Annotated in this window: 55 protein-coding genes and 3 tRNA genes; 49 read left to right on the top strand and 9 right to left on the bottom strand. The window is 50.9% G+C overall.

Features of this window, described 5'->3' with window-relative positions; all coding sequences use genetic code 11:
- Nucleotides 1–62: 62 nt before the first annotated feature.
- Genes nuoN through AC07OI_RS05790 form a run of 3 tightly spaced genes read left to right on the top strand, consistent with a single transcriptional unit; the run spans nucleotide 63 to nucleotide 2,429 of the window.
- On the top strand, nucleotides 63–1,547 hold the full coding sequence (nuoN, locus tag AC07OI_RS05800; protein WP_492702740.1) for an NADH-quinone oxidoreductase subunit NuoN: 1,485 nt from the start codon (nucleotides 63–65) through the stop codon (nucleotides 1,545–1,547).
- 11 nt (nucleotides 1,548–1,558) lie between these two features.
- Entirely contained in the window at nucleotides 1,559–1,870 is a 312-nt protein-coding gene (locus AC07OI_RS05795) for a DUF2818 family protein (RefSeq protein ID WP_495256552.1), read from the top strand.
- Nucleotides 1,863–2,429 carry an NUDIX domain-containing protein gene (locus tag AC07OI_RS05790; RefSeq protein ID WP_495256551.1) on the top strand — a complete coding sequence of 189 codons (567 nt, stop codon included), beginning with the start codon at nucleotides 1,863–1,865 and terminating at the stop codon, nucleotides 2,427–2,429. The genes AC07OI_RS05795 and AC07OI_RS05790 overlap by 8 nt, the downstream gene beginning before the upstream one ends.
- Before the next feature lie 212 nt (nucleotides 2,430–2,641).
- On the opposite strand, the gene AC07OI_RS05785 is transcribed toward AC07OI_RS05790, so the two are convergent.
- Nucleotides 2,642–4,264, bottom strand: a complete 1,623-nt coding sequence (locus tag AC07OI_RS05785; RefSeq protein ID WP_495256763.1) for an electron transfer flavoprotein-ubiquinone oxidoreductase — start codon at nucleotides 4,262–4,264, stop codon at nucleotides 2,642–2,644.
- 442 nt (nucleotides 4,265–4,706) lie between these two features.
- Between AC07OI_RS05785 and AC07OI_RS05780 the strand changes: the two genes are divergently transcribed.
- Both AC07OI_RS05780 and AC07OI_RS05775 read left to right on the top strand, forming a co-directional pair.
- Nucleotides 4,707–5,483: an SDR family oxidoreductase gene (locus AC07OI_RS05780; RefSeq protein WP_492702742.1), complete on the top strand. Its 777-nt coding sequence runs from the start codon at nucleotides 4,707–4,709 to the stop codon at nucleotides 5,481–5,483.
- Nucleotides 5,480–5,941: an acyl-CoA thioesterase gene (locus AC07OI_RS05775; RefSeq protein ID WP_495256550.1), complete on the top strand. Its 462-nt coding sequence runs from the start codon at nucleotides 5,480–5,482 to the stop codon at nucleotides 5,939–5,941. Before AC07OI_RS05780 ends, AC07OI_RS05775 begins: the two co-directional genes overlap by 4 nt.
- 87 nt (nucleotides 5,942–6,028) lie before the next feature.
- Here the strand turns inward: AC07OI_RS05775 and AC07OI_RS05770 are convergent, their stop codons facing one another.
- The gene (locus AC07OI_RS05770) at nucleotides 6,029–6,589 is read right to left on the bottom strand and encodes a LuxR C-terminal-related transcriptional regulator (protein ID WP_492702744.1); all 561 of its coding nucleotides are present in this window, start codon (nucleotides 6,587–6,589) and stop codon (nucleotides 6,029–6,031) included.
- 170 nt (nucleotides 6,590–6,759) lie between these two features.
- Between AC07OI_RS05770 and AC07OI_RS05765 the strand changes: the two genes are divergently transcribed.
- Together AC07OI_RS05765 and AC07OI_RS05760 are read left to right on the top strand one after the other, a co-directional pair.
- Nucleotides 6,760–7,461, top strand: a complete 702-nt coding sequence (locus AC07OI_RS05765) for a CoA transferase subunit A (protein WP_495256549.1) — start codon at nucleotides 6,760–6,762, stop codon at nucleotides 7,459–7,461.
- Between the two features lie 18 nt (nucleotides 7,462–7,479).
- Nucleotides 7,480–8,121: a CoA transferase subunit B gene (locus AC07OI_RS05760; RefSeq protein ID WP_110253950.1), complete on the top strand. Its 642-nt coding sequence runs from the start codon at nucleotides 7,480–7,482 to the stop codon at nucleotides 8,119–8,121.
- 83 nt (nucleotides 8,122–8,204) lie between these two features.
- On the opposite strand, the gene AC07OI_RS05755 is transcribed toward AC07OI_RS05760, so the two are convergent.
- Entirely contained in the window at nucleotides 8,205–8,729 is a 525-nt protein-coding gene (locus AC07OI_RS05755) for a DUF3617 domain-containing protein (protein ID WP_495256548.1), read from the bottom strand.
- A 101-nt stretch (nucleotides 8,730–8,830) separates the two neighbouring features.
- Nucleotides 8,831–9,625: a 3-hydroxybutyrate dehydrogenase gene (locus AC07OI_RS05750; protein ID WP_495256547.1), complete on the bottom strand. Its 795-nt coding sequence runs from the start codon at nucleotides 9,623–9,625 to the stop codon at nucleotides 8,831–8,833.
- A 178-nt stretch (nucleotides 9,626–9,803) separates the two neighbouring features.
- Between AC07OI_RS05750 and AC07OI_RS05745 the strand changes: the two genes are divergently transcribed.
- From AC07OI_RS05745 to AC07OI_RS05735, 3 genes are read left to right on the top strand one after another with little or no spacing between them, the layout of a single operon-like run.
- Nucleotides 9,804–10,667 carry an alpha/beta fold hydrolase gene (locus AC07OI_RS05745; protein WP_495256546.1) on the top strand — a complete coding sequence of 288 codons (864 nt, stop codon included), beginning with the start codon at nucleotides 9,804–9,806 and terminating at the stop codon, nucleotides 10,665–10,667.
- A 13-nt stretch (nucleotides 10,668–10,680) separates the two neighbouring features.
- On the top strand, nucleotides 10,681–11,031 hold the full coding sequence (locus AC07OI_RS05740; protein WP_492702749.1) for a RidA family protein: 351 nt from the start codon (nucleotides 10,681–10,683) through the stop codon (nucleotides 11,029–11,031).
- Nucleotides 11,032–11,036: 5 nt separating this feature from the next.
- Entirely contained in the window at nucleotides 11,037–13,274 is a 2,238-nt protein-coding gene (locus AC07OI_RS05735) for a RelA/SpoT family protein (RefSeq protein WP_492702750.1), read from the top strand.
- A 40-nt stretch (nucleotides 13,275–13,314) separates the two neighbouring features.
- Here AC07OI_RS05735 and AC07OI_RS05730 read toward each other — a convergent pair whose 3' ends face one another.
- Complete coding sequence (locus AC07OI_RS05730; RefSeq protein WP_492702751.1) at nucleotides 13,315–14,250, bottom strand: cation diffusion facilitator family transporter; 936 nt, start codon at nucleotides 14,248–14,250, stop codon at nucleotides 13,315–13,317.
- A gap of 196 nt (nucleotides 14,251–14,446) precedes the next feature.
- Between AC07OI_RS05730 and AC07OI_RS05725 the strand changes: the two genes are divergently transcribed.
- The 9 genes from AC07OI_RS05725 (at nucleotide 14,447) to AC07OI_RS05685 (ending at nucleotide 22,506) form a co-directional block, all read left to right on the top strand.
- Nucleotides 14,447–14,523 (top strand) — tRNA-Val (locus AC07OI_RS05725).
- A gap of 228 nt (nucleotides 14,524–14,751) precedes the next feature.
- Complete coding sequence (thrS, locus tag AC07OI_RS05720; RefSeq protein WP_492702752.1) at nucleotides 14,752–16,659, top strand: threonine--tRNA ligase; 1,908 nt, start codon at nucleotides 14,752–14,754, stop codon at nucleotides 16,657–16,659.
- Nucleotides 16,660–16,729: 70 nt separating this feature from the next.
- Nucleotides 16,730–17,251: a translation initiation factor IF-3 gene (infC, locus tag AC07OI_RS05715; RefSeq protein WP_110253943.1), complete on the top strand. Its 522-nt coding sequence runs from the start codon at nucleotides 16,730–16,732 to the stop codon at nucleotides 17,249–17,251.
- 172 nt (nucleotides 17,252–17,423) lie between these two features.
- Nucleotides 17,424–17,621 (top strand): 50S ribosomal protein L35, encoded by a 198-nt coding sequence (gene rpmI / locus AC07OI_RS05710; RefSeq protein ID WP_110253942.1) that lies wholly within the window; start codon nucleotides 17,424–17,426, stop codon nucleotides 17,619–17,621.
- 28 nt (nucleotides 17,622–17,649) lie between these two features.
- Nucleotides 17,650–18,009, top strand: coding sequence for a 50S ribosomal protein L20 (gene rplT / locus AC07OI_RS05705; protein ID WP_110253941.1), 360 nt, complete (start codon nucleotides 17,650–17,652; stop codon nucleotides 18,007–18,009).
- A 140-nt stretch (nucleotides 18,010–18,149) separates the two neighbouring features.
- Nucleotides 18,150–19,166, top strand: coding sequence for a phenylalanine--tRNA ligase subunit alpha (gene pheS / locus AC07OI_RS05700; protein WP_495256545.1), 1,017 nt, complete (start codon nucleotides 18,150–18,152; stop codon nucleotides 19,164–19,166).
- 74 nt (nucleotides 19,167–19,240) lie between these two features.
- Entirely contained in the window at nucleotides 19,241–21,667 is a 2,427-nt protein-coding gene (pheT, locus tag AC07OI_RS05695) for a phenylalanine--tRNA ligase subunit beta (RefSeq protein WP_495256544.1), read from the top strand.
- Between the two features lie 102 nt (nucleotides 21,668–21,769).
- Nucleotides 21,770–22,123: an integration host factor subunit alpha gene (locus tag AC07OI_RS05690; protein WP_456243381.1), complete on the top strand. Its 354-nt coding sequence runs from the start codon at nucleotides 21,770–21,772 to the stop codon at nucleotides 22,121–22,123.
- Nucleotides 22,124–22,131: 8 nt separating this feature from the next.
- The gene (locus tag AC07OI_RS05685) at nucleotides 22,132–22,506 is read left to right on the top strand and encodes a MerR family transcriptional regulator (RefSeq protein ID WP_162041789.1); all 375 of its coding nucleotides are present in this window, start codon (nucleotides 22,132–22,134) and stop codon (nucleotides 22,504–22,506) included.
- Between the two features lie 134 nt (nucleotides 22,507–22,640).
- Here the strand turns inward: AC07OI_RS05685 and AC07OI_RS05680 are convergent, their stop codons facing one another.
- A complete protein-coding gene (locus AC07OI_RS05680) occupies nucleotides 22,641–24,632 on the bottom strand; it encodes a methyl-accepting chemotaxis protein (RefSeq protein ID WP_495256543.1) in 1,992 nt (663 codons plus the stop codon).
- A gap of 199 nt (nucleotides 24,633–24,831) precedes the next feature.
- On the opposite strand from AC07OI_RS05680, the gene AC07OI_RS05675 reads away from it, so the two are divergent.
- The 25 genes from AC07OI_RS05675 to AC07OI_RS05555 all read left to right on the top strand — a co-directional run bounded on the left by AC07OI_RS05675 (nucleotide 24,832) and on the right by AC07OI_RS05555 (nucleotide 49,928).
- Nucleotides 24,832–25,587, top strand: coding sequence for a CerR family C-terminal domain-containing protein (locus AC07OI_RS05675; RefSeq protein WP_492702756.1), 756 nt, complete (start codon nucleotides 24,832–24,834; stop codon nucleotides 25,585–25,587).
- A complete protein-coding gene (locus AC07OI_RS05670) occupies nucleotides 25,584–27,002 on the top strand; it encodes an efflux transporter outer membrane subunit (protein ID WP_495256542.1) in 1,419 nt (472 codons plus the stop codon). Before AC07OI_RS05675 ends, AC07OI_RS05670 begins: the two co-directional genes overlap by 4 nt.
- Before the next feature lie 31 nt (nucleotides 27,003–27,033).
- The gene (locus AC07OI_RS05665; RefSeq protein ID WP_495256541.1) at nucleotides 27,034–28,272 is read left to right on the top strand and encodes an efflux RND transporter periplasmic adaptor subunit; all 1,239 of its coding nucleotides are present in this window, start codon (nucleotides 27,034–27,036) and stop codon (nucleotides 28,270–28,272) included.
- A 9-nt stretch (nucleotides 28,273–28,281) separates the two neighbouring features.
- Nucleotides 28,282–31,440 carry an efflux RND transporter permease subunit gene (locus AC07OI_RS05660; protein ID WP_495256540.1) on the top strand — a complete coding sequence of 1,053 codons (3,159 nt, stop codon included), beginning with the start codon at nucleotides 28,282–28,284 and terminating at the stop codon, nucleotides 31,438–31,440.
- A gap of 344 nt (nucleotides 31,441–31,784) precedes the next feature.
- Nucleotides 31,785–32,522 carry a beta-ketoacyl synthase chain length factor gene (locus AC07OI_RS05655; protein WP_495256539.1) on the top strand — a complete coding sequence of 246 codons (738 nt, stop codon included), beginning with the start codon at nucleotides 31,785–31,787 and terminating at the stop codon, nucleotides 32,520–32,522.
- A complete protein-coding gene (locus AC07OI_RS05650; protein WP_492702761.1) occupies nucleotides 32,515–33,288 on the top strand; it encodes a lysophospholipid acyltransferase family protein in 774 nt (257 codons plus the stop codon). The genes AC07OI_RS05655 and AC07OI_RS05650 overlap by 8 nt, the downstream gene beginning before the upstream one ends.
- Nucleotides 33,281–33,535, top strand: coding sequence for a phosphopantetheine-binding protein (locus AC07OI_RS05645; RefSeq protein ID WP_423002813.1), 255 nt, complete (start codon nucleotides 33,281–33,283; stop codon nucleotides 33,533–33,535). The genes AC07OI_RS05650 and AC07OI_RS05645 overlap by 8 nt, the downstream gene beginning before the upstream one ends.
- A gap of 28 nt (nucleotides 33,536–33,563) precedes the next feature.
- Complete coding sequence (locus AC07OI_RS05640; protein ID WP_423002811.1) at nucleotides 33,564–33,818, top strand: acyl carrier protein; 255 nt, start codon at nucleotides 33,564–33,566, stop codon at nucleotides 33,816–33,818.
- Nucleotides 33,819–33,856: 38 nt separating this feature from the next.
- A complete protein-coding gene (locus AC07OI_RS05635; protein WP_495256538.1) occupies nucleotides 33,857–34,369 on the top strand; it encodes a COG4648 family protein in 513 nt (170 codons plus the stop codon).
- A complete protein-coding gene (locus AC07OI_RS05630) occupies nucleotides 34,362–36,095 on the top strand; it encodes an ApeI family dehydratase (RefSeq protein WP_495256537.1) in 1,734 nt (577 codons plus the stop codon). The genes AC07OI_RS05635 and AC07OI_RS05630 overlap by 8 nt, the downstream gene beginning before the upstream one ends.
- A complete protein-coding gene (locus AC07OI_RS05625; protein WP_495256536.1) occupies nucleotides 36,089–37,168 on the top strand; it encodes a class I SAM-dependent methyltransferase in 1,080 nt (359 codons plus the stop codon). The genes AC07OI_RS05630 and AC07OI_RS05625 overlap by 7 nt, the downstream gene beginning before the upstream one ends.
- 1 nt (nucleotide 37,169) lies before the next feature.
- Nucleotides 37,170–37,928 carry a glycosyltransferase family 2 protein gene (locus tag AC07OI_RS05620; RefSeq protein WP_495256535.1) on the top strand — a complete coding sequence of 253 codons (759 nt, stop codon included), beginning with the start codon at nucleotides 37,170–37,172 and terminating at the stop codon, nucleotides 37,926–37,928.
- Nucleotides 37,925–38,875: a lysophospholipid acyltransferase family protein gene (locus AC07OI_RS05615; protein ID WP_495256534.1), complete on the top strand. Its 951-nt coding sequence runs from the start codon at nucleotides 37,925–37,927 to the stop codon at nucleotides 38,873–38,875. The genes AC07OI_RS05620 and AC07OI_RS05615 overlap by 4 nt, the downstream gene beginning before the upstream one ends.
- Before the next feature lies 1 nt (nucleotide 38,876).
- Nucleotides 38,877–40,433, top strand: a complete 1,557-nt coding sequence (locus AC07OI_RS05610) for an HAL/PAL/TAL family ammonia-lyase (RefSeq protein ID WP_492702767.1) — start codon at nucleotides 38,877–38,879, stop codon at nucleotides 40,431–40,433.
- On the top strand, nucleotides 40,426–40,860 hold the full coding sequence (locus AC07OI_RS05605; RefSeq protein WP_492702768.1) for an acyl-CoA thioesterase: 435 nt from the start codon (nucleotides 40,426–40,428) through the stop codon (nucleotides 40,858–40,860). Before AC07OI_RS05610 ends, AC07OI_RS05605 begins: the two co-directional genes overlap by 8 nt.
- A 32-nt stretch (nucleotides 40,861–40,892) precedes the next feature.
- Nucleotides 40,893–41,486 carry a LolA family protein gene (locus AC07OI_RS05600; RefSeq protein WP_495256762.1) on the top strand — a complete coding sequence of 198 codons (594 nt, stop codon included), beginning with the start codon at nucleotides 40,893–40,895 and terminating at the stop codon, nucleotides 41,484–41,486.
- A 27-nt stretch (nucleotides 41,487–41,513) separates the two neighbouring features.
- On the top strand, nucleotides 41,514–43,892 hold the full coding sequence (locus tag AC07OI_RS05595; protein ID WP_495256533.1) for an MMPL family transporter: 2,379 nt from the start codon (nucleotides 41,514–41,516) through the stop codon (nucleotides 43,890–43,892).
- A complete protein-coding gene (locus AC07OI_RS05590) occupies nucleotides 43,876–44,436 on the top strand; it encodes a DUF3261 domain-containing protein (RefSeq protein WP_495256532.1) in 561 nt (186 codons plus the stop codon). The genes AC07OI_RS05595 and AC07OI_RS05590 overlap by 17 nt, the downstream gene beginning before the upstream one ends.
- Before the next feature lie 16 nt (nucleotides 44,437–44,452).
- Nucleotides 44,453–45,649, top strand: coding sequence for a beta-ketoacyl-ACP synthase (locus AC07OI_RS05585; protein WP_495256531.1), 1,197 nt, complete (start codon nucleotides 44,453–44,455; stop codon nucleotides 45,647–45,649).
- A 2-nt stretch (nucleotides 45,650–45,651) separates the two neighbouring features.
- Complete coding sequence (locus tag AC07OI_RS05580) at nucleotides 45,652–46,116, top strand: hotdog family protein (RefSeq protein ID WP_492702772.1); 465 nt, start codon at nucleotides 45,652–45,654, stop codon at nucleotides 46,114–46,116.
- A gap of 2 nt (nucleotides 46,117–46,118) precedes the next feature.
- Nucleotides 46,119–46,844: a 3-ketoacyl-ACP reductase FabG2 gene (locus AC07OI_RS05575; protein ID WP_495256530.1), complete on the top strand. Its 726-nt coding sequence runs from the start codon at nucleotides 46,119–46,121 to the stop codon at nucleotides 46,842–46,844.
- A 26-nt stretch (nucleotides 46,845–46,870) separates the two neighbouring features.
- Nucleotides 46,871–48,109, top strand: a complete 1,239-nt coding sequence (locus tag AC07OI_RS05570; RefSeq protein ID WP_492702774.1) for a beta-ketoacyl-ACP synthase — start codon at nucleotides 46,871–46,873, stop codon at nucleotides 48,107–48,109.
- 38 nt (nucleotides 48,110–48,147) lie between these two features.
- Nucleotides 48,148–48,597 carry an excinuclease ATPase subunit gene (locus AC07OI_RS05565; protein ID WP_492702775.1) on the top strand — a complete coding sequence of 150 codons (450 nt, stop codon included), beginning with the start codon at nucleotides 48,148–48,150 and terminating at the stop codon, nucleotides 48,595–48,597.
- A 95-nt stretch (nucleotides 48,598–48,692) separates the two neighbouring features.
- Nucleotides 48,693–49,274, top strand: a complete 582-nt coding sequence (locus AC07OI_RS05560; protein ID WP_492702776.1) for a hypothetical protein — start codon at nucleotides 48,693–48,695, stop codon at nucleotides 49,272–49,274.
- A gap of 33 nt (nucleotides 49,275–49,307) precedes the next feature.
- A complete protein-coding gene (locus tag AC07OI_RS05555) occupies nucleotides 49,308–49,928 on the top strand; it encodes a 4'-phosphopantetheinyl transferase family protein (protein ID WP_495256529.1) in 621 nt (206 codons plus the stop codon).
- Here AC07OI_RS05555 and AC07OI_RS05550 read toward each other — a convergent pair.
- Nucleotides 49,917–50,765, bottom strand: coding sequence for a polysaccharide deacetylase family protein (locus AC07OI_RS05550; RefSeq protein WP_492702778.1), 849 nt, complete (start codon nucleotides 50,763–50,765; stop codon nucleotides 49,917–49,919). The genes AC07OI_RS05555 and AC07OI_RS05550 overlap by 12 nt on opposite strands.
- 437 nt (nucleotides 50,766–51,202) lie before the next feature.
- Here AC07OI_RS05550 and AC07OI_RS05545 point away from each other — a divergent pair, with 437 nt between their 5' ends.
- The 5 genes from AC07OI_RS05545 to AC07OI_RS05525 all read left to right on the top strand — a co-directional run bounded on the left by AC07OI_RS05545 (nucleotide 51,203) and on the right by AC07OI_RS05525 (nucleotide 56,304).
- Nucleotides 51,203–53,515 carry a TonB-dependent receptor gene (locus tag AC07OI_RS05545; RefSeq protein WP_495256528.1) on the top strand — a complete coding sequence of 771 codons (2,313 nt, stop codon included), beginning with the start codon at nucleotides 51,203–51,205 and terminating at the stop codon, nucleotides 53,513–53,515.
- A gap of 93 nt (nucleotides 53,516–53,608) precedes the next feature.
- A complete protein-coding gene (locus AC07OI_RS05540; RefSeq protein WP_495256527.1) occupies nucleotides 53,609–54,709 on the top strand; it encodes an alpha-hydroxy acid oxidase in 1,101 nt (366 codons plus the stop codon).
- A 27-nt stretch (nucleotides 54,710–54,736) separates the two neighbouring features.
- Nucleotides 54,737–55,420 carry a Fe2+-dependent dioxygenase gene (locus AC07OI_RS05535; RefSeq protein WP_495256526.1) on the top strand — a complete coding sequence of 228 codons (684 nt, stop codon included), beginning with the start codon at nucleotides 54,737–54,739 and terminating at the stop codon, nucleotides 55,418–55,420.
- Nucleotides 55,421–55,448: 28 nt separating this feature from the next.
- Complete coding sequence (locus tag AC07OI_RS05530) at nucleotides 55,449–55,730, top strand: PepSY domain-containing protein (RefSeq protein ID WP_492702782.1); 282 nt, start codon at nucleotides 55,449–55,451, stop codon at nucleotides 55,728–55,730.
- A 16-nt stretch (nucleotides 55,731–55,746) separates the two neighbouring features.
- Entirely contained in the window at nucleotides 55,747–56,304 is a 558-nt protein-coding gene (locus AC07OI_RS05525; protein WP_495256525.1) for a cytochrome b/b6 domain-containing protein, read from the top strand.
- Nucleotides 56,305–56,588: 284 nt separating this feature from the next.
- On the opposite strand, the gene AC07OI_RS05520 is transcribed toward AC07OI_RS05525, so the two are convergent.
- Both AC07OI_RS05520 and AC07OI_RS05515 read right to left on the bottom strand, forming a co-directional pair.
- Nucleotides 56,589–56,664: transfer RNA gene (locus AC07OI_RS05520), tRNA-Asn, on the bottom strand.
- Nucleotides 56,665–56,857: 193 nt separating this feature from the next.
- A tRNA-Asn gene (locus tag AC07OI_RS05515) sits at nucleotides 56,858–56,933 on the bottom strand.
- Nucleotides 56,934–56,943 lie beyond the last annotated feature (10 nt).

The raw sequence follows: 56,943 nt of genomic DNA, 5'->3' as shown, positions 1-56,943 counted from the left end.
GATAAGCAAGCCACGGCAACCTGCATCAGGCAGTCGTGGCAGCAGATCAATGCTAGTAAAAAATGAATAATATGAACCTGATACCACTTTATCCTGAAATCTTTTTGCTGCTGGCGATTTGCGCCATCTTGCTGATTGATATGTTTTTGCCTGACAGCAAACGCAATGTGACATATGCGCTGAGCATACTGGCTTTGACGATCTGTGGTGTCCTGACTGTGCTATTCGCTGATCCGGTGAAGTCGGAGTATGTCAGTAACAACATGTTTGTTTCTGATCCCATGGCAGTGCTGCTGAAACTGTTTTCTTATATCGCAGTAGGTGTCACCCTGATTTATTCACGTCAATACGTCAGCGACCGCGCCATGACCAATACCCACCTTGGTGGCGAGTACTATGTGTTGGCGCTATTTGCCTTGCTGGGCCAGATGGTGATGATTTCAGGTAATAACTTCCTGGTGATTTACCTGGGCCTGGAATTGATGTCCCTATCACTGTACGCCCTGGTTGCCCTGCGTCGTGACCATACTGTTTCTACCGAAGCGGCGATGAAGTATTTCATCCTGGGTGCGCTGGCTTCTGGTTTCATGTTGTATGGTATTTCCATGTTGTACGGTGCTACAGGTTCCTTGCAACTGAGTGAAGTTGTGAAGGTGACTGCTACTGCAACAGCGAATAAAACTATCCTGGTATTCGGTATTGTTTTCCTGGTTGCCGGCCTGGCATTTAAACTGGGTGTGGTACCTTTCCATATGTGGGTGCCTGACGTCTATCAGGGCGCACCAACTGCAGTGACCCTGCTACTGGGTGGCGCACCTAAACTGGCAGCATTTGCAATCACTTTCCGTTTGTTGGTCGAAGGCTTGTTCCCGTTGGCAGTTGACTGGCAACAAATGCTGGTAGTGCTGGCAGTCTTGTCAATGGCGATTGGTAACCTGACCGCGATTGCGCAAACGAATCTGAAGCGTATGCTGGCTTATTCCACCATTTCGCAAATGGGTTTCATGCTGCTGGGCCTGTTGTCCGGTGTTGCAAATGGTAATTCTGATCTGGCAGTGGATGCCTACAGTTCTTCCATGTTCTACAGCATTACCTATGTTTTGACGACGCTGGGTACTTTCGGTGTCATCATGTTGCTGGCACGTTCAGGCTTTGAGGCAGAAAATCTGGAAGATCTGAAAGGCTTGAACAAGCGCAATCCATGGTTTGCCCTGGTCATGTTGCTGCTGATGTTCTCGTTGGCCGGTATCCCGCCTATGATGGGCTTCTATGCCAAGCTGTCGGTCTTGCAGGCGGTCTTGTCTACCGGTAAATTGTGGCTGGCTCTGGTTGCCGTCGCATTCTCGCTGATTGGTACTTTCTATTACCTGCGCATCGTCAAACTCATGTACTTTGATGATCCACTGGATCATAGTCCTATCGTTGCCAGCACTGACATGCGCATGGTCTTGAGCGTGAATGGCCTGATCGTCGTGGTCCTGGGTATCTTGCCAGGTTCTCTGATGACAGCCTGCGTGAATGCCATTTCCAATACACTTAAATACTGATACGGCCAGCAGTGGGTAATTCTGCATCTACCTGGCTGATCATCCTGTTGGCAGTGCTCGCTGCCAACCTGCCTTTCTTGAATGAGCGCTGCTTTGCTATTATTGGCTTGCAGCGTCTTTCAAATCCCAAGCCTCTCTGGTTCCGTTTGCTGGAACTCATCATCCTGTATTTTTGTGTCGGTGGCATTGCTTTTGTCCTTGAGTCGGCCGCAGGTAACCGCTTCCCGCAGGGATGGGAGTTTTATGCGATCAATGCCTGCCTTTTCCTGGTATTGGCTTTTCCCGGTTTTGTGTATCGCTATCTGAAGCGCAATCATGGTTGAGAAAATCACCAGCAAACTCGATCTGCAAGAAACCAAGATCAGCAGCAAGCTGGTGTACGAGGGCAGTTTCCTCAAAGTCGACAAAGACGTCGTGTCCTTGCCTGATGGGCAGACTGCTACCCGCGAATACATACGTCACCCCGGCGCCGTCGTTATCATCCCCTTGTTTGATGATGGCCGCATCTTGCTGGAAAAACAGTTCCGCTATCCCTTGCATCAAGTCTTCATCGAATTCCCGGCTGGCAAAATAGATGCAGGTGAAGACCCCTTGCTGTGCGCCCAGCGCGAGTTGCGCGAAGAAACTGGCTACACCGCCAGCGACTGGTCTTTTGTCTGCACCATACACAATGCCATTGCGTATTCAGACGAGCATCTTGACATCTACCTGGCAAAGGGTTTGACGGCAGGGCAGGCCGCCCTCGATGAAGAAGAATTTCTCGAAGTATTTACCGCCACCCTGCCAGAAATGCTGGACTGGATCAAATCCGGCCATATCACCGACGTGAAAACTGTCATAGGCACATTCTGGCTGGAAAAAATCCTGGCTGGTAAGTGGTGATTGCGGGCAGGAGCCTTAAAAAGTCAAAAATGAAAAAGCCGCTAATCAGCGGCTTTTTCGTTTGTTTCTATTGTCCAATTTCTGTCGCAGGAGGCGCTGAATAAGCGTAGCGAGCGGCCTTAATTTTAGTTAAGAAGCGCAGTCGTACAAGCGTACGACGAGCATCGCAGGCTAAAAGTAAGGTCGCGCAGTAGCTTAATCAGCACCTCATGCTACATGTTTGGATAATTGGGTCCTCCCCCACCTTCAGGCGTTACCCAGACGATGTTCTGCGTTGGATCCTTGATATCGCAAGTCTTGCAATGCACGCAGTTTTGCGCATTGATTTGCAGGCGGTCTGCGCCTTCTTCCGTTTTTACAAATTCATACACACCAGCCGGGCAATAACGCGCTTCAGGGCCAGCAAATTTGGCCAGGTTGACTGCGACTGGCACATCAGCATTTTTCAAGGTCAGATGAATCGGCTGGTCTTCCGCATGATTGGTATTCGAGATGAATACTGATGACAGGCGGTCAAAAGTCAGCTTGCCATCCGGCTTTGGATAAATGATAGGCTTGCATTCCGAAGCAGGGCGCAGGCATTCATGGTCAGCCTTGCTGTGATGCAGGGTCCATGGTGCCTTGCCACGCAAGACCACCTGGTCCAGCCATACCAGGGGTGACCCATAAGTGCCGCGTTTGAGCAGGGGTTTGACATTGCGGGCGGTGTACAACTCTTCATGCAGCCAGGATTGCTCAAACGCTGTTGAATAAGCGCTCAGCTCATCATGCTGGCGGTTGGCAGATACCGCTTCAAAGGCCGCCGCTGCAGCCAGCATGCCGGTCTTGATTGCTGCATGGCTACCCTTGATGCGGCTCATGTTGAGGAAACCGGCATCGCAACCTATCAATGCACCGCCAGGGAACACCAGTTTGGGCAGGGATTGCAAGCCACCGGCAGTAATCGCACGCGCGCCATAAGAAATACGTTTGCCACCTTCAAAGAAAGTGCGGATAGAAGGGTGGGTCTTGAAGCGCTGAAATTCTTCGTAAGGCGACAGGTAAGGATTTTCATAAGCGAGGCCAACCACGTAGCCAACTGCCACCAGATTGTCTTCCAGGTGGTACAGGAAAGAGCCGCTGTACTGGTCCATCAATGGCCAGCCGGTAGTGTGTACCACCAGGCCGGGTTTGTGTTGCTTCGGATCGATTTCCCACAATTCCTTGATGCCTATACCATAGGATTGCGGGTCTTTGCCCTTGTTCAAATCGTATTTGGCGATGACTTGCTTGCCCAGGTGGCCACGTGCACCTTCGGCAAACAGGGTGTATTTTGCATGTAATTCCATGCCGAGCTGGAAAGAAGAAGTCGGCTGGCCGTGACGGTCTACGCCCATATTGCCAGTGGCAACACCTTTGACGGAGCCATCTTCGTTGTACAAGACCTCTGCTGCAGCAAAGCCAGGGAATACTTCTACGCCCAGGGCTTCAGCCTGCTGACCCAGCCAGCGTGTGACATTGGCAAGGGAGACGATGTAGTTGCCATGATTCTCAAAACAGGCAGGCAACATCCAGTTGGGTGTGCGGTATGCGCTTTTCTCTGTCAATACCAGGACACGGTCTTCAGTAACTTCAGTATTCAATGGTGCGCCCATTTCCTTCCAGTTAGGAAAGAGTTCGGTCAGGGCTTTGGGGTCCATGACTGCGCCAGACAGAATGTGGGCACCAGGTTCGCCACCTTTTTCGAGTACGCAGACTGATACTTCCGTGCCTTTTTCTGCGGCCAGTTGCTTCAGCTTGATGGCTGCCGACAAGCCAGCGGGTCCACCACCAACGACGACGACGTCATATTCCATTGCGTCGCGGGGACCGTACTGTTCAAGTATGCTTTGTGTCATGGCTATTTTCACTTTCTGAAGATTTTCGAACGAGCGTGCTTATTTGCTGTCAGCATGTTATCTGCTGTGGATATATTGCGCAAGCGAGGACATGCTCGAATTTTTTGGACTTACGCAAAATTGTCCCAGCTGTGTTGCTGCACCTAGTCGTACTAAAGTACTGCCTTCGTTGCTATGCCTTGTTGGGACAATTTTGCGCAAGTCCTGACCAGTGATGCGCAAAATACACAGAATTATCGCAGAGCCAACTTTGGTATGCATCAAGATCATGCCAAATAGCAGGAAAATTTCTGTAAAAATCTGCAAGTAATTCAAAACCATACAACACAAGCATAATCAGTATGTCATCATAGAGTCTTATAGAATAGTGAATTTATTCCAAATATTTGCGGAGAATCAGATGGGCATAGAAGTCAATTTCGAAGGCAAGATTGCACTGGTAACCGGTGCTTCCAGTGGTCTTGGCGCGCGATTTGCCAAAATCCTGGCACAGGCAGGTGCGCAAGTCGTGCTGGCGTCGCGTCGTATAGACAGGCTCAAAGAATTGCGTGCTGAAATCGAATCTGAAGGTGGTGCCGCCCATGTGGTTGCTCTGGATGTGACGGATTACGGTAGTATCAAATCAGCGATTGCCCATGCCGAGACAGAGGCTGGTCCTATCGATATCCTGATCAATAATTCTGGTGTGTCAACCACGCAACGCCTGGTTGATGTGACGCCGGACGATTATGCCTATGTCATGGATACCAACCAGCGCGGTGCCTTCTTCGTAGCACAGGAGGCTGCCAAACGCATGATTGCCCGCCATAAGGGCGACCCCAAAAAGCAACACCGCATCATCAATATCGCTTCAGTTGCCGGTTTGCGCGTGTTGCCACAGATAGGTATTTACTGCATGAGCAAGGCAGCGGTCGTACACATGACCAAGGCCATGGCGGTGGAGTGGGGCAAGTATGGCATCAACGTGAATGCGATTTGCCCGGGTTATATTTCCACTGAAATCAATTCAGATTATTTTGCGACCGAGGCTGGCCAGAAACTGGTCGATGTCTTGCCAAGAAAACGTGTAGGAACACCGGAAGATCTGGACGGTTTGCTGCTTTTGCTGGCGGCGGAAGAATCACGCTTCCTCAATGGTGCCATCGTGACTGCAGATGACGGTATGAGCGTGCAATGATAGAGAATAAGGTTACGGAAAAGAAGCTGGTCTATACCGTCACCATTCCTATCCGGTGGGGCGATATGGATGCCATGGGCCATGTCAACAATACCGTATATTTTCGCTATATGGAGCAGGCGCGTATTGAGTGGCTGAGCATGATGGGTTGTCTGCCGGATGAGGCGGGCAATGGCCCGGTCATCGTCAATGCCTATTGCACCTTCAAAAAGCCTTTGAAGTATCCTGGTCAGGTGGAGGTGTGTACCTATATCGGTGCAGCGGGGCGAAGCAGTTTTGAAACCATGCAGGAGATGCGTTCCGTCGGTGACGGTTATGCCCTGTATGCAGAAGGCGGTGCCAAAGTCGTCTGGGTGTCGGCTGAGACGGGCAAATCTGAAGCCTTACCCGAAGCGATCAAGCAAAAGTTGAGTGAAATCAAAGTCGCAAAACGTAAAAGTAGAGCCGTGAAGATTTGAATTTGCGCTTGAATTTGCTTTTGAGTTTAAGCTTGCGTTAGTGAGACAAGCCAGATGCGACCTCAGGCATTTTGATGAATTGGCCGCTTAGCGCATGATGCCCAGCAGTTTGTGCACCAGTTCACTGGATGTCGCAGAATTGAACTTGCGCATGAGCTTTGCCCTGTGCATTTCCACGGTCCGTGGGCTGAGGTTAATCTGGCGCGCAATCAGCTTGCTGGTTTTGCCTTCTACCAGCAGTGCCGCGATTTCGCGTTCACGGGGTGTCAGTTCGGCAGTTACAGAGCGTTTGGCACTCAGGTCTTCAAAAGTCCAGATACCGGCGGCGTGCGGGTTGTCCTTGTTCAGGCCACGGCCAGATACGTGACACCAGAACAGTTCCTGGTTTGCCCGCTTCATGATGCGTTCATCAGAATAATAGCCCTTGGCATTCATGATGGGCGTGATGCGTGCACCGGTACGTTCAAACTCGTCAGGACTGGGGTAAAGTACCAGAAAAGACTGACCCAGCAATTCATCTTTTTGATAGCCAAACATGTTAGCCAGATCATCATTGCAGGCATGAATAATACGGTTTTGCGACACGCACATACCAACAGGTGCATGTTGAAATATGGATTCAAAATCGATAGGCTGTACGACATTCATTTCTGCGGTCCACTGACAGGTTTGTAGGAAAGGCGTATTTTTACGGTATTGCGCAGTATAACGCAGCATCATATCCTGTAAGACTAATGATTTGCATGGCTGTTCACTGTATGTTGCAAGCAGCCATTTGACAAAAGAAATATCGATTTACAACCTGGAGAGGGGACATTATGGACAAAGTTTATCCTGACGCAGCCAGTGCGCTGGCGGGCATTATCAAAGATGGTCAGACCATCGCTGTAGGCGGTTTTGGTCTGTGTGGCATTCCTGAGGCGCTGATTGCTGCCTTGCGCGATTCTGGCGTCAAAGAGTTGACCGCCATTTCAAATAATGCCGGTGTTGACGGTTTTGGTCTGGGGCAGTTGTTGACGACCCGCCAGATCAAGAAAATGATTTCATCCTATGTTGGTGAAAACAAGGAGTTCGAGCGCCAATACCTGGCTGGCGAACTGGAACTGGAATTCACACCACAGGGTACACTTGCTGAAAAATTGCGTGCTGGCGGCGCTGGTATCCCGGCCTTTTTCACCAAGACTGGTGTAGGCACCATCGTTGCCGATGGCAAGGAAATTCGCGAATTCGATGGCCAAAAATATGTGATGGAACGTTCACTGGTATCTGATGTGTCCCTGGTCAAAGCCTGGAAGGCTGACAAGGCCGGTAATCTGGTCTATCGCAAAACTGCACGCAACTTCAACCCCAATGTGGCGATGGCCGGTAAATTTACCGTGGCAGAAGTCGAGGTCTTGGTGGAAATCGGTGAACTGGACCCGGATGAAGTCCACACACCAGGCATTTTCGTGCAGCGCATCGTCGTCAATGCCAATCCAGAAAAACGTATAGAACAGCGTACCGTACGCCCATCGAATTAAGATAGCAGGAGACAAGACATGGCATGGAATCGTGATGAAATGGCTGCACGTGCAGCACAAGAGTTGCAAGACGGCTTTTACGTTAACCTGGGCATAGGCTTGCCGACCCTGGTCGCCAATCATGTGCCACAAGGCATGGAAGTCTGGCTGCAGTCAGAAAACGGTTTGCTGGGCATAGGCCCTTTCCCGACTGAAGAAGAAGTTGACCCAGACATGATCAACGCTGGCAAGCAAACGGTAACGACCTTGCCCGGTTCATCGATATTCAGCTCAGCAGACTCTTTCGCCATGATACGTGGCGGCAAGATCAATCTGGCTATCCTGGGGGCGATGCAGGTCAGTGAGCATGGCGACCTGGCTAACTGGATGATCCCCGGCAAGATGGTCAAGGGTATGGGCGGTGCGATGGATCTGGTGGCAGGGGTAGGCCGCGTCGTGGTGCTGATGGAGCATGTGGCCAAGGGCGATGCGCATAAAATCCTTAAGGCTTGCAACCTGCCATTAACAGGTGTAGGCGTGGTCAATCGCATTATTACTGATCTCGGCGTCATTGACGTTACGCCAGCAGGTTTGAAGCTAGTCGAATTGGCGACTGGTGTCAGCAAGGAAGAAATCATCGCCAAGACCGAGGCAACACTGGATGTCAGTGCTGTAGCCTGATATCTGGGTGTGGCTTAAAAACAAAGGCCGGTGCACATGCGCCGGCCTTTGTTGCTATTGAAGACAGTAAAATTCTATAGGATTTATTTCTTCTGTGGCATGGGGAAGGGTTTGGTATCACCACAGTCATTGCCCAGCCATTTACCTGTGGTTTCCATATGGTGGTTAATTGGCTTGCCACGTGAGCTACCGTTGAAGTCATAGACGGAATTCAGGCTTTCTGAGGTCATACTACCTTTGACGGTACCTGTGCCTTTCATATCCGGACCCTCGCAGACCATCTCAGCCGTATAAGTGTTGCCAGACCGGTTGAAGCTCTTATTTTGGCAGTGTTGCTCGCGACCACTGGCCGGTGGTTTATCCTGGTCAACCATTTCTTTGGTGAAGCAAACTTTGTGCACCATAGCGCCATTTTGCATATCAGGCATTTTGATACCCATCTGCTTCATTTTTTCCAGTTGCTCTGGCGGGATCTTGGGCATGGCCTTCATGGAATCTGACTTGGTCGTCATTTCCCACAGGCCAGGCTTCATCTTGTCAGCCGCAGCGCAAGTAGCGGCACTCAATAAAGTTACAGAAACCAGAACGATGCGCATGGTAGTTTGCATGGGTGCTCCCTATTCAAATGACTAATGAAACTATACATCTGAATTCAGGAACGCTACTAGCGAAACCAGATACTTTGTCGCATCCCTATCCTGTTTATATTTTATTGCGCTACCCAGCCACCATCCATATTCCACGCTACACCGCGAATTTGATCGGCCGCCGGGCTGCAAAAGAATACGGCAAGTGCGCCGAGTTGTTCCGGCGTCACAAATTCACCTGAGGGCTGTTTTTCCGCCAGCAAGCGTTTTTTTGCGGTTTCATTATCAACACCATCTTTTTCTGCGCGCGCATCGACCTGTTTTTGTACCAGCGGTGTTAATACCCAGCCAGGGCAGATAGCGTTGCAGGTAATGCCTGTTTGCGCGGTTTCCAGTGCCGTGGTCTTGGTAAAGCCGACCAGACCATGCTTGGCTGCCACGTAGGCAGATTTTTGTGCGGATGCAACCAGGCCGTGGACGGATGCCAGGTTAATGATGCGGCCCCAGTTTTTTTGCTTCATTTGCGGCAAGGCCAGGCGGGTAGTGTGGAAGCTGGAAGTCAGATTGATGGCAATGATGGCATCCCATTTTTCAACCGGGAAGTCTTCAATGTTAGCGACATGCTGTATGCCTGCGTTATTGACCAGGATGTCTACGCCGCCAAAAGTACTGCTGGCGAAGCTCATCATGGCTTCGATTTCAACTGCCTTGCTCATGTCAGCGTTGTGATAAGCAGTCTTCACGCCAAATTCGCTTTCCACGGCAGTTTGCAAGACCTGTATTTCTTGCCGGTCACCAAAGCCATTGAAGACGATATTTGCACCTTCAGCAGCCAGGGAGCGGGCGATGCCCAACCCTATGCCGGAAGTGGAACCTGTAACCAGTGCGGTTTTGCTTTTGAGTGAAGATGCTGACATGCTGTCTCCTGTAGTGGGTTTTGTTATGGGAATGAAAAAATAGCTACTGATATCCTTCAAGGCACGCATTTTTGTCAAAAAAACATGCCTATCAACAGTTAACAATGATTTTAAGCGCAACGAACGGTAAAATGTCAGTCATATACGCTAGTAAAAATACTGTTCACGAGGATAATCCATGCAGGCCAGACGCAAATCAGTGCAATGTATCTCGCCTACCGGCTTGCACGCCATGTCATACAAAGAGTGGGGTGACCCGCTTAATCCCAAGGTCTTGATCTGCGTCCACGGTGTGACGCGGGTGGCTGAGGACTTTGATTCTCTGGCTGTGGCTTTGTGCCAGGAATACCGCGTGGTGTGCCCTGATGTCGTCGGGCGTGGCTATTCAGGCCGTTTGCGTAATCCCATGCACTATCAGATACCGCAATATGTCAGTGATATGGTCAGCCTGCTTGCCAGGCTGGACGCTGAAACCGTGCACTGGTTTGGCACCTCCATGGGTGGTTTGATAGGCATGAGTCTTGCGAGCTTGCCTGACAATCCCATCAAAAAGTTGATCCTGAATGATGTGGGTCCCGTGCTTAATCCGGATGCACTGGCGAGGATAGGTGATTACATAGGCCAGGATGTGCGTTTTGCCAGCTTTGATGAGGCGCAAGCCTATATCAAGGCCATTTCGATCTCCTTTGGTCCGCACAGCCCAGCGCAGTGGGAAAAACTGGCGCGGGATGTTTTGCGTCAAAATGAACAAGGGCAATGGGTGCGACACTATGACCTTGGCCTGGCGCAGCCTATCAAGGCCAGCACGCCAGAATTGGCGGCAATTGCCCAGACCATGTTGTGGGCAGCGTATGATGCGATACAGTGTCCGACCTTGCTGGTACGTGGGGCAGAATCAGATTTGCTGACCGCTGAATCAGCGCAAGCGATGACGCAGCGTGGTCCGCGTGCACGGCTGGTGGAGTTTGCCGGTGTGGGGCATGCGCCAACTTTTGTTCAGCCTGAGCAGATCGCTGTGGCTGTTGATTTTTTATTGAACTAAAATTAAGGAAAAAATGAGTATCCAAAGATTTCACGTAGGTCCGCGTTTGTCCGAAACCGCCATTTTTAATAAAGTTGTTTATTTGGCTGGCCAAATTCCTGACGACGCCAGCCAGGATATTGCAGGGCAAACAGCGCAAGTGCTGGCCCATATCGACCGCTTGCTGGCTGAAGCCGGGAGTGACAAGACGCGCATACTTAGTTGCCAGATATTTTTGTCTGACATCAGCCTCATCAGTGGTATGAATCAGGTATGGGATGCCTGGGTTGCTCAGGGTAATACGCCACCGCGTGCAACGGTAGAAGCTAAATTGGCCAATCCGGCCTGGCTCATAGAGGTTGTTGTAACAGCTGCACAGATATAGATCATATGGTATCAATCTCGACTACAGCAACAGAAGCGGCTTTGCTTGAAGGCTTGTCCGAAGCCGATGCCGAGCGCGTCATCGCGGCGCTGGAATACGTTACCCCCTTGTATGCGAACAAGTGCGTCATCACAGAGCAAAATGCCCTGCAGTTTGTCAATGGCGTGGTGGCGACGCTGGCCATGTTGCGTACCGATGTTGATACCCGTATTGCTGCCATTCTGTTTGAATTACCAGAATTGAATCCGATCGCAGCGGAGCAGATAGAAATACGTTTTGGTAAGGAAATCGCAGATCTGGTCACAGGCATACGCCGTCTGATGAAGTTGCGTGAAGCTGCCTTGACGCAACACGATGTAGGCCGTGGTAAAGACGCTGCTGAAAAAGCCGCCAACCAGATGGAAACCCTGCGCAAGATGGTGTTGGCCATGGCCACCGACATGCGTGTGGTGCTGGTGCGTCTGGCATCCCGGGTGACCACCTTGCGTTATTTTGCAGAATGCAAACGCGAAGATGGTGCAGCCCAGCAATATGCCAGTGAAACCATGGACTTGTATGCGCCGCTGGCAAACCGCCTGGGTGTCTGGCAGCTCAAGTGGGAATTGGAAGACCTGTCCTTCCGTTTTCTCGAGCCACAACAATACAAGCGCATTGCCAAGATGCTCGAAGAAAAGCGCCTGGAACGCGAGAGCTTTGTCGTCAATGCCATAGACAGGCTGAACAAGGAATTGCAGATAGCAGGCGTCAAGGCTGAGGTATCCGGGCGCCCCAAGCATATCTACAGTATCTGGAAAAAAATGAAGGGCAAGTCAGTCAACTTTGATGAGTTGTATGACGTGCGTGCTTTCCGTGTCATCGTCGATGACATCAAGGATTGCTACACCGTCCTGGGTCTGGTTCATAATGCCTGGACACCGATACCCAAAGAGTTTGACGATTATATTTCCCGACCCAAGCCGAATGGCTATAAATCATTACATACGGTTGTGGTGGTAGAAGATGGCAGGCCGCTCGAAGTGCAGATACGCACGCGTGAAATGCATCAGTTTGCTGAATATGGCGTGGCGGCGCACTGGCGCTATAAAGAGTCGGGTGGGTCAAACTTTTCAGCGCAGGAATATGACGAAAAAATTGCCTGGCTCAGGCAATTGCTGGCATGGAAAACCGATGTCACCGATGTTGTCGTCGAACAAGAAGAGTTGCAACGTGAATGGGTAGAAAAACTCAAGGCCGCCAGCCTTGATGACAGAATTTATGTGCTGACCCCGCAAGCCCGTGTCATAGAGCTGCCTTGCAATTCCACTCCTGTGGATTTTGCCTATCACCTGCATACTGATGTTGGCCATCGTTGCCGTGGTGCGCGGGTCGATAATGTCATGGTGCCGCTGAATACACCTTTGCAAAATGGCCAGACGGTAGAGATTATCACTCTCAAGGTCGGCTCTTCTCAGGCTGGCCCGTCGCGCGACTGGCTCTCACCAGATTACTCAGCCAGCACCCGCACACGTACTAAAATCCGTGCCTGGTTCAATGCAATTGACCAGGAAGAAACTCTGTCAAATGGCCGCGCCCTGGTAGAGAAAACCTTGCAGCGCGAAGGCAAGACCGCAGTCAATCTTGAAGAACTGGCCCGCAAACTGGGTTTTGCTGATGTCAATGATCTCTTCCTCTCTGTTGGTAAAGATGAGTTCAGCCTCAGGCAAATAGAAACAGTTTTGCGTGAAAATGTTGTGGAAGTTGAGCCAGATGAAGTCAATTTCACCAATAAAAGCCGGGCATCCAGCGTTACACAAGGTGCCAAATCCGGTGTGCTGGTAGTAGGCACTGAAGGTTTGATGACACAACTCGCACGCTGCTGCAAACCAGCGCCACCTGATGACATCGTCGGCTTTGTCACACGCGGCAAGGGGGTTTCGATTCACCGTCTGAGTTGCAAAAATTTTGCAGAAATGCGCAATAAAGCGCCAGAGCGGGTGATACAAACCACTTGGGGGGATCACGGCAAGGATACGGTTTATCCCGTTGATATCTTTGTGCTGGCGCAGGACAGGCAGGGTTTGCTGCGTGATATTTCCGAAGTATTTTCCCGCGAAAAAATCAATGTGATAGGCGTCAATACCCAGAGTGCAAAGTCACAGGCGCGTATGTCGTTTACTGTGGAGATAGGTGGCACTACGCAATTGCAAAAAGCACTGACTGTGCTGCATGAAGTCAGTGGCGTGCTGGAAGTGCGCAGGAATTAAATTGTTTGCACGGGATGATATTTCATCCCGTGTTCATATTTTAATCCTGATATTCTTCACTCTCTGCGACTTCCGCTTGCAGCGTAATATGGTCAATCTTGTGCTTGCTGAGCAGCATGGCCTTGACACTTTCCAGTATGCGAGGCCAGGCACTTAGGTCTTCGATTTCCAGGTGGCCGATCAGGGCAGGGTAGCCGGGTGACATTTCCCATACATGCAAATCGTGTACAGACAGTACGCCATTGATGTCTTCCAGGTCGGTGCCGATTTGTACGTAGTCTATATGATGGGGCACACCTTCCATCAGGAAGTGGTAGGACTCCTTTAAGACCGAGAATGTGGATTTCAAAATCAGCAGGGAAACAAAAATCGATAGCAATGGATCGATTTGCATCCAGCCAGTTTTGTAAATGACGGCGCCAGAAATAATCGCGGCGATGGAACCCAGTAAATCCCCCATGACGTGAACCAGGGCAGCCTTGGTATTCACGCTTTCCTTATCATGTGACAGTACCCAGGCAACCACGATATTAATCGCCAGCCCTATACCAGCCACCAGCATGACGGTTCCGCCTTGCACAGTTTCTGGTGCAGAAAATCTTTGTATCGCTTCTTTGCATATCCATGCAATCACACACAGCATGGCCAGGCCATTTACAAAAGCTGCCAATGCCTCGGCCCGGCCAAAACCAAAAGAATTTTTTGCCGTAGGTGGGCGCTTGGCAATGATTTGCGCCAACAAAGCCAGGCCCAGTGCCGCAGCATCAGTCACCATGTGCCCTGCGTCAGAGATCAGTGCCAGGGAATTTGATATAAATCCAAATGCGACTTCGACTGCGGCAAAACTCAGGGTCAGGCCCAGTGCCCATGCGAGGATTTTTTGACTACGATTTTCGAAATAATGCCTGTGCTGTGCATCGCCACGCCGGTGGTCGTGCAGATGATCGCTGTTCTGGTGAGGGGTGTGATAGGTCATGAAGAATAGGCTGCTTGATAAACATGTGATTAGTGTAGCCGAAGGCGTGTCTATATATACTATGCGGATGGAAATCCCCTGCATTGAAATTGCGTTGCAGGAACAAGGAAATACCAGGCTCATGGGAGGGCATGGAAATATTTTGCCCGAAGGGGCTAGCAATTTTCTCAAAGTCTCTGCTATACTCTTGTTTCTTAGGCGCGTAGCTCAGCTGGTTAGAGCACTACCTTGACATGGTAGGGGTCGTTGGTTCGAGTCCAATCGTGCCTACCAAAGATTTTAAAATTATTAAAACATTATAGTTAAGAGCGAGAAAGGCATCCCTGGTTATGACACCGCGAACTACCACTAAACTGGTTTGGGAGCGACTCTAGTCGAGGATACTTTTCGTTTGAAACAAACTGAAAAAGCACGGCTAGCCGTGCTTTTTTTTCGTCTGCGTTTTTTAGACTCATCTTTTATCTCAATTATTTTTGTATTTTTTCCGCTTTGGAGAGTGACATGGTTTCAGTAAAACTTCCTGATGGTTCGCAACGACAATTCGATGCGCCGGTAACGGTGGCGCAAGTTGCTGCCAGCATCGGTGCTGGCCTGGCAAAAGCTGCTCTGGCTGGCCGCGTCAATGGCAAGCTGGTCGATACCTCGCATCTGATTGATGCTGATGCAGATCTGGCCATCGTCACTGACAAGGATGCTGATGGCCTGGAAGTGATACGTCACTCTACCGCTCACTTGCTGGCTTATGCTGTCAAGGAGTTGTATCCAGATGCGCAAGTCACTATTGGTCCAGTCATCGAGAATGGTTTTTACTATGACTTTTCCTACAAGCGTCCATTCACACCGGATGATCTGGTGGCGATAGAAAAGAAAATGGCTGAGCTGGCGAAAAAAGACGAGCCAGTTACACGCAAGGTCTTGCCACGTGATGAGGCTGTTGCCTACTTCAAATCCATAGGCGAAGCCTATAAGGCAGAGATCATAGAATCGATTCCTGCTGATCAGGATGTGTCGCTGTATACAGAAGGTAATTTCACTGACTTGTGCCGTGGCCCGCACGTGCCATCGACAGGCAAGCTGAAAGTATTCAAGCTCATGAAGTTGGCCGGTGCTTACTGGCGTGGTGACTCCAAAAACGAGATGCTGCAACGTGTCTACGGTACTGCTTTTGCCAAGAAAGAAGATCAGGAGGCTTATCTGCACATGCTGGAAGAGGCGGAAAAGCGCGATCACCGCAAACTCGGCAAGGCACTGGACTTGTTCCACTTCCAGGATGAGGCGCCTGGCCTGGTGTTTTGGCATGCCAAGGGCTGGACTATCTGGCAGCAAGTAGAGCAATACATGCGCAAGGTCTATCAGGACTGCGGCTATCAAGAGGTTAAGGGCCCGCAGATTCTGGATAAAAGCCTGTGGGGCAAGACTGGTCACTGGGAGAACTATAAAGACAATATGTTTGTCACTGAATCCGAGAGCCGTGAATATGCCTTGAAGCCGATGAATTGCCCTGGTCATGTGCAGATTTTCAATTCTGGCATGAAGAGCTATCGTGATCTGCCTTTGCGTTTTGGCGAATTCGGTCAATGCCATCGTAATGAACCTTCTGGTGCACTGCACGGCATCATGCGTGTGCGTGGTTTTACCCAGGATGATGGTCATATTTTCTGTACTGAAGAGCAAATTCAGGATGAGGTAATGGCTTTCCATCCGCAAGCGATGAAGGTGTATGAAGACTTTGGTTTTGACAAGATATTCATCAAGCTGGCCTTGCGCCCTGAAAACCGCATCGGTAGCGACGAAATCTGGGATAAGGCAGAAGCTACTCTGCGTACTGCACTGAGTTCCTGTGGCGTTGAATGGGAAGAGTTGCCGGGCGAGGGCGCTTTTTACGGTCCTAAAATTGAATATCACCTGAAAGACAGCCTGGGCCGCCCATGGCAGGTTGGTACCATGCAAGTCGACTTCTTCATGCCAGGCCGCCTGGGGGCGGAATATGTCGCAGATGACAACAGCCGCAAAGTGCCTATCATGCTGCATCGTGCGATTGTTGGCTCGATGGAGCGTTTCATCGGTATCTTGATAGAAAATCATGCTGCTGCCTTGCCTTTGTGGCTGGCACCAGTGCAGGTTTCTGTCCTGAATATCTCGGAATCGCAGGCGGAGTATTCACAATCTGTTGCAGAAATCCTGAAGAAACAAGGGTTTAGGGTAAATACTGATTTGCGTAATGAGAAAATTACCTATAAAATACGCGAGCATTCCATTCAAAAACTGCCATATATCCTCGTGATAGGCGATAAAGAGAGGGATGCCAATACAGTGGCTGTGCGTACGCGTGGCAATCTGGATCTGGGGGTAATGCCTCTGGACGCCTTTATAGCTCGTTTGAAAAACGAAGTTGAAACCAAGGTTTAACAGATTAGCAGCGACCCTGTTTTAAACAGGGCTGCATAGCCTTTTATTATTATTTTCGAAGGAAACTGCAATAGCTACTGACAAGTCACATCGCATCAACGGTGAAATTACAGCGCCAGAAGTGCGCTTATCCGGCGTTGAGAACGAGCCCTTGGGCATCGTAAAACTGGGTGAAGCCTTCCGTTTAGCGGAAGAAGCCAATGTTGATTTGGTGGAAATAGCGCCGACGGCGCAGCCGCCAGTTTGCCGTTTGATGGACTACGGCAAGTTCAAATACCAGGAGCAAAAGAAAGCTCACGAAGCCAAGCTGAAGCAAAAAGTCATTCTGGTCAAGGAAGTCAAATTCCGTCCGGGCACTGATGATGGTGATTACAATATCAAATTGCGTAATCTGACCAAGTTCCTGGATGATGGCGACAAGACTAAAATCACACTGCGTTTCCGTGGTCGTGAAATGGCGCATCAGGAAATCGGCATGCGTATGTTGGAGCGTTTGAAGGCTGATCTGGAACCGTATGGCCAGGTCGAGCAGTTTCCAAAGATGGAAGGTCGTCAGATGATCATGATTCTGGCACCTAAGAAAAAGAAATAAGTTTTTGCTTGTTTCTGGTTAGAGTTTGTGAGGCACGCATCAGCGCGCATTACGAAAGACCCACTCTTAAGGTGGGTCACAATAAGTGAGAAGTAGGCATCCAAGAGTAGCGATTGTTGCTGCCACCTACCATCATATAAAAGTGGAGCTGTCTTAAAAGACAGATAGTACTATGCCAAAAATGAAGACGAAAAGCAGCGCCAAGAAGCGCTTCCGCGTCCGTCCAGGTGGTACCGTTAAACGCGGTCAAGCTTTCAAACGTCACATCCTGACCAAGAAAACTACCAAGAACAAACGTCAATTGCGCGGTTCCGTAGGTGTTCATGACACCAATATGGTATCCGTAATGCGCATGATGCCAACCGCTTAACCTCATACTCATTATTTAAGGAGTTATTATGCCTAGAGTAAAACGTGGGGTTACAGCTCGTGCCCGTCATAAGAAAGTTCTCAACCTTGCTAAAGGTTACCGTGGTCGTCGTAGTAAGGTATTCCGTATTGCCAAGCAAGCAGTTATGCGCGCTGGTCAATATGCATACCGCGATCGCCGCAACAAGAAACGTGTATTCCGCGCTTTGTGGATCACACGTATCAATGCAGCGGCTCGCCAGCATGGCCTGACTTACAGCGTGTTTATGAACGGCCTGAAAAAAGCCGCAATTGAACTCGACCGTAAAGTACTGGCTGACATGGCTGTGACTGACAAACCAGCATTCGCTGCGATTGTTAATCAAGTCAAAGCTAACCTGGCTGCTTAATCACATTAGTGATCGCAATCAGTGAGTCGTAGTGACTGGTGAAAACCAGTTGCAAATATCAAGCGGGGCAGAGGTTGAATCCTATGCCCCGTTTTGTTTTCAGATCATTATTTCAGCTTCACAGTAAGCGGGAACAAGGCATGAACCCTTTAGATCAAATCGTCAGCCAGGCACGTGCTGATTTTCTGGCAGCAAATGATGCTGCAGCATTAGAGAACGCGAAAGCGCTTTACCTTGGTAAGAGTGGTCAGATTACAGAACAGATGAAAAGTCTGGGTAAATTGCCACCAGAGGAAAAAAAAGTACAAGGTGCAGTGATCAATGCCGCCAAAGTACAGATAGAAGAAGCCCTGACTGAAAGACGCGATGCCCTGGCGAATGTGCAAATGCAGGCGCGCCTGAATGCAGAAGCGATCGATGTCAGCTTGCCTGGCCGTGGCCGTGGCGTTGGTGGTATCCACCCCGTCATGCGTACTTGGCAGCGTGTTGAAGAAATCTTCCGTTCCATCGGTTTTGACGTGGCAGACGGCCCCGAAATCGAAACGGACTGGACCAATTTTACCGCGCTCAATAGTCCTGAAAACCATCCTGCACGTTCCATGCAGGACACCTTTTATGTCGATGGCAAAGATAGCCAGGGTAAACAATTATTGCTGCGTACCCATACCAGCCCCATGCAGGTGCGTTATGCACGCATGAACAAACCGCCGATCAAGGTCATTGCACCTGGCCGTACTTATCGCGTCGATAGCGATGCCACGCACTCCCCGATGTTCCATCAGGTTGAGGGCTTGTGGATTGCTGAAGGCATCAGCTTTGCTGACCTTAAAGGCGTGTACCTGAATTTCGTCAAAGCCTTCTTTGAGACTGACGATCTGCAAGTGCGCTTCCGCCCATCGTATTTCCCGTTCACTGAACCATCTGCCGAGATCGATATCGCCTTTGGCAGTGGCCCTTTGAAAGGCCGCTGGCTGGAAGTGTCTGGCTCTGGTCAGGTACATCCTAGCGTGGTACGTAACATGGGACTGGACCCGGAAAAATACATAGGCTTCGCCTTTGGTTCCGGTCTTGAGCGCCTGACCATGCTGCGCTATGGCGTCAATGATCTGCGCCTGTTCTACGAAGGCGATTTGCGCTTCCTGAAGCAATTCAACTAAAAGAATTACACAGCGCATCCCTGAATTTTTGAGTGGCGCATCGCGCCCTGCATCCAACATTAGACGGCTGAATTATGCAATTTTCTGAAAACTGGCTACGTACCATGGTCGATCCGAAGATGACTTCGGATGAGTTGTCCCATCTGCTCACCATGTCGGGATTGGAAGTCGAAGAGGTGGAGCCGGTTGCTCCTCCATTTAATAATGTCGTCGTCGCGGAAATCCGCGAAATCGCGAAGCATCCTGATGCTGACAAGCTCAATGTCTGTCAGGTTGATGTAGGCACCGGCAGCTTGCTTAACATAGTCTGCGGCGCACCGAATGTACGTGTAGGCATGAAAGTGCCTTGCGCCATGGTGGGCGCCATCCTGCCTCCTGGTGCAGATGGCAAGCCATTTGAAATCAAGATAGGCAAACTGCGCGGCGTTGAATCCTACGGCATGCTGTGCTCCGCCCGCGAATTGAAATTGTCGGAAGACCATGGTGGTTTGATGGACTTGCCATCTGATGCACCAGTCGGCCAGAACTTCCGTGATTACTATCAACTCAATGACCTGAAATTCACCATCAAGCTGACGCCGAACAAGGCAGATTGCCTGTCGGTACTCGGCGTGGCACGTGAAGTATCTGCTCTGACTGGCACAGCCATGCAATTGCCAGAGGTAGCCGTGCTGCCAGTGACTTTGCAAGAAACCCTGCCTGTTAAAGTCAGTGCGCCTGACCTGTGCGGTCGTTTTGCCGGCCGTGTTATCCGTGGCGTCAACGCCCGTGCGGCAACGCCAGAATGGATGAAGCAAAGACTGGAACGCAGTGGTCAGCGTCCTATTTCTGCACTGGTGGATATTTCCAACTATGTCATGCTGGAACTTGGCCGTCCTTCCCACGTGTTTGACCTGGACAAGATCCACGGTGGCCTGGAAGTGCGCTGGGGTAAGGCAGGTGAATCGCTGAAGCTCCTGAATGGCAATACCGTTGAGGTAGATGACTGGGTTGGTGTCATTTCTGATGATAAAGAAATCGAATCCCTGGCCGGTATCATGGGTGGCGATTCCACATCTGTGACGCTGGATACGCAAAACATTTATCTGGAAGCCGCTTTCTGGTGGCCGCAAGCGATACAGGGCCGTGCCCGTCGCTTCAATTTCTCTACCGATGCAGCGCATCGCTTTGAGCGTGGCGTGGACTTTGCATCCATCGTTGAACATATAGAGCGTATCAGTGCCCTGATCGTCGAAATTTGTGGTGGTAACGAGCAAGTCAAGCTGGGTCCGGTGGATGACCAGATCGTGAATCTGCCACAACGTCTGCCAGTCAAGCTGCGTACAGCGCGCGCTGTCAAAGTTATCGGCGTAGCGCTGGATGATGCCAGGATTGCTGATATTTTCACACGCCTGGGTTTGCAGTTCACCCAGCAACCAGGTGAGTTCCTGGTGACACCGCCATCTTATCGCTTCGATATAGAAATTGAAGAAGATCTGATCGAAGAAGTAGCGCGTGTTTATGGTTTTGAAAATATTCCGGCACTGCCGCCAGTAGCTGCCAATGCCATGCTGATCGCACCAGAAAATCAGCGTTCGCTGTTTGCTGTGCGTCGCCTCGTGGCTGACCAGGATTATCAAGAAGTCGTGAATTACAGCTTCGTAGAAGAGGCATGGGAAAAAGATTTTGCTGGTAATGATGCGCCAGTCAAATTGCTCAATCCTATTGCCAGCCAGATGAGCGTCATGCGTACCAGCATGATAGGCAGCCTGGTGGCGAATGCCCGTTATAACCTGAACCGCAAACTGAACCGCGTACGCATTTTTGAAATCGGTGCAGTGTATTTGCAAGATGCCAGTGTGCAGGATGGTCCGCTGGAAGTGGCTGGTTACAATCAGCCCAAGCGTTTGGCCGCACTGGCCTATGGCCCGGTAGCAGAAGAGCAGTGGGGGCAGGATACCCGCAATGTCGATTTCTTTGATATCAAGGCTGATCTGGAAGCGCTGTTTGCACCTGGCTCTTTGCGTTTCGTCAAAAATGAGCACGTCGCCCTGCATCCTGGCCGTAGTGCAAGCATAGAATTTGATGGTAAAGTGATCGGCTTTATTGGCGAATTGCACCCGCGCCTGCAGCAAAAATATGACCTGCCTTTAGCACCAGTGGTATTTGAAGTTGATGTGACAGCCTTGCAACAAGTGCAGGTGCCCTCATATCAGGAAATATCCAAGTTCCAGGCAGTCACCCGCGATTTGGCGCTAGTTGTCAAACAGACAGTTGTAGTGCAAAATCTGCTGGATGTTTTCAAACAGGAAACGCAGCAAAACGAAGCGTGTAAAATCGTGCAAGGCTTTGTTTTGTTTGATGAATATCGTGGAAAAGGTCTGGAAGCAGATGAGAAAAGTCTTGCTTTCCGCTTTAGCTTGCAAGATACTCAAAGTACGCTGCAAGACGATAAAGTGGAGGCTGCCATGCAAGCCTTGGTACAAGCTGCGAGTCAGCAATTTGCTGCCAAACTGCGTTGATCTTGTCTGTAATTGTTAGTATTAATTGAGAAGAGTTTCGAAATGAATGATGTGATTTCCGCTGAGTTCCAGTCGGTGCTGGATGCTGATTTGAATCGCGCAATGCAAGAAGCCAGGGCGCGATCACAGGCGGAAAAGGAATTACCAACCTTAACCAAGGCAGAGTTGGCCGAGCTCTTGTTTGAACATGTAGGTTTAAACAAGCGCGAAGCCAAGGACATGGTAGAAACTTTTTTTGATGAAATCCGTGATGCACTGGAAAGGGGCGAGGCCGTCAAGTTGTCCGGCTTTGGCAATTTCCAGTTGCGTGACAAGCCGCAACGTCCTGGTCGCAATCCTAAAACCGGTGAAGAAATTCCTATTACTGCACGTCGTGTCGTTACTTTCCATGCCAGCCAGAAACTCAAAGGCATGGTCGACGATGTCGGTAATCAACCTCTTGCCCATGCTGCCTGATATTTTCCATGACTGAAATCAAGATTGAGTCTTTTGTACTGCCGCCCATCCCGGCCAAGCGGTATTTTACGATAGGCGAAGTTGGTGAATTGTGTGGCGTCAAACCGCATGTCCTGCGTTATTGGGAGCAGGAATTTACCCAGCTCAAGCCAGTCAAGCGTCGCGGTAACCGTCGTTATTATCAACATCATGAAGTGTTGCTGATACGCCGTATCCGCGAATTATTATATGAGCAGGGTTTTACCATCAATGGCGCAAGAAATAAACTTAACGTCAATGGCGGTCATGCGGAGTCAGCATCCAATGAGCCAGTTGAAGAACCGGTGAATTTGCATCAGATCAGGGATGAATTGCAATCCATACTGGGTTTGTTGAAGGTTTGAATAAAATCTGAGGCATCAAACAACTGTGCTGGCAACTGCACAAACAACTGTAACACCAAAAAAAGCCACCAGCGTATTTGCCCGGTGGTTTTTTTCATGATTGCGAGATGCCGACTGATTGTTGCCGGCTCACTTTATGCCGCCAGTTTTTTCTTCTCTGGCGCAGTCAGTGTAAAACGGTCGTCTGAGTTGCTGGCGAGATGCAGGCGTTGCGCTTCTGCGACAACTACTGCCTGGGTTTTGAATACGCTCACTGCGGCACCCAGAGAAGCTGCCTGTTCTTCCAGTTTGGCAGTGGATGCACTCGCCATTTCAACCAGACGGGTATTGTCTTGCGTGATTTGATCAATATCACCTATCGCCTGATTTACGTCAGAAATTCCCACGCTTTGTTCCTGGCTGGCTTTGGCAATTTGCTTGATGAGCTCGGTGACCACTTCCACATTGTCGGCAATATTGCGCATAGTCTGGCCAGCTGTATTAATCATTTTGCTGCCAGCTTCCACGGCCTGGCCAGACGAGGCGATCAGGCCTTTAATCTCTTTGGCTGCATTGGCGCTGCGTTGTGCCAGATTGCGCACCTCTGCTGCCACTACGGCAAAGCCACGGCCCTCCTGGCCAGCCCTGGCAGCCTCAACGGCAGCATTTAAGGCCAATATATTGGTCTGGAAGGCGATGCCATCCATAACGCCGATGATCTCGGTAATTTTTCTGGAACTTGCGCTGACGGTTTGCATGGACAGGATACTGCTCTCCATGACTTCCAGACCTTGCTGCACACGTTCAGCTGAGCTATGCATGAGGCTGTTCGCCTGTGCAAGATTGCCTGCGTTTTCAGCAATGGTGGCAGTTAGTTCATCAATTGCTGTGGCTGTCTGTTGCAAGGAAGTTGCCTGGCTTTCTGTGCGGCTGGCCAGGTCAGTGTTTTCATCGTGAATTTCCCTGGCGATGACATCTACGGTTTGCGCACTCAGACGTATATTGGCAACCAGGTTACTCAGTTCCACATTCATCCTGCCGACAGCATTGATCAACTGTGCCAGTTCATCTTTGCCACGGCTGCTGACGCGGTTTTGTAAATTGCCTGCGGCAGTTTCTGCTATCGCTTTTGTCAATGTATTGAGATCCAAGGTCAATGCCTGATAAATGGCCACCAGAAGATAGCTGGCCATCAGCAAGAGCAAGATAATGCCTGCAGACATTTGCCAGGCACGCTGATTGGCCTTGTCTAGTTCATTGGCAAGATTGTTGGCGATAAGGCTGGCGATCGCCATTTTGGTCGTGGCGAGTTTGTTCAAATTATCTGTGCCTGCTTGCAGGAATGCTTCACCGCTACTTTGATTGACCGATGCCAGCACTTCATCTTGTGAGCGCTCCAGGAATTTTTTTGCCTCAGCAATGCTGGCTTGCATGTTGGTATTTGCTAAAGCGTATTCTTTGCCAGGTGCGCCCAGGTTTTGCATGTTCAATGCCAGCCCGGACAGATCGAGCTTTGCCAGCATATGCAGGGAGTTAAGCATCACATCTTCACCGGCTTCGAATAAGCCGGTGTCAATATAAGCAGCTCCGCGACCAGCGATGATGGATAACTTCTCTTCTATCTGCGGTAGGGTGTTGATATAAATGTTGACGAGCTGATGGGTTTTTAAGTCGCTATCCAGGGCCAGTTTTGAACTATTGGCAATTTCCGCAATCTCAAGTTCCAGCGAATTTGACAGCTTGGTATATTCAATAAAACTTTCTGCTGACTTGAGCTGATTTTCTCTTGCCAGCAGGGTAGCCCATAGATTTTTGACCGGACTGGTCTGATCGGTTTGTTTAAGTAATGCGTCTATCTTGCCCTGATTTTCTGTGATGCTGCTTGTCAGTTGCTTGTTGCCAAGCAGGCGCATGTGTTGCAAGGCACGCTGCTTTTGTATCAACAGACGTATCTCATTTTTTATCGCGATACTTTTGATGGCGGTTTGCTTTGCCTGGGTTTGCAATACATCTTCCCGCAGGTTTTGAAATAGCAAGGCCAGCACGACAAGCAAGGGGATTGCAAAGGCAAGGGCGACAAAACTGAGTTTGTGGGCAATTTTAAAATTGCCTAACAGGCGGATAGCAGGGGAGGTAAGCAGGGTCATTTTGAGATGCCAAATGAGTTTGTGAAAGCGGGTAAGGCGAAGCCTAAACGGACAATGTGACTATGCAGTGACAGCAGGCAACATCCTTATGATTCGCAAGGATTTGTCTATCTGGTTTGGATTGCGATTTGCTAATGACGTTTGCTTTGCTGTGGAATAGTTAAATCAAACGTTTGATTTATGTGCTAGTATGCACCGCATGAAAACATCCAGCCAGAAAAAAGCCGTAGCGCGGCACACTCAGCCAGATAGCCAGGTAGCTACACCCGACGGAAAAATATTGCGTATCGATGGTATTGAGGCGCGTACACGCCTGCTGGACACGGCCTTGATATTATTTGCAGAAAAAGGTTTTGCCAAAACCTCGATACGTGAAATTGCCAAGGCAGCCAATGTCAATATTTCTGCCATCAGTTACTATTTTTCTGATAAGGCAGGTTTGTACCGTGCGGTGTTCAATGACCCGCGCACCAATCCAAATGTCGATCCTGAGATATTTGAAGCGGATGTTGCAGACTTGCGTACTATTTTGTTGAAACTGATCTGCACCTTTACGGATTCGCTGAAGCAGGGCGAAATCATCGAGACTTGCATGAAGCTGCATTTTCGTGAAATGCTGGAACCCACAGGCCTGTGGATGGAAGAAATTGACACCGTCATCAAGCCCTCGCACCAGGGGTTTGTCAGGCTCTTGTGCCGTTATCTTGGCATCACCAAGGCAGATGATGATGTGCACAGGCTGGCGATTTCGATTACTGGCCTGGCCATTTCGCTGTTGATCAGCGGTGACGTGATACAGGCGACCAGGCCAGCATTGATCGCCAAACCCAAGGCAATTGATGCCTATGCTTCCCGCCTGGTGGACTATGCCATCGCCATGTGCGAAGACGAAAAGCGGCGCCGGCTGGTAGCAAACTCTGACACTGATAAACCAACTTCTTCGACAGCGATATGACTATACGACGTTTTATTCTTATGCCTGCCATTGCCGCCTTGCTGGCAGCATGTTCGACCACAAGCCCTCTGACATCCAGTACCGGTAGTGTGCCTGCGCAATGGCAGGCGATATTGCCCGCCGCAGAAAAAAATACTGAATTGCATAATTGGTGGCAAGCCAATGGCGATGCCAGTTTGCTGGAATTGATAGAGTCTGCCCAAAAGGTCAGCCCTAACATTGCGCAAGCCTGGTCACGCATAGAAACAGCCAGGGCAGCGAGAGTTGCCAGTGGCGCTGCACTCTTGCCCTCACTGGATGCGATTGCCAATGCGACCCGGGCAAAAAACCAGCCTGGTGTACCAGTCGCCACCACATCGCAGGCAGGTTTGCAGACAGCATGGGAAATTGATGTATTTGGCGCAAACCGCGCTGCGAACCAGGCTGCCCAGGCAGAACTGGAAGGTACGCAAGCGCTTTGGCATGATGCCAGGATATCTGTCGCGGCTGAAGTGGCGCAGCTGTATTTCTCTGTCATCAGTTGCCAGCAAACTGCCGACCTGACCTGGCAAGATGCCAAGTCACGCGCAGAAACTGCCAGGTTGACTGAACTCAGCACCCAGGCTGGTATGTCTTCCAGTGCGACATCCGCATTGGCACGCGCCAGCGCTGCTGAAGGTAATAGCCGTGCCATACAACAGGCAGCATTATGTGACCTGGATGTCAAAGCCCTGGTCGCACTTACCGCCAAGCCAGAACCAGAACTCAGGCAACTGTTGACAATTGCCCAGGCCAGTTTCAAAAACCTGCTGCCTTTGGCTGTCACCTCATTACCCGCACAATTGCTGGGGCAAAGACCAGACGTGTATGCAGCAGAGAAAGAAGTGGCGACCGCCAGTGCCCAGGTTGGTGCAGCGGAGGCGCGACGTTATCCCCGTCTGACACTCAGTGGTTCCATAGGCACCATGCGCTATGACGTTGCTGGCAGTACGACCAGGATGGATACCTGGTCTGTCGGCCCACTGGCATTGACGCTGCCCATATTCAATGGCGGCCAGACTACGGCCAATATTGAAGCAGCCAAAGCACGTTACCTGAATGCCAGCAGCAATTATCACGGCAAGGTCAGGCAAGCGGTGCGCGAGGTGGAGGAGGCACTGGTCAACCTGAATAGCACGGATGCACGCCGTCTTGATTCTGAAATCTCTGCAAAGGGCTACGATCAGGCTTTGCAGGCAACTGCCCAGCGTTACAGCAAGGGCATGGCCAGCTTGCTGGAACTGGAAGATACGCGACGCACCGCATTTGCTTCCCAGTCTGCCCTGATCGCATTGCAGCTCGAAAGAAACCGTGCCTGGATCGCACTATACCGTGCCTTGGGCGGCGGTTGGGACCTGAATGCGCAAGCTGCTGCCCAGCCCCAGACAAATTCCTGAATTTAAAAATTAAACAGAAGGCGTATCAGACATGATGAAACTCATTTCACGCAAACCATTATCCCTGAGCCTGGCTGGCATGATTGCCGTAGGCGCAGGTGGCATCTGGCTGTCGGCGACATCCAATGCTGCTGATGAACCTGCCAAGACAGCCAGTGCCTCGGCACCTGCCGCCAAGGTCAAGCCCGCCCTGACTGTCACTACGACCAAAGCCAGCAGCGGCAATCTTGTCATCAAACTGGCTGCTAATGGCAGTGTCGCAGCATGGCAAGAGGCCTTGATAGGTTCAGAAGCAACTGGCCTGCGCATACAGGAGTTGCATGCCAATATCGGTGATGTGGTGCAGCGTGGGCAGTTACTGGTCAGTTTTGCCAGTGAAACCGTGAAAGCCGATCTGGCGCTGGCACAAGCCAGTCTGGCCGAAGCGCAGGCTAATCTGGCTGACGCCGCCGCCAATGCTGAACGCACCCGCGCTCTGCAAACCAGCGGTGCACTCAGTGCCCAGCAAGTCGGTCAATACCTGACGGCAGAACAAACTGCCAAGGCCAGAGTTGAATCGGCCAAGGCAAGTGTAGAAGCCCAGCAATTACGTATGCGCCATACCCGCGTTCTTGCACCCGATAGCGGCATCATTACTGCACGTGCGGCTACCCTGGGTTCTGTCGTTGGTAATGGCGCAGAATTGTTCCGCATGATACGTCAGGGCCGCCTGGAATGGCGTGCTGAAGTAACGGCTAGTGAAATGGCAAAAATAGTGCCCGGTACTGAAGCCATTGTTACCGCACCAGGCGGCACGCAATGGAAGGGCAAGGTCAGGGTGGTGTCGCCAACAGTAGATGCACAAACCAGGATGGGCCTGGTGTATGTTGATCTGGTGCCAGATACAGCTAATGTTGCCAAACCACAGACAGCCACAGCCTCACTGGCATTCAAGCCGGGCATGTATGCCAAGGGCGAATTCGTGATGGGTAGCTCTCAGGCCCTGACCATACCTCAGCAGGCAGTGGTGGTCAGGGATGGTTTCAGCTATGCCTTCCGTCTTAATGCTGATGGCCGTGTCACGCAGATCAAAGTGCAGACCGGGCGTCGCGTTTCCAATGCACAAGGCGACCTGGTGGAAGTGGTCTCTGGTTTGAACGCTGACAGTACTATTGTTTCCAGCGGCGCAGGCTTCCTCAATGATGGCGATACGGTAAAAGTGGTGGCCGCAACCAAGCCTGCCAATGCTGCTGCAGCCAGCGCAGCCACAGTAGCTGCTGCAAAAAATTAAGGGGGTCATGTGAATTTCTCTTCCCTCTCCATTAAGAATCCCATACCGGCGATCATGCTGTTTATCTTGCTGACGCTGGCAGGGATATTGTCGTTTCGCTCCACCATAGTCCAGGATTTTCCTGATATCGAGCTGCCTATAGTCACCGTCAGCGCACCTTTGTCCGGTGCTGCACCGGCACAGCTGGAAACCGAAGTCGCCCGCAAGATAGAAGATGCGGTCGCTTCCTTGCAAGGCGTAAAAAACGTCTACACCAAGGTGCTGGATGGTAATGTTGAAGTTACTGTCGAATTCATCCTTGAAAAAGTAATCTCGGATGCGGTCAATGAAGTGCGTGATGCCGTGGCGACCGTGCGCGCCGATTTGCCTAGCGAAATGCGAGACCCTACGGTGACCAAGGCATCCACTGCGGGCCGTGTCATCATGACTTACACGGTAGAAGCTGCAGAAGATGGTAAAGACAGTAAGGTCGTTGCTGGCGAAAGCAGCAAACCAGACGCCCAGGAGCTTAGCTGGTTCGTGGACAATACTGTGGCAAAACGTTTGCGTGCCGTACCTGGTGTTGGTGCAGTCAGGCGTATGGGTGGTGTCAGCCGTGAAGTGCGGGTTGAGCTTGATACCAGCAAGATGGCCGCTTTGAACGTTGCTGCTGTTGATGTATCGCGTCGCTTGAAACTGGTGCAACAAGAGGCACCGGGTGGCCGTGGCGATGTCAGTGGTGCTGAGCAATCTGTACGTACCATCGCTACTGTCAAGACTGCGGCTGAGCTGGCAATCCTCGATATTCCATTGCCGGATGGCAGGCATATACGCCTCGATCAGGTGGCACGTGTGCTCGATACTGTCAGCGAGCCCCGTTCTGTGGCTACGCTGGATGGTAAAGCTGTAGTCGGCTTTGAAGTTTTCCGCACCAAGGGCGCCAGTGAAGTTGATGTAGCCAAAGGTTCACATGCCGCAGTGGATGAACTGCAGACTGCGCATCCGAACATGAAGTTCCATCAAGCCATTGATAATGCCCAGCCTGTAGAAGAAAACTTCGATGGCTCGATGGACTTGCTGTACGAAGGCGCCTTGCTGGCCATTCTTGTTGTCTGGTGGTTCTTGCGCGACTGGCGTGCGACGCTGGTGGCTGCGGCAGCATTGCCTTTGTCCGTAATACCTACCTTCCTCGGTCTCAAGTATTTTGGTTATACCTTGAACACGGTGACCTTGCTGTCGCTTGCACTGGTCGTGGGTGTGCTCGTCGATGATGCAATTGTTGAAATTGAAAACATCGCCCGCCATTTGCACATGGGTAAAACGCCAATGCAGGCAGCTATGGAAGCGGCAGATGAAATTGGTATGGCTGTTATCGCCACCACCTTTGCCCTGGTAGCGGTATTCTTGCCTACTGCATTCATGGGTGGTGTACCGGGATTATTCTTCAAGCAGTTTGGCTGGACGGCGGTAATTGCGATCCTGGCGTCATTGGTCGTGGCGCGTTTGCTGACGCCCATGATGGCTGCTTACATCATGAAGGCACCCAAGCCAGGTAAAGCTGGCGAACATGATGGTGTGCATGGTCAAAAAGACGGCTGGATCATGACGCATTACATGAAAACCATGCAATGGTGTCTGCATCATCGACTGATTACCATGATAGCCGCAACGGTATTTTTTATTTCCTCGATAGCTTTGGTCGGTTTGCTGCCAACTGGTTTTGTGCCTTCAGCAGACCGTGCACAAACACAGGTCAATATAGAGTTGCCACCGGGTAGCACACTGGCAGAAACCCGCTCAGTTGCCGAGCAGGCACGTGTCGCCATCATGAAGAACAAGGAGATTATCAATGTCTTCAGTTCTATCGGCGGCGGTTCCAGTGGCGATGCATTTGCCCCGGGTGCCGCAGCAGAAGCAAGACGTGCAGTCTTGACAGTGACAGCAGTGCACAGGAATAAGCGCAAGGATTCGATTGCCGATATTGATGCCAAAATCCGTACTGAGGTGGCGGACATTTCAGGTGCCAGATTCACGGTAGGCCCGCCGGATACTGGCGTCAAAATGCAACTGGTTTTGCAAAGCGAAGACCCGTTGGCATTGCTGGAAGCGGCACAAAAAGTCGAGAGGGAATTGCGCACGCTGAAAGGTGTAGGGAATGTCAGTTCCAGTGCATCGCTGGTACGTCCTGAGATCATTGTTCGCCCTGATATGGCAAGAGCCGCTGACCTGGGTGTGACTGCTTCTGCCATAGGTGAAACAGTGCGTGTGGCAACTGCCGGTGATTATGATCAGGCCTTGCCCAAGCTGAATCTGTCACAACGTCAGGTACCTATCCGCGTCAAGTTACCTGATAGCTTCAGGGCTGACCTGGCCGAGATAGAACGCCTGACAGTACCCGGCAAGAATGGACCCGTCATGCTGGGCAGTGTCGCCAGCGTCAGCATGGAGTCCGGCCCGGCGCAGATAGACAGGCTGAATCGCAAACGCAATGTGACTCTGGATGTAGAACTGGGTAACCGTCAGCTCGGTGAAGTCAATGAAGAAGCACGCGCCTTGCCAAGCATGAAAAACCTGCCGCCATCAGTCAGCATTGCTGAACTTGGCGATGCACAGGAGATGCAAGCCCTGTTCGCCAGTTTTGGTATCGCCATGCTGATCGGTGTGCTGTGCATCTATGGTGTGCTGGTTCTGTTGTTCAAGGACTTCTTGCAGCCGGTGACTATCCTGGCGGCTCTGCCTTTGAGTATTGGTGGTGCATTCGTCGCTTTGCTTGTGACTGGTCGCGCTTTGTCCATGCCATCCATGATAGGTCTGATCATGCTCATGGGTATCGTCACCAAGAACTCGATCTTGCTGGTTGATTATGCGGTGCTGGCAAGAGAGGCTGGCATGAGCCGTTTTGATGCCCTGGTTGATGCCTGTCACAAGCGCAGCCGCCCCATCATCATGACCACCATCGCCATGGGTGCGGGCATGATGCCATTGGCGCTGGGTTGGGGAGCTGACCCCAGCTTCCGTTCACCGATGGCGATTGCGGTAATCGGTGGTTTGATTACTTCAACCTTGCTGAGTCTGTTAGTGGTGCCGGCAGTGTTCACTTATGTTGATGACTTTGAGCACTTACTTGGGAGGATCAGGCGCAAATTATCTGGCAAGTCCGCAAGTCAGCTTGCAACGGATACTCATTAAGATTTTATGGAGCTCCACTTTGTTTGCGATCCTGTGAGCTTGTAGAAAATGTATCGGAATAAAAACCCCCGCAACATGAAAGTGTTGCGGGGGTTTTGTCGTTTGTACATTGGCAACGACTCGCATATTTCCAAAACATCAGATATCGCATCGTTTGCCTGACACTATTTTTCCTTTGAGAAACAAAGGCTTGAATTAAAAAACAACTCCATTGATCTTGCGATATATCAGATTGTGGACTCTATTCATGCTTTGCTATAATGCGTCCCTCATTTGTTACAAATTGTATAGGGCAACACTTATATGAGCAGTGACATGCTAAAAATGGATGAAAAAATATAATAATGCGTGTTCATGGTGTTCGTTTCTCAATTGATAACTTTGCCGCCTGGGCTCCTGGTGTCACGACCAGGGATGCGTGGAAGGAATGGGCTATATCACCATTTCCTCTGACTGGTGATGCTGAGCCTGGTGTTGCAATAATGCCAGCGATGTTGCGCAGACGTGCCGGTTTTCTTGGGAAAATGGCACTGGAAGTTGCATATCAGTGCCTGAATGGGCAGACTAATGTTCCCACGGTATTTTGTTCCCGTCATGGTGAGGTGGCACGCGCTGTTGATTTATTGACAGAGCTGATGCAGGATGCATCAGTATCACCGACTGGCTTTGGTCTGGCTGTGCACAATGCCAGCGCAGGTTTGTTTTCTATTGCGCGCAAGGATCAAGCCAATCATATCGCCCTGGCGGGTGGAAAAAATACAGTGGAACATGCAGTCATTGAAGCATGTGGCTTATTGGCAGATGGCGCGCCCATGGTGATGCTGGTGGCTTATGATAATATTTTGCCATCTGTTTTTGCATCATTTCAAGACTGTGATGAGCAGCCTTACGCCTGGGCCTGGTTGATGGTGCCAGCGCGGGAAGACGCTATTCATCTGAAATGGGATGAAGTTGAAGAACAGGAAATAAACGCCAATGACATGTCTGGCGGCCTGGAAGTGTTGCGTTTTTTAATCGGAGAGCAAGCGCAGATGCAGCGTATAGTCGGTAAGCGACGCTGGTTGTGGTCGCGCCATGTTTGACAAGCTTGACCGTTGCTGGCGGGTGTTGGCCACTGGCATCAGTTTTCTGACGTTTGGCATAGGCGGTTTATTGTTGCGGGTTCTGGTGTTTCCGGCTTTGTATGTGCTGGTATGGCAACAGCAAAAGCGTACCAAGGCAGCGCGCCACATCATACGTCTGACGTTTCGTGGTTTTGTCGGCCTGATGCGACTGCTTGGTGTCTTGCGCTATGAGATCACTGGTCTGGACAGGCTGGAGCGTGGTGGCTTGCTGATACTGGCAAATCATCCTACCCTGATTGATACGGTTTTTTTGATGGCCTTTGTCAAGAATGCAGATTGCATCGTCAAAAGCCATTTATGGAATAACCCCTTTACCCGCGGCCCAGTAAGGGCTGCTGGTTACATCAGTAATGAGCAGGGGACAGAATTACTGGAGGCCTGTATAGCTTCCTTGCAGGCCGGCAATAATTTGATTGTGTTCCCTGAAGGGACGCGTACTCCCGCTGATGGTGTCATATGCATGAAGCGTGGTGCAGCGAATATTGCTGTACGTGGGGTCTGTGCGGTAACACCGGTAGTGATACGTTGCGACCCGCCAACTTTGGGCAAGGGTGAGAAATGGTGGCATGTACCAGAACGTTTTGCGCAGTTCAGAATAGCAGTTAAAGAGGATATTCCGATCCAGCATTTTATTGGTGCTGGCCAGTCGGATGTCATGGCAGCCCGTCATTTGACGGATCATCTGCAGCATTATTTTACCGAGGAAAATCAACGTCATGCTTGAGCAAGAAGTAAAAGAATTAATTATCGAAGTGTTGCAACTGGAAGATATCACAGCTGCTGACATTGATAGCGATGCCCCCTTGTTTGTAGAAGGCCTGGGTTTGGATTCTATCGACGCGCTCGAACTGGGCGTGGCCTTGCAAAAGCGCTACGGTATTTCGCTGTCAGCTGATTCCGAAGATACGCGTCGCCACTTTGCATCGGTGAACGCATTGGCTGCATTAATTGCTGCAAATAGAAAGAAGTAAGGAGTCTGTAATGGTAGTGGTAAGTGAAATGAGCAGAGACGAGCTCTATGTTTGGGTGGTGGACCTGCTGGCTGAAATGTTTGAGCTGGATAAATCGGCTTTGACGATGGAATCCAATCTGTATGCCGATTTGGACATTGATAGCATTGATGCGGTCGACCTGGCAGTCAAGCTCAAACAAATGACAGGCATGCGCTTGCAACCCGAAGTATTTAAAAAAATACGCACCATTGGTGACGTGATTGATGCCCTGCTCAATCTGCAGGCGGAGCAGTCAACATAGTTCGCGCAATCCTGACCGTTGTTGCGGTCATACTTACTGTGCTTTATCCACTCGTCATCTGGTTTGGCCAGGGGCAGGTGGAACCACGCTGGCTGGCTGCCTTATTGCTATTGGCAGCGGCGACCCGATTGCCGACATTCAAGGTCAGCCGTGTAGCGCGTTGGTCCATGTTATGCGCCTTGCTGCTGGCTGGCTGCGCTGTGTGGGCCAATGCATTATTGCCCCTTAAATTGTATCCGGTATTGGTGAATGGCGTATTGCTGGCTGTTTTTTCATATAGCCTGGCAGTGCCGCCGTCCATGGTGGAGCGATTCGCACGCCTGCGCGAACCTGAATTACCTGACGTGGCAATCGCCTACACACGCCGTGTGACGCAAGTCTGGTGCGTGTTTTTCGTCGTCAACGGGAGCATCGCTTTTGCTACGGCCATGTGGGCTTCGCCCGCTATCTGGTCACTGTATACCGGCGTGATTGCCTATATCCTCATGGGGCTGTTATTCGCCATCGAATACATGGTGCGCCTGCGCTTTAAACGAATTCATCATGTCTGATTTTTCTCCCGATCCCTGCCTTGCGCTGGCAGCTCGTCCCGGCCACGCCATCATGGGCTGGAATGCCAAGGGTGCAGTATCGCATAGCGACTTCTTGCAGCGCATAGGTGCATGGAGTGCTGCAGTCCGTAGTACGGCAGGAACACAACTGGCCTTGTATCTCGAAGACAGCCTGGAGTTTTCTGCTGCCTTGCTGGCTGCCTGGCTGGAAAATAAAACGGTATGGCTGACAGCCGATACCTTGCCTGCCACATGTCTTGCATTGTCCAAATCTGTGGATGCGTTTCTGGGCGAGTTCCCAGAAGAATATCAACCGGTAAAAGGGGCAACTGATGCCGTGCCTGTGATGTTGAAAGCACTCGACCCCGATTTCAAAGGCCTGGTCGTGCACACTTCAGGCAGTACCGGACAGCCGCAGGCCATACCCAAAAAACTGTCGCAACTGATGAGTGAAGTTGCTAGCCTGGAGCAGGTATTTGGGCAGCGTCTTGGCAATGCCGAGATTGTTTCTACCGTATCGCATCAACATATTTATGGCTTGCTGTTCAAGGTCTTGTGGCCTACATCAGCAGGCCGCGTTATTCATGCCTTGAGCGTAAACTTTCCTGAGCAACTGGCGCAAATATTGGCGCAGCGTGAATGCGCCTTGATTGCCAGTCCAGCTCATCTGAAACGACTGCCAGAGCATCTGGACTGGCAGGCTGGCAAGCAAAGATTGCGCGCCATCTTTTCATCCGGTGGTCCGCTGGCTGCAGAGACTGCATATGCAGTTGGCGATATGCTCGGGCAAGTGCCTTTTGAAGTCTATGGCAGTTCTGAAACCGGCGGCGTCGCCTGGCGTCAGCGCAAACCGGGCGCAATCGAAAGCTGGGAGGTTTTACCCAAGGTCGATTTGCGTATAGCAGAAGAAGATTTACTGGAAGTGCGTTCGCCGCACCTGGGCCAAACAGACTGGTTGCGCCTGGCTGACAAGGCGCAATTGACAGATAACGGTCGTTTGCTATTGCAGGGACGTAGTGACCGTATCGTCAAAATCGAAGAAAAACGTATTTCTCTCGATGCCATCGAACAGGCTTTATTGGCCTCTGATCTGGTCAGTGAAGCCAGGGTGATCGCGGATCATGAAGTGTCTGGACAAAGACAAAAACTGTCTGCCTTTATCGTGACGACTGAACATGGCCGTCAACAACTGGCGCTGGAAGGGAAGAGGGCGTTCAACCTGCGCATGCGTGCAATATTGAGCGAACTGGTGGAAGCGATTGCCTTGCCACGTCGCTGGCGTTATCTGGATCAAATGCCAGTCAATGCACAGGGCAAGACTACAATCACACAATTGCATGCCTTGCTGGATGAAGCGGGTGATCCGCGCCCACGTTTGCCACAAATACGTCTGCTGGAACAAGCACCAGAAAAAGTCTTGTTTGAGCTGATCGTACCAGCAACTCTGTTTTATTTTGATGGACATTTTTCGGTGGCACCTGTGCTGCCTGGGGTAGTGCAACTCGATTGGGTCATCAAATATGCCCGCGAGTATTTTGCATTGCCGCCCATATTCAAGTCTGTTCATGCGCTGAAGTTCCAGCATGTGATCCATCCTGAAGTGCCAGTCATGCTGGAGTTGGTACATGAGGTAGTAAAAGACAGTCTGCAATTCCGTTATTTTTCTGAGGCCGGGCAACATGCCGGTGGTCGTATTATTTTCGCTAATGAAAAGCCCGCATGCTAGATAAGAAATTTTCTCCTGAACGCCAATCCGCTTTTGCCGCTCGTTTTGAAGCGCAAAAGATTGCCTTTGGTCCTGTCGTTTTCCAATGTGTACGCTATGCCTGGAAGCGCGGCATGTTGCAGACACTTGCCGATGCCGGAGGCACAGGTCTGACTATTGCCGATATGGCAGCCACAGGCAAGTGGACTGAATATGTATTGAAGGTCGTACTGGAAACCTGTCTTTCATCGGGCGTGGTGTATCTGAGTGCCGGTTCTTATGTGCTCGACAAGGCTGGCTATTGTGTGCTGACTGATTCCATCACCCAGGTCAATCTCGATTTCAATCACGATGTCTGTTACGAAGGTTTGTTCAAGCTTGACGAGTCACTGGATAATGAAAAACCCCTGGGCCTGAGCGCCTTGGGTAACTGGCCCACGCTGTATCAGGGTCTGTCGCAGTTGCCAGAACCGGCGAAGACCAGTTGGTTTGCTTTCGACCATCATTATTCTGATACTTCTTTCCCCAGCATCTTGCCTGACGTGTTTGCAACAGCACCACGCAAGCTGATGGATATAGGTGCTAACACTGGCAAATTCAGTTGTGCAGCGCTGGCCTACAATCCTGCTGTAGAAATGCATCTGGTGGATTTGCCACGTCAGTTGTCGGTGGCGGAAGAAAATCTGAAAACCGCAGGTGTGCGTGAGCGCGCCCATTTCCACTCTATCGATTTGCTGGACAATGAAGCTGCCTTGCCTGATGGCATGGACATGATCTGGATGAGCCAGTTCCTCAGCTGTTTTTCAGAGTCTGCTATTGCCAGTATCCTGCAACGCGCTGCCAAAGCGCTGGCCCCTAACGGGCAATTGCTGATCATGGACACCTTCTGGGACAGGCAGCGTTATGATATCGCCGCATTTTGCCTCATCAATACTTCACCTTATTTCACGGCCATGGCCAGTGGTAACAGCAAGATTTATGAGAGCGGTGATTATGTGCGCCTGGCAGAAGCCGCTGGCCTGCAATTGATCACGACCCGCGACGATATCGGCTATTGCCATTCCCTGTTGCGTTTTGCGAGGGTGGAGAAGTAAAGTGTTCAAACCCTGCATCCTCATCCCCGTCTATAACCATGAACATGCAATAGCTGCCGTAGTGCAGGCCGTGCTGGCGCATGAAGTGGATTGCGTGCTGGTGGATGATGGCTGCTCGGCTGCCTGTGCGCAGGTGTTGCAGGGTTTGCAGGCCGCAACACCAGGTCGCGTGACTTTACTGCGTCACGACGTCAATCAGGGCAAGGGCGCCGCCGTGCTGACAGGTTTTCGCTATGCGGCGCAAGCGTCTTACACCCATCTTTTGCAGATTGATGCAGATGGGCAGCATTGCGTGGCCGATGTACCGCAATTCTTGACGCAGGCAAAAGCACATCCGCAGGCAGTGATTGCCGGTTACCCGGTCTATGATGAATCCGTGCCTGCCATACGTTTGTATGCGCGTTACCTGACCCATGTCTGGGTCTGGATTAATACCTTGTCGCTGGCCATACGCGACTCCATGTGCGGTTTCCGTGTCTATCCTGTGGATGCCGTGATCGCGTTGATGGCCAGGCAGGACATAGGCAGGCGCATGAATTTTGATACCGATATCCTAGTCAGATTGTATTGGGATGGCGCAGCAGTCATCAACCTGCCTACCCGTGTTGCTTATCCCACGGATGGCGTTTCTCATTTTCGCGTCTGGCGTGACAATGCTCTGATCACCGTCATGCATACCAAGTTATTCTTTGGCATGTTGTTGCGCATTCCCTCTCTGCTGGCACGTCACTGGCGTAGCCAGCCTGAGGCGGGCAAATGAAACAGAACACACAACATTCAGGTTCTGCCTGGCATTGGGCCAGCATCAATGAAGTCAGCTTTGTGGCTGGCATGCGTTTTTTGTTCTGGGTATTCAAGGTCTGTGGACGCTGGCCGTTCCGCATATTTTTGTATCCGGTGCTGGCCTGGTATGTGCTCACCAAACCTGCGCCACGCCGCGCATCTATGGCTTACCTGCAACGTATGAATGCCTATAGCAAAGTAGCTCAGGGGTGGACTGGCGTGTTACAGCATTTTGCTGCCTTTGCAGAAAACATACTCGACAAGATGTTGTTGTGGGGTGGTTTGTTTGATGAGCGCAAAGTCAAGTATGTCGGGCAAGAAGAAATGCATGTTCAGGTCACCCAAAAGCGTGGTGGCCTGATCGTATGTTCGCATCTGGGTAATCTGGAAATGTGCCGCGTGTTGTCGCGCCGTTTTCCTGAAGTGAAATTGACGGTGCTGGTGCATACCAAACATGCGCAGGCATTTAACCGCATGCTGGCAAGGCTAGATCCAGAGAGCCAGATGAATTTATTGCAGGTGACAGAAATGACACCTGCCACCGCCATGCTATTGGCAGACAAAATTGCTGAAGGTGGTTTTGTCGTGATTGCTGGTGACCGTATCCCGGTAGCGCCGCAACCCAGGGTGGCGGTGGCCTCTTTTCTTGGGCAGGATGCAGCTTTCCCGGTTGGTCCTTATGTGCTGGCCAGTGTCTTGCAATGCCCGGTCTATCTGCTGTTTTCCTTGCAAATGGATGGCGTGCCGCAAGTCTGCTTTGAACTCTTGCGTGAGGCTATCAGGCTGCCACGCAAAGGGCGTGATGACGTCTTGCGCAGCGTAGTCGCTGAGTATACCGCCCGCCTCGAATATTATGCAGTGCGGGCACCACTGCAATGGTTTAATTTTTATGATTTTTGGCATTTACCCGAATTGGAAAAATAAGATGCAATCCGCTGATCAGAGCACCAAGCTGCGCACCGTACAATTCGACCGTAACAGATTGAGCATAGAAGATATCGTTGATATCGCCCACGGCCGCGCCAATGCGGCGCTGTCTGCCGACCCTGAGTTTCGCGCAGCGATAGCCCGTGGCGCAGATTTTCTGGATCGCCTGTTGCGTGAAGACGGCACCATTTATGGCGTCACGACTGGCTATGGGGATTCCTGTACCGTCACCGTGCCGCCAGACCTGGTGGCAGAATTGCCGCACCATCTGTATACCTATCACGGCTGTGGCCTGGGTGAATATCTGTCACCGGCACAAACCCGCGCCGTGATGGCTACACGTCTGGCATCTTTGTCCAAAGGCTTTTCTGGTGTCAGCGTAGAGTTGCTGGAACAGATCAGCCGTTTGCTTGAGGCGGGTCTTTTGCCGCTGATCCCCAGCGAAGGCTCTGTCGGTGCCAGTGGTGACCTGACACCTTTGTCTTATCTGGCTGCAGTCCTGTGTGGCGAACGCGAAGTCTGGCGCGATGGCGTGCAGGTACCTGCGGCCCAGGCTCTGCGTGAAGCCGGAATCACGCCTTTGCGCCTGCGTCCGAAAGAGGGCCTGGCCATCATGAATGGCACAGCCGTCATGACAGCGCTGGCCTGCATGGCCTATGACCGTGCTGATTATCTGGTGAAGTTGACTACGCGCATTACCGCAATGGCCTCAGTGACCCTGGATGGTAATGTTCACCATTTTGATGAAGTATTGTTTTCAGTGAAGCCACATCCCGGCATGCAGGGTGTGGCTGCATGGTTGCGCCAGGATTTACCAGCCGGGCAAGTTGAGCGCAATGGCAAACGCCTGCAAGACCGTTATTCCATACGTTGCGCCCCGCATGTCATAGGTGTGCTGGCCGACGCCATGCCTTTCTTCCGTCAGTCCATAGAAAATGAATTGAACAGCGCCAACGATAATCCGATTATCGATGGCGACAATGAGCGTGTACTTCATGGTGGCCATTTCTACGGCGGCCATATTGCTTTCGCCATGGATGGCATGAAGAATGCCGTCGCCAATCTGGCAGATTTGCTGGACAGGCAAATGGCCTTGATGGTCGATAGCCGTTATAACCATGGCTTGCCCGCCAATCTGTCTGGCATGGAAGGGCCGCGTGCGGCAATCAACCACGGCTTGAAAGCCTTGCAAATCAGTGCTTCAGCCTGGACGGCAGAGGCATTGAAGCTGACCATGCCTGCCTCCGTCTTTTCACGTTCCACCGAATGCCATAACCAGGACAAGGTCAGCATGGGTACCATCGCTGCCCGCGATTGTCTGCGCGTGCTGGAATTGACTGAGCAGGTAGTGGCTGCCTTGCTTATTACAGTAAGGCAGGGTGTCTGGCTGCGTTTGCGTGTGAGTCAGGATTTGCAACTATCGCCAGCGTTGACACAAATGATGGATGCACTGGCTGGCGATGTAGCACCGGTGCAGGAAGACCGTCGCCTGGAACCTGACCTGCGCCTGATGCTAGAGCGTATCCGCCAGCAAGAATGGAAGCTCTATGCGTAAAAAGAATACACCCAGCCCATGGGTTGCCGAAGTCGAGATACAGGTTCAGTTCTTTGACCTGGACCCCATGGAAATCGTCTGGCATGGCAACTATGTCAAATATCTGGAAATAGCGCGCTGTGCCTTGCTGGATCATATCAATTACAACTATGTGCAGATGAAAGAGTCCGGTTATGCCTGGCCTGTTATCGACATGCAGTTGCGCTATATTGCTCCCGCCAGTTTTGGCCAGAAGCTGACCCTGCGTGCCGAGATTGTCGAATGGGAAAACCGTTTAAAGATAGATTACCTGATCACCGACACCGTCACAGGAAAGCGCTTGAACCGTGCCAGCACGACCCAGGTCGCCGTTGAAATTGCCAATGGAGAAATGTGCTTTGTTTCTCCTGCCATCTTGTTTGAAAAATTGGGAGTGCCCATTCCATGATGTCCATGATGCGTTTGTTATCTATTATCTGCATGCTATTGCTGAGCCTGTTTTGGACAGACAGCAGTAATGCCGCCGCACCTATCAGCAAAATTCAGAACATGCTGGCCAAGCCGCCAGTGCTGTGCGGCAGGTTTGATCAGACCAAGCAATTACAGGGCATGAAAAAACCACTGGCATCCAATGGCCGTTTTTGCGTCGTTAATGGCAAGGGCATCTTGTGGCGTACGTTGCAACCATTCCCAAACACCTTGCGCCTGACGCGTGATGAGATCGTACATTTGCAAGGTGAGCGGGTAGCCATGCGCCTGGATGCGCAAAAAGAACCTACGGTACGCATGATCAACAGCGTGCTGTTTTCTCTGCTGTCTGGTGATCTGGGTAAGCTGGAAACCCTGTTTGAAGTCGAAGGCAATGCTGATGCCAGCAACTGGAAGGTGGCACTCAAAGCCCGTGAAGCAGCACTGGCAAAAGCGATAGGGGCGATCTCTCTGGACGGTGGTGTCTACGTAAAAAATATCCATATTGATGAAGCCAGTGGTGACCGTACCACCATCATTTTTTCAGATATCAAAACTGGTGAAACTGCCATGACAGCTGAAGAACTGGCCTTGTTTGCTCAATAAGGGAAAAGCAAACTCATGAGCGATGGTATGAAAAAACAGCATGGATGGACTAAGGGGCTGGCAATCACATGGGCAATCGTGGTTTGCCTGTTGCTGGCTCATAATGCCTATCTATGGCTGGGCAAGCGTATCGCGCCTGATACTGACATCCTGGCCTTGTTGCCTGTGCAAGAACGTGACCCGGTCTTGCAGCAATCCTTCGCCCACATGGTGGACACTGCCCAGCAAAGGGTCGTGGTACTGATAGGTGCGAATGACTGGGAACAGGCCAAACATGCTGCCGCTGCTTATCAAAAAGTGCTGACAAGCCGTACAGATTTACTGACGGCGACCAATATCAGTGACCAGGCCCAGAATGACTGGCTGGCGGTATTCCAAAAACAAAGCCTGGGTTTGCTGACAGCACAACAAGAACAGCAATTGCGTACAGAACCAGCGCAATACTGGACTGACCTCGCGCTGGCAAAAATGTACAGTGCCTTCTCAGGTCCCAAACTGGGCAGTTTTCAGGATGACCCTTTTAATCTGTTTTCTGGCTGGGTACAGGAAAGGGCGCAAGAAACACCGGTGCGCCCGCGCGATGGTTATCTATTCGTGGCAGACAAGGACAAACAATATGTGCTGTTGCCGCTGACACTGAAGCCATCGGCATTTTCCCTGACTGCGCAAGAGATGGTTGTACCTTTGCTGGGCAAGGCGGCGGAAGCAGCTTTGTTGGCGACACCTTCGGTAGAGATCATTAACGCTGGTGTTGTCCTGCATGCTGCCGCTGCCGGGCAACAGGCTGGTGGTGAAGTATCGACGATAGGCCTGGGTTCGCTGATAGGCATCATCTTGTTGATGTGGCTGAGCTTTCGTTCCCTGAAACCCATCACCTTGATTTTGCTGTCCATAGGCGTAGGTTTTCTCGGTGCCTTGTCGGTGTGCTGGATGCTGTTTGGTGGCATACATTTGCTAACACTGGTATTTGGTGCCAGCCTGATAGGTGTGGCGCAGGATTATGGAATCTACTTTTTGTGCAATCGCTTGAGTGCTGATGCCAGTATTGATTCGTCCACTTTACTGAAACGCTTGCTGCCGGGCCTGGGCCTGACTTTGCTGGCGGCAGTCATTGGTTATCTGGGCCTGGGATTGACGCCTTTCCCTGGCTTGCGTCACATGGCAGTATTTTCTGCACTGGGGCTGGTGTTTGCATGGCTCACCGTGATTTGCTGGTTCCCGCAACTGATCAGCGCTGGCAGCCTGAAAAGTGGCAAGCTGGTGGCGCGTTATTCAGCAGCGCTCATGCGCTGGCCACGACTGGGCTGGAATCTGCGCAGCTTTGTAGTCCTGGCTATTTTTGCGATAGCTACGGCGATAGGCTGTTCGCGCCTTGGTGCCAACGATGATATTCGTCTTTTGCAAAACTCTCCCAAGCATCTGGTGGCGGATCAGATCAAACTGGGTAAATTGCTGGATGCTCCTACGCCGGTCCAGTATTTCCTGGTGCGTGGTAATAGCGCAGAAGTCGTTTTGCAGCGTGAAGAAGCCCTGAAGCGCAAACTTGATCCTCTTATAGAGCGTCATACCATCTCCGGCTATCAGGCTTTGTCAAACTGGATACCGTCTGCGCAATTACAAAAACAGCGCCATCAACTGATAGACGAAAAACTGCTGGCAGAAGGTGGGGCTTTGAGTTTATTGGCCAGCAAGGTGGAAGAAGATGCAGCCTGGGCCGCTGCCATACGCAAGCATTTGCTGACACTGACAGCCAGCACATCTATCGATGAATTTCTCAAGACCTCAGCTGGTGAACCTTGGCGGCATTTGTGGCTGGGACAAATCGGCAATGAGTACGCCAGTATCGTCGCCTTGCGTGGTCTCAGTTATGCCAATAATGGCCTGGCAACTTTGCAACAGGCAGGGCAGGGGCTGGAAGGTGTGCAATGGGTAGATAAAGTCAACGAAATATCCTCGGTGCTGGGGCGCTATCGTGCCTATATGGGCTGGGTAGTGTCAGCGGCTTATCTGGTGGTATTTGCCCTGTTATTCCCGCGTTACCGTCGCAATGCCTGGCGCGTGCTGGCACCTACCATGTGTGCCAGCCTGGTGACTCTGGGTTTGCTGGGGCTGGCGGGGCAAAGCCTGCAGTTATTCCATGTGCTGGCGCTGATGTTATTGCTGGGCGTGGGTGTTGATTACGGTATCTTCATGCAAGAGCATCCGGACAGGCGTAATGCCACGCCATGGCTGGCTGTTGGTTTGTCGGCTGCGAATACCTTGCTGTCTTTCGGTTTGTTGGGATTGAGCCGCACCCCGGCATTGCAAGCCTTTGGCCTGACGATGCTGATAGGAACTGCGCTGGTGTGGCTGATTGTTCCCTGTTTTACTTCTACTACAGAAAGTGCGCATGTTGCTCAAACTTAAATCATGGCTGAGCTTGGCTGCATACGCGACCATACTCGCATTGCTGAGTGCCTGCGCCAGCAAACCTGTGCAACCTGAAGCCCGCCTGGGGCTGATGCTGGCTCCTGCGGCACTGGATGCTTCTTTCAGTGTGCAGCAACATTTGATCGTGGAAAGAAATGGCCGCATAGACGAGCTGGATGCAGCGCTGGAAGTGGAACCTGGCCATCTGGAACTCGTCGGTCTGGCGTTTGGACAGCGCGTACTGAGTCTCAGTTATGACGGCAAGCAATTAAAGTCATGGCGACATGTCATGCTGCCTGCGCAGGTCAGGGCAGAGGATGTGCTGGAAGACATGCAGCTCAGTCTGTGGCCAGCGAGTGCGATTGCCCAAGCCCTGCCTGCAGGTTGGCGCATAGAAGAGCAGGGCTTGCACCGTTCGCTTTACCTTGATGAGAAACTAGTCGTCACAGTTGACTACAGCAGCATGCCACGCTGGAGCGGCACGGTCGTCCTGAATAATTTGCGTTACCACTATCGCCTGACCATACAATCAGCACCTTGAGTACCTGAATATCATTATGAAGCTGTATTTACATCACTGCGGTATCGTTTGCTCATTAGGCGATAATCACCAGGACATCCTGCATCGTTTGCTGGATACGGCTGAGACTGGTGTCTTGCCTACCGATGCCTGGTCAAATGGTCGTACATTGCCGCTGGGGCAAGTGACTAGTGCATTGCCGGATATCAGCGCCATGCCATTGAACATGCGTAGCCGTAATAACCAGTTGGCACTGGCTGCACTGACACAGATACGGCCAGCACTGGATGCTGCCATAGCTCGCTTTGGTGCAGACCGTGTTGCTGTGGTGATAGGCACCAGTACCTCAGGCATCGCCAGTACCGAAGCTGCGCTGCGCCAGTTCAAAGCTGATGCCTCACTGCCTGCTGAGTTTCATTATGGCCAGCAAGAGATGGCTTCGCCTGCCGATTTTCTGGCCCATGTTGCGGGTATCACTGGCCCTGCTTATGTGCATTCCAGTGCCTGTTCTTCCAGCGCCAAGGCCATGGCCAGTGCTGCGCGTCTGATCAAAATGGGGTTGTGCGATGTCGTCCTCACGGGCGGCGTAGATACCTTATGTGCTTTTACCGTGGCTGGATTTTCAGCGCTTGAATCGGTCAGTGACAGCTTGTGCAACCCTTTGAGTGCCAATCGTCATGGTATTAATATAGGTGAAGGTGCGGCTTTATTCCTGATGAGTGCCGAAACTGATGATGGCACGGGTTCTGGCATCGCTTTGTGTGGCTGGGGTGAGTCATCTGATGGACATCACATGTCAGCCCCTGACCCTGCCGGTGGTGGTGCCCGCCTCGCCATCAGTCAGGCTTTGCAGCGTGCTGGTATTTCAGCAGCAGATATCGATTACATCAACCTGCATGGCACGGCCACCCCGCAAAATGATGCGATGGAATCACGCGTGGTTCATGATCTGTTTGGCGATGCTGTGCCAGTCAGTTCCACCAAGCCATTTACCGGACATACCCTGGGTGCTGCTGCCGCGGTAGAAGCTGCATTGTGCTGGCTGACCATGCAGGGTGATAATGCGCAAGGCAGATTGCCACCCCATCTGTGGGATGCTGTCGCAGACCCACAATTACCCGTGCTGAATGTGGTTTCCCATGGTCAACAACTGGGACGACCAGTGCGTTATGTACTGAGCAATTCCTTTGCCTTCGGTGGTTCCAATGCAGCCTTGATACTAGGGAGAGAATGAACATGCCGAATGAAAAAGAATTTCCCCCTGTTCGCGATCTGGTACCGCATGATGGCGAGATGGTCTTGCTGGACAGGGTGCTGAGCGCCGACGATGAGAATTTGTGTGCGGAAGTCAGCATCAGGCCGGATACTCTGTTTTGCGAAACATCCGGTGTCGGCGCCTGGGTTGGTATCGAATATATGGCGCAAGCCATTGCTGCCCATGCAGGTTATCTGGCGCAATTGCGTCATGAACCTGTGAAAGTAGGTTTTCTGCTGGGTTCAAGGCGCTATGAATGCAGTCAGCCCTTATTTGTGCTTGGCAGTGTCTTGCATATCCAGGTGCACAAGGCATTGCAGGGTGATAATGGCCTTGGGGCTTTTGAATGTCAGATTAGTGATAGCGTGAGTGGTACGTCGTTGGCAAATGCGACTATTACCGTGTTTCAGCCAAATAACGTCAAAGATTTTCTGCAACGGAGTTAGTAATGAGTATGAGTGTGTTGGTGACTGGATCGTCAAGGGGCATAGGCAAGGCCATCGCTTTGCGTCTGGCCAGTGATGGTTACGATATCGTCTTGCATTGCCGTAGCCAGCGTGAAGAAGCAGAAACTGTTGCGCGTGAAATTGCTGCCATGGGCCGCCAGGTGCGTGTCCTGCAATTTGATATCAGTGAGCGCGAGCAGGCCGCAGCCATACTGACTGCCGATATTGAGCAGCATGGCTGTTATTACGGCGTAGTCTGTAATGCTGGTGTGGCACGTGACAATGCTTTTCCTGCCATGTCAGGTGAGGACTGGGATATCGTGCTGAGTACCAATCTCGACGGTTTTTATAATGTGCTTAATCCCTTGGTCATGCCCTTGGTACAGCGCCGCAAGCCTGGCCGTATCGTCACTTTGGCATCGGTATCGGGCCTGATCGGTAACCGCGGCCAGGTGAATTACAGCGCTGCCAAGGCAGGCATCATTGGTGCTACCAAGGCATTGGCAATTGAATTGGCAAAACGGGCAATCACTGTTAATTGCGTGGCCCCGGGTTTAATAGAAACAGACATGATAGAAGATGTGCCGATGGAAGAAGCCTTGAAAATGATACCTGCCAAGCGCGTTGGCAAGCCAGAAGAAGTGGCTGCCGTCGTCAGCTTTCTCATGCAGCCTGATGCGGCTTATGTGACGCGCCAGGTCATTTCAGTCAATGGGGGAATGGCGTGAATAATAGTGGAATAAGTAATAGCGGAATGAATAATGCTAAACGCCGCGTTGTCGTCACAGGCATGGCCGGCATCAGCCCTTTGGGCAATGACTGGACCAGCATACGCAAGCAATTGGGCGAATACAGAAATGCCATCAAGCGTATGGATGAATGGAGCGATTACGAAGGCCTGAACACGCAACTGGGTGCGCCAGCGGCAGCTTTTGAATTGAACGAGCGCTACCACCGCAAGGCCACACGCAGCATGGGCAGGGTAGCCCTGATGGCGACGCGAGCCAGTGAAATGGCGCTGGAGCATGCAGGTTTGCTCAATGATCCCTTCATCAGCAGCGGAAAAATGGGGATTTCCTTTGGCTCTTCTGCAGGTACACCGAGTGCTATTGGCGACTTTGGCCGCATGATGGAAGAACGCACTACCAAGGGTATCAATGCCACTACCTATATCAAGATGATGGCGCATACTGCGCCTGTCAATATAGGCGTGTTCTTTGGTCTGACCGGGCGCGTCATCACGACATCGTCAGCATGTACTTCTGGCAGTCAGGGTATAGGTTATGCCTATGAAGCCATACGTGGCGGCAAACAAGTCGCCATGATTGCCGGTGGTGCTGAAGAATTATGCGCGACAGAAGCGGCAGTGTTTGATACCCTGTTTGCCACCAGTGTGCGCAACGACACGCCAGAGATTACACCACGGCCCTTTGATGCAGGACGTGATGGCCTGGTCATCGGTGAAGGTGCGGGCTGCCTGATACTGGAAGAACTGGAACATGCACTGGCACGTGGTGCCACGATACATGCCGAGCTGGTCGGTTTTGGCACCAATAGCGATGGCTGTCATGTCACGCAACCAAATGCCGAGACCATGAAAATCGCCATGCAACTGGCGCTGGAAGATGCAGAGCTGCAGGCATCTGATATTGGCTATGTAAACGCCCACGGCACCGGTACCCAGCAGGGCGACATCGCTGAAAGCCAGGCTACAGTGCAAGTGTTTGGTAATACCATGCCCATCAGCTCACTGAAAAGTTATATGGGGCATACCCTGGGTGCCTGCGGTGCACTGGAAGCCTGGATCAGCATAGAAATGATGAACGAGGGATGGTTCGCTCCCACGATCAATTTGCAAGAGCTTGACCCGCAATGCGCAGACCTCGATTACATCAGGGATGAGGGCAGGATGATAGATTGTGAATATGTAATGTCGAATAATTTTGCTTTTGGTGGAATAAATACTTCGCTGATTTTTAAAAAATACCGCTGACCATAGATGCGGCCTGTACTTAAATAAGGAAAACCAGAATGAAAAAAGTAATTTCAGCAGTAATTGTATTGGCGACGATGATGGCAAGTATGAGCAGTGTTCAGGCCGCAGACAGAAAAGTCATGTTGCCTCTCTCCGGTGCCATGAACGCCAATGATGCACAAAGCCGTTTGGGCGATTCAGTCAAATTTTATTTTGGCAAACAGCCAGGGCCAGTAGTTCTGGAAACACTTGCCAGCGATAAAACCAGCCTGAAAACCAATGCTTTTGGTAAATCAGATGCAAAGGCCTGTAACTGGGTGTTTTTGTCTGCCATGTTGCAATTGCAAAAACGTGCAAAAGAATTGGGCGCAAATGCAGTCGTCAATATCGTCAGCAACTATGACAACATTGAATATGCAAGCGAAGCCGAGTTTGAATGCCACGTTGGCGCCATCATGGCAGGCGTTGCACTCAAAGGTGATTTTGTCAGAATAGATAACAAGTAAAAAAATATTGCCCCAAATTATCTGATCACAGTGGGCATAAATGAAGAGAGGGATATGCCTGTCATATCTCTTCCTCTTATATCAAGGATGTATTTATGAGTGTCGTATTAAAACGTGGTTTGCTGTTATCTGCAATATTTGCTCTGGCTTTATTGCAGGGGTGTGCTACTTCTGTAAAAGCGAATGCAACTCAGAATCCCGCACCCAAAGAAGCATTTGCTTCCTTTGGTCGCATTATAGTGAAACCGGCGATATTCAAAGATGGCTATAGTGGTGATATTTCCGGGCTGCTTAAAATCAATGACAATATCCAGAAAGATTTGGCTGGCCCTTTGGAAAGCTGGAATAAGCGTCCAGCCAATGGCCGCACCTTGGTCATCCAGCCCGTAGTCGAGGAAATACAGTTTCAGCATGGTGCCAAACGTGTCTTGCTGGGGCCATTGGCAGGCAGCTCAGGCGTGTTGCTGCGTTTGAATGTGACTGATACCGAAGGCAATTCAGTGGCAAGGCCAGAATTTTTCCAGCGCGCAGCTGCCATGGCAGCGGGGTTTGTTTTTGGCGTGCATGATAATTTGATGCTGACCCGTGTCGCCAATCTGGCCAGCGGATATGTGATCAGCAATTACAGCACTGCTGTCGGTGGCCCGACCGGGGCTGATGACAAGGCTTTGCGTTAAACCACCCACTCAACAGCCAGAGCGGTACAAGGTATGAAAACTCAGTCTGATGAAGCAAGTATTTACCTGTTCAGCCTGCATACCTTGACAGATTCCGGCCTGGCGAATTTTTTACCCTGGCTCTCAGAAAGTGAAGTGCAGCGTTATCAGCGCTTTACTCGTCCTGAGCGTCAGCAGCAATTCCTGGCTGGCCGTATTCTTTTGAGACAGGTACTGGCTCATTTACTGGATATGCCAACCACAGAACTGGAATTGATCGAGCAAGCCGGTAATGCGCCTCGCCTCGGTCAGCCAGAATTAAGTGATGTCGGTTTCAGCCTCTCGCATAGCGGCCCCTGGGTTGCCTGTGCTGTCAGCGTCAGTAGCAAGCTGGGCCTGGATATTGAAGTGCTGAACCCGGAACGCGATTTCTTCGCCCTGGCATTGCAGGCATTTAATGCAGACGAAAATGTCCGGTTAGCGCAACAGGATGCGGGAAATCGTATGCATGATTTTTATCAGTTGTGGACTACCAAAGAAGCGCAAATCAAACTCAATCAGGCAAGCGCACAATGCCTGCACTTGCCACATCCTGAATTGTCCATCACTTTGTGTAGTTCTAAACTATTGAGCTCAGCGCCGCAGCTTCTGGCTACTACTTTGTCAGCGAAATAAACCCCAGAGCCAGTTCCAGATGCCTGGCAATTCTGGAGCGTTGCTGGCGTCTTTTACTACCCTTGCCATGGCAGCACGTTCGAGTTCGTCTCGATCATCGTAGAAGGGCTTTTCACTGACGGGAATTTCCAGTTCTTTAGCGACATCTAAAAGTATCTCCAGATACTCTTCCATATGATTGGCGGTATAGGGATTGATGTCATGAAAGGTGACGACAATGGGTGTTACACCATCTACTGAGGGCATTTCATTCTGGCACCACTTTGGACGGGTGGCCAATAGCAGTTTGCGCATATTACGGCGTTTGGTCAGGCTGAAGTTGATGCCGTAGATAATGCCGTCATTTGCACTCAGATCAGTCAGCAGCATTTGCAAGCCATGGCTGTGATAGGTATCAAGGGTACGGGCATCATAATTCCAGAAAGGCGGGCGTACCAGTTTTGGCGCCGTACCCGTAATGCCACTCAAGTCGGCGATACCCAACTCAAGTGAGGTTTTTAATTCTTCTTCACTCAGATAGCGGTGATTGGAATGTCGCGGCGTACCCGTATGAAAAGCCAGCAGATGACCTGCTTCCACTTCCCGTTTCAGTAAAGTTCTGCCAAATTCCGTGCCGCCGCCGTTGACTGCCCTTGTCTGGGCAAAAAATATAGCTTTGATACCAGCCTGATAAGGATTGTTTTGTAAAGTGCTTAATATTTTCTCAGTTGGATTATCTGGCTGTACTGCACTGGGGCCATCATCAAAGCTTAATAAAAACCGTATTGGTGCAGGGGTGTTTGCACAACTATCCGCTATTGCCGTATTGCAAAAGCCTGAAGTCAGGGAGATGAGCAAACAAAAGAAGGCGTGACGCCAAGAGCAGAATGTGAACAAAGTCGGAAAAAATTAGCTTTTGATGGGAGGTGCTTATTGTATCCGTCCACAAACTTTTTTTCTTGATTTAATCAGGACTTGAATAATTTCAAATCGTATTTGTCACTGCCAAAGTGCCCCCGGCGTAGTCAGATGACCGGCAAACAATAAATGTATCCGCCTAAATTCCTGGATTTGCATAAAAGTATAAGTATTTAACATTTGAAATGTGAATGATATTGATTCTCATTGTCAACATATATATCATTCGTATTAGTTTGTAATTAGCTGTACCGAGCTACAAAATTAATATCTTATTTATAATATTTTGCTCCATGCAATCAAGGATCTACATGAAACATTCGCAAGCTCAAAAGCCAAAAAGCCTACGTGATACTGACGAGCCGGTATTTAGCTCAATGAAGAAAACGACTCTGGCATTGGGTATATCCAGTGCGATGTTGATGCCTGTGCTTGCGACGGCACAAGATGCAACGCCTCCAGCTGCCAAGACACAAAAAGATGGGCAGAAGCTGCCAGAAGTGGAAATCCTGGGTAAAAGGCGCGAGTCCAATCCCAATGCGGAAGTGGGTGCCCCTTATAAGGCAAAATCCTCTGCCGATTCACGTCACACCCGCCCACTGGCAGAAACGCCACAGACTATCTCTGTATTGACGCGCTCTGCTATTGATGACTCTGGCCTGACGGACTTGAAACAAGTGCTGGGTGCACAGCCTGGCATTACCCTGGGTACTGGTGAAAACGGTAATGCCTTCGGCGACCGCTACATCATTCGCGGTCAGGAAGCACGAAGCGATGTTTTCGTTGACGGCTTGCGTGACCCAGGTATGTCGACACGTGAAAGTTTCGCCATTGAGCAATTGGAAATTTCCAAAGGCCCAAATTCAAGTTTTGCTGGCCGCGGTACAGCTGGCGGTGCGATCAATGCCATCACCAAGCAAGCGACCCTGGATCACGATTTTGAACGTGTCTCGGTAGGCGTAGGCAGTGATTCACAAAAACGTGTTACTGCTGATATCAACAAAGGTTTTGGCGATAATTTTGCATTGCGTACCAACTTGTTGTACGGCGATGAAGATGTACCAGGCCGCTCACCGTCCAACCGTTCACGCAAGGGTATCGCATTGTCCGGCTTGTATGAAGCCAGCAAGGACTTCTCTGTCACACTTGACTACTATGGTCTGCGTACCAAAGATACATCACCAGATTTGGGTTACTACCTGACAGGGACAGTGCCAAATCGCGTACCGGCAACAAATGTACCAGTCTATGCACAGGCAAATGACTTCCTCAAATCTGATGTTGACACGCTGACTGCCCGTATCAACCTGGCTTTTGCCCCTGATCTCAAGCTCACCAGCCTGACGCGTTATGGCAAATCCAATAATGGCTATGTCACAACAGGTGCATCCTCTGCAACACGTTATAACGGCACCACAGGTGTGGCTTACACAACGGGCGTCCTTGATGGTGGCCACACTGGCTGGCAAGATATCGATTACTTTGCTCACCAGAGTAATCTGCGCTGGGATAAGCTGATCGGTGGCATGAAGCATGAGTTCATCTTCGGTGCAGAATATGCTGATCACAAAGTTGTATCAGGCACTTATAGCATTACCAATACTGGCACATTCAACTGTAAAACCACTGCAGGTGTTGGTGCCAATAATGGCTATTGCTTCACCGACAGCAATGGTACGCCAGTTGCCAACTTGAATAATCTCTCTGGCCGTAACTATGCGCGCCTGGGCTGGAACCAGGACTGGCATATCAAGGCGCTGGCGCTGACCGCGATGGATACTGTCGACCTGACAGACAAATTCACAGCTTTCGGTGGTGTGCGTGCTGATTCATTTGACCTGGATCTGATCCGCCGCAATAACACAACTGGCGCTATTACTGGCAGCTATGGTTACAAAGACACACTGTTGAATGGTCATCTTGGTCTGAGCTACAAGATAACTCCTAAACTCATCGTTTACGGTTCTATCGCCAGTGCGCAAGATATCAATGGTGGTGAAGCTGACTCTGGTACCAGTAGTGGTTATGGTGGTGCGGTGTTGTATCAAAACCAGATCGCTGGTGCCAAGCCAGAAACTTCGGTCAACTATGAGTTGGGACTGAAATGGAATTTGCTGGATGACAAACTACTGGCAACAGCAGCATTGTTCCAGACCAAGAAGTCTGACGTCATGGAAGGTGCCAACTACGACACAGTCGGTACATTCAACACAGGTAAAAACCGCGTGCAGGGCGTTGAATTTGGCCTGAGTGGGAACCTGACAGAAGACTTGTCCGTGCAGTTCGGTGCAGCGTTCCTGGATTCCAAAGTACTGGCTTCTGCAACTCCTGCGAACATCGGTAATCCTTTGAGTAACTTTGCCAAGCAAACTTTCTCTGCGCAGGCCAAGTACCAGTTGACGAATGCCTTCTCGTTTGGTGGTGCAGCACGTCATGAAGGTGATCGTTGCGGTGGGCAGCCTGATACTGCAGCGGGCTACACCGCAACTGGCCAGTGTTCGCAACCTGTGCCTTCATTCACTGCCTATGACGTATTTGCTGCGTATCGTTTCTCGCGTCGCTTTGATGTCCGTGTGAATGTATTGAATGTCACGAACAAGGACTACTACACAGCAGTTTATCGTTCAGGCTCATTCCTGTATAAAGGTGATGCACGCGCAGTACGCTTTACGCTGAACTACGAAATGTAATCCATTGACGGCAAACAAGAACTCATTCATCTATAGGGAGTGGGTTCTTTTGATTCAGCTAAAATAAGGGTTCTTTGTTGATAATTTTCATTGATGAATAACCCATCCACACCTGTCATTCCACCAGAGATACGCTGTGCTCAAGACTATGAACTTGTAGCACAGCGTATCATGGCAGAATCAAGCTATGCCTACGTTGCTGGTGGTAGTGGGCGTGACCTGACTGTCGCTGCCAACCTGGCAGCCTTTTCGCAATGGTCGGTTTATCCGCGCGTATTGCGCGATGTCACCGGTGGACATACCAAAGTCACGCTGGGCAATCAAACTTTTCTTCATCCTGTTTTGTTAGCACCAGTTGCTTTTCAAAAGCTGGCACATCCTGCTGGTGAAATTGATACCGCCCGGGCTGCCAGAGCCACGGATAGCTGCATGGTCTGCAGCACCTTGTCATCCAGTCTTTTGGAAAATGTAGCGCATGCTGCCGGGCCGCATAAATGGTTTCAACTTTATTTTCAATCCAGTCGTGACGATACGCGCAAATTGCTGGCAAGGGCTGAAGTGGCTGGCTATAGCGCCATCGTCGTAACACTGGATGCATCGATACAGGTGGCTAGCGCACGCGCGCTGCAGGCCGGATTCTGCATACCAACCGATTGTGTGGCCGTGAACCTGCAAGAGATCAATGTGGGCAACCCTGTTGAACTTTCCGCTGATGATAGCCGGATTTTTCAGGGAGCGATGCGTGCTGCACCAACGTGGTTTGATCTGGCCTGGCTGATTGCAGAAACATCTCTACCTGTATGGGTAAAAGGGGTTTTGCATCCCGATGATGCACTGGCGCTAAAAGCTGCGGGCGTTGCGGGTATTGTTGTTTCTAACCATGGTGGGCGTAGCCTGGATGGTGCGCCAGCCAGCCTGTCTGTGCTGCCTGCCATTCGTGTTGCCGTTGGTGATGATTTCCCCTTGTTACTGGATGGCGGCATACGCTCTGGCTCTGATATTTTCAAGGCTTTGGCTTTGGGCGCGAATGCTGTTCTGATCGGTCGCCTGCAAATGTATGCGCTTAGTGTTGCTGGCGCTCTGGGTGTGGCGCATATGATCAAGCTGTTGCGTGAAGAGCTGGAGATATGCATGGCCCAGGCTGGATGCGCTACGCTGGCTGATATTGATAGTGGTGCTTTGCTGCACTGTTAATGAATTGATGGAAGACAAGGCAGGCTTATGCTAAATGTGATTGAAGGTGTCCTGAGTAAGGATGAAGTCCGGCAGTTCCGTGCACATCTGGATCAGGCTGACTGGCAGAATGGTGCGCGTACAGCCGGCACACTCGCGCTGCAAGTCAAAAATAATTTGCAGATAGACGACGATTCGGAGCTGGCGATTCAGTTGGGCAACCATATCCTGCGCAAACTTGGTGAGCATCCTGTGTTCATTTCTGCTGCCTTACCGCAAAAAATTTACCCGCCAAAATTCAATCGTTATCAGGATGGTGGTGGATATGGGCTGCATGTGGACAGTGCCGTGATGATGATGCCCGGCACCCGTCAAAACTTGCGCAGCGATATTTCGGTAAGCTTATTCCTGGCTGAGCCTGAAGAGTATGATGGCGGAGAGCTGGAAATTGAAACGGATTTTGGAGCGCAGACCGTCAAGCTTGAAGCTGGTGACATGGTGCTCTATCCCTCATCCAGTCTGCACAGGGTAACGCCTGTGACGGCGGGTGCAAGGGTAGCTTCGTTTTTTTGGATAGAAAGCATGGTCAGTGACGACGTTGAGCGTGCCATGCTGTACGATCTTGATCAAGCCATCCAGAAATTGACCCCACTGGTCGATGCGCAAAATAACGCACTCTTAAGACTCACGGGTATTTATCATAATTTATTGCGCCGCTGGGCTATTACTTAAACTTGTTTTAACTTATCAGGAGCCATCCATGACAATAATCAAACGATCCATTTTTGCTGCATTTGTCCCATTGGTATTCGCCATGTCATCTGGCAGTGCCTGGGCTCATGGTGATGTCAAATGCACCAACGAGCCAAAAGAAAAATGGCGCCCGCATACAGAATTGGAAGCAAAGCTGACCAAGGAAGGCTGGCAAATCCGTCGCATGGAAAAAACCACCAGCTGCTATGAGGTGTACGCCAAAGATCCTAAGGGCAAGCGTGTAGAGGCATTCTTTAACCCGGTCACATTCGAACGCGTTGAAGAATAAGCTGCCGGTCCGGGACATGCCTGTTCAGGACGTGTCTGCTCGGGACGTGCCCGTCTGGGATTTACCCGTGCGCCTGATACATTGGGCACAGGTTGCCGCTATTGTGGCCGCCTGGATCACCAGTGCTCAGATCGGGCCAGTCCACGAGTACGTGGGCTATGGCGCAGGCTTGTTAGTCCTCATGCGCCTGGTGTGGAGTGGTATCGGCAACCGCTACGCACGTTTCACTCAATTTCTTAAATCGCCATCGGCTACATTCGCTTACTTACGCCTCGTCATCAATTCCAAAGCACCACGTTATATCGGCCACAATCCCCTGGGTGGCTGGATGGCTGCTGCACTTCTGCTTTGCGTGGCTTTGCTGGCATTGACAGGCTGGGCCATGGGTACAGATATGCTGTGGGGTTATGCCTGGCCAGTACGTGTGCATGTCGCCATTGCCTGGACCATGGTGGGCTTGATAGGCTGGCATGTGCTGGGTGTCGTACTCACCAGTTGGCAGCATCGTGAGAACCTTGCCAGGGCGATGATTTTCGGCAGTAAGGTGGCGCCAGAGCCAGGCGATGTCGACTAATGCCTAATGCAGCCCGTGCCGACCAATATATTGTCTGAGCTCTTTTTGAATTGATCGTTGTGGGATTTGCTGCGGGAGAGGGGGAAATGCTTGTACGATTTTCTTTGCCCGGGATAGTACGTCAACCGGTATTTGTTCATCTGAGCTGCTACTAGCCACTATTTTTACGCCGCGTACATAAAAAGCATGGCTCTTGAAACTCTGTGCTACTAGTCTGCCATGCCTGGAGGGCAGGGCGGAAAAAAAAGAGTTACTGGCCTTGGCAAGTAACTCTTTTCTAAATTTGGCTCCCCGACCTGGACTCGAACCAGGGACCTGCGGATTAACAGTCCGTCGCTCTACCGACTGAGCTATCAGGGAATAGAAGATGCAATGATCTTCATTAAACTTTTACAACATTCTTTTTGGCAGTGATTTTTGTCAAGTTCACTGCTCACTTCAATCTCTTGCTGCAAAACCCTATCAGGATTTTGCTTTTTTCTGTCCTGCCAGACAAATCCGGCGGAAAAAAAAGAGTTACCAGCTTTAGCAAGTAACTCTGCTTTTACAAATTTGGCTCCCCGACCTGGACTCGAACCAGGGACCTGCGGATTAACAGTCCGTCGCTCTACCGACTGAGCTATCAGGGAATAGAAGATT

Source organism: Undibacterium sp. GW821-FHT07F11, from assembly GCF_059418665.1.
Note: the sequence above shows the minus strand (reverse complement) of the source record. Positions and strands in the feature narration are given on the sequence as shown.

Coding starts and splice junctions, on each gene's coding strand:
- nuoN (WP_492702740.1), top strand. CDS start 63: ATGAATAATATGAACCTGATACCACTTTATCCTGAAATCTTTTTGCTG.
- AC07OI_RS05790 (WP_495256551.1), top strand. CDS start 1,863: ATGGTTGAGAAAATCACCAGCAAACTCGATCTGCAAGAAACCAAGATC.
- AC07OI_RS05785 (WP_495256763.1), bottom strand. CDS start 4,264: ATGGAATATGACGTCGTCGTCGTTGGTGGTGGACCCGCTGGCTTGTCG.
- AC07OI_RS05780 (WP_492702742.1), top strand. CDS start 4,707: ATGGGCATAGAAGTCAATTTCGAAGGCAAGATTGCACTGGTAACCGGT.
- AC07OI_RS05775 (WP_495256550.1), top strand. CDS start 5,480: ATGATAGAGAATAAGGTTACGGAAAAGAAGCTGGTCTATACCGTCACC.
- AC07OI_RS05770 (WP_492702744.1), bottom strand. CDS start 6,589: ATGAATGTCGTACAGCCTATCGATTTTGAATCCATATTTCAACATGCA.
- AC07OI_RS05765 (WP_495256549.1), top strand. CDS start 6,760: ATGGACAAAGTTTATCCTGACGCAGCCAGTGCGCTGGCGGGCATTATC.
- AC07OI_RS05760 (WP_110253950.1), top strand. CDS start 7,480: ATGGCATGGAATCGTGATGAAATGGCTGCACGTGCAGCACAAGAGTTG.
- AC07OI_RS05755 (WP_495256548.1), bottom strand. CDS start 8,729: ATGCAAACTACCATGCGCATCGTTCTGGTTTCTGTAACTTTATTGAGT.
- AC07OI_RS05750 (WP_495256547.1), bottom strand. CDS start 9,625: ATGTCAGCATCTTCACTCAAAAGCAAAACCGCACTGGTTACAGGTTCC.
- AC07OI_RS05745 (WP_495256546.1), top strand. CDS start 9,804: ATGCAGGCCAGACGCAAATCAGTGCAATGTATCTCGCCTACCGGCTTG.
- AC07OI_RS05740 (WP_492702749.1), top strand. CDS start 10,681: ATGAGTATCCAAAGATTTCACGTAGGTCCGCGTTTGTCCGAAACCGCC.
- AC07OI_RS05735 (WP_492702750.1), top strand. CDS start 11,037: ATGGTATCAATCTCGACTACAGCAACAGAAGCGGCTTTGCTTGAAGGC.
- AC07OI_RS05730 (WP_492702751.1), bottom strand. CDS start 14,250: ATGACCTATCACACCCCTCACCAGAACAGCGATCATCTGCACGACCAC.
- thrS (WP_492702752.1), top strand. CDS start 14,752: ATGGTTTCAGTAAAACTTCCTGATGGTTCGCAACGACAATTCGATGCG.
- rpmI (WP_110253942.1), top strand. CDS start 17,424: ATGCCAAAAATGAAGACGAAAAGCAGCGCCAAGAAGCGCTTCCGCGTC.
- rplT (WP_110253941.1), top strand. CDS start 17,650: ATGCCTAGAGTAAAACGTGGGGTTACAGCTCGTGCCCGTCATAAGAAA.
- pheS (WP_495256545.1), top strand. CDS start 18,150: ATGAACCCTTTAGATCAAATCGTCAGCCAGGCACGTGCTGATTTTCTG.
- pheT (WP_495256544.1), top strand. CDS start 19,241: ATGCAATTTTCTGAAAACTGGCTACGTACCATGGTCGATCCGAAGATG.
- AC07OI_RS05690 (WP_456243381.1), top strand. CDS start 21,770: ATGCAAGAAGCCAGGGCGCGATCACAGGCGGAAAAGGAATTACCAACC.
- AC07OI_RS05685 (WP_162041789.1), top strand. CDS start 22,132: ATGACTGAAATCAAGATTGAGTCTTTTGTACTGCCGCCCATCCCGGCC.
- AC07OI_RS05680 (WP_495256543.1), bottom strand. CDS start 24,632: ATGACCCTGCTTACCTCCCCTGCTATCCGCCTGTTAGGCAATTTTAAA.
- AC07OI_RS05675 (WP_492702756.1), top strand. CDS start 24,832: ATGAAAACATCCAGCCAGAAAAAAGCCGTAGCGCGGCACACTCAGCCA.
- AC07OI_RS05670 (WP_495256542.1), top strand. CDS start 25,584: ATGACTATACGACGTTTTATTCTTATGCCTGCCATTGCCGCCTTGCTG.
- AC07OI_RS05665 (WP_495256541.1), top strand. CDS start 27,034: ATGATGAAACTCATTTCACGCAAACCATTATCCCTGAGCCTGGCTGGC.
- AC07OI_RS05655 (WP_495256539.1), top strand. CDS start 31,785: ATGCGTGTTCATGGTGTTCGTTTCTCAATTGATAACTTTGCCGCCTGG.
- AC07OI_RS05650 (WP_492702761.1), top strand. CDS start 32,515: ATGTTTGACAAGCTTGACCGTTGCTGGCGGGTGTTGGCCACTGGCATC.
- AC07OI_RS05645 (WP_423002813.1), top strand. CDS start 33,281: ATGCTTGAGCAAGAAGTAAAAGAATTAATTATCGAAGTGTTGCAACTG.
- AC07OI_RS05640 (WP_423002811.1), top strand. CDS start 33,564: ATGAGCAGAGACGAGCTCTATGTTTGGGTGGTGGACCTGCTGGCTGAA.
- AC07OI_RS05630 (WP_495256537.1), top strand. CDS start 34,362: ATGTCTGATTTTTCTCCCGATCCCTGCCTTGCGCTGGCAGCTCGTCCC.
- AC07OI_RS05625 (WP_495256536.1), top strand. CDS start 36,089: ATGCTAGATAAGAAATTTTCTCCTGAACGCCAATCCGCTTTTGCCGCT.
- AC07OI_RS05615 (WP_495256534.1), top strand. CDS start 37,925: ATGAAACAGAACACACAACATTCAGGTTCTGCCTGGCATTGGGCCAGC.
- AC07OI_RS05610 (WP_492702767.1), top strand. CDS start 38,877: ATGCAATCCGCTGATCAGAGCACCAAGCTGCGCACCGTACAATTCGAC.
- AC07OI_RS05605 (WP_492702768.1), top strand. CDS start 40,426: ATGCGTAAAAAGAATACACCCAGCCCATGGGTTGCCGAAGTCGAGATA.
- AC07OI_RS05600 (WP_495256762.1), top strand. CDS start 40,893: ATGCTATTGCTGAGCCTGTTTTGGACAGACAGCAGTAATGCCGCCGCA.
- AC07OI_RS05595 (WP_495256533.1), top strand. CDS start 41,514: ATGAAAAAACAGCATGGATGGACTAAGGGGCTGGCAATCACATGGGCA.
- AC07OI_RS05590 (WP_495256532.1), top strand. CDS start 43,876: ATGTTGCTCAAACTTAAATCATGGCTGAGCTTGGCTGCATACGCGACC.
- AC07OI_RS05585 (WP_495256531.1), top strand. CDS start 44,453: ATGAAGCTGTATTTACATCACTGCGGTATCGTTTGCTCATTAGGCGAT.
- AC07OI_RS05580 (WP_492702772.1), top strand. CDS start 45,652: ATGCCGAATGAAAAAGAATTTCCCCCTGTTCGCGATCTGGTACCGCAT.
- AC07OI_RS05575 (WP_495256530.1), top strand. CDS start 46,119: ATGAGTATGAGTGTGTTGGTGACTGGATCGTCAAGGGGCATAGGCAAG.
- AC07OI_RS05570 (WP_492702774.1), top strand. CDS start 46,871: ATGAATAATGCTAAACGCCGCGTTGTCGTCACAGGCATGGCCGGCATC.
- AC07OI_RS05565 (WP_492702775.1), top strand. CDS start 48,148: ATGAAAAAAGTAATTTCAGCAGTAATTGTATTGGCGACGATGATGGCA.
- AC07OI_RS05560 (WP_492702776.1), top strand. CDS start 48,693: ATGAGTGTCGTATTAAAACGTGGTTTGCTGTTATCTGCAATATTTGCT.
- AC07OI_RS05555 (WP_495256529.1), top strand. CDS start 49,308: ATGAAAACTCAGTCTGATGAAGCAAGTATTTACCTGTTCAGCCTGCAT.
- AC07OI_RS05545 (WP_495256528.1), top strand. CDS start 51,203: ATGAAGAAAACGACTCTGGCATTGGGTATATCCAGTGCGATGTTGATG.
- AC07OI_RS05540 (WP_495256527.1), top strand. CDS start 53,609: ATGAATAACCCATCCACACCTGTCATTCCACCAGAGATACGCTGTGCT.
- AC07OI_RS05535 (WP_495256526.1), top strand. CDS start 54,737: ATGCTAAATGTGATTGAAGGTGTCCTGAGTAAGGATGAAGTCCGGCAG.
- AC07OI_RS05530 (WP_492702782.1), top strand. CDS start 55,449: ATGACAATAATCAAACGATCCATTTTTGCTGCATTTGTCCCATTGGTA.
- AC07OI_RS05525 (WP_495256525.1), top strand. CDS start 55,747: ATGCCTGTTCAGGACGTGTCTGCTCGGGACGTGCCCGTCTGGGATTTA.